The 54,149-nt window shown below is 69.2% G+C and carries 62 protein-coding genes (2 of these 62 running past the window's edge); 16 read left to right on the top strand and 46 right to left on the bottom strand.

Annotated elements, in window-relative coordinates; all coding sequences use genetic code 11:
• The 3 genes from rsmH to IEX05_RS03385 form a co-directional block, all read right to left on the bottom strand.
• Positions 1-263 carry the beginning of a 16S rRNA (cytosine(1402)-N(4))-methyltransferase RsmH gene (gene rsmH, locus IEX05_RS03395; protein WP_188699990.1) on the bottom strand. Its footprint begins 682 nt before the window's first position, so 263 of the gene's 945 nt are visible here — the first part of the coding sequence; it begins with the start codon at positions 261-263; its stop codon lies off the left edge, out of view.
• Positions 264-366: 103 nt separating this feature from the next.
• Positions 367-798: a division/cell wall cluster transcriptional repressor MraZ gene (gene mraZ / locus IEX05_RS03390; protein ID WP_188699989.1), complete on the bottom strand. Its 432-nt coding sequence runs from the start codon at positions 796-798 to the stop codon at positions 367-369.
• A gap of 254 nt (positions 799-1,052) precedes the next feature.
• Complete coding sequence (locus IEX05_RS03385) at positions 1,053-1,430, bottom strand: DUF3040 domain-containing protein (RefSeq protein WP_188699988.1); 378 nt, start codon at positions 1,428-1,430, stop codon at positions 1,053-1,055.
• A gap of 69 nt (positions 1,431-1,499) precedes the next feature.
• Here IEX05_RS03385 and IEX05_RS03380 point away from each other — a divergent pair, with 69 nt between their 5' ends.
• Complete coding sequence (locus IEX05_RS03380; protein ID WP_229661104.1) at positions 1,500-2,594, top strand: polyprenyl synthetase family protein; 1,095 nt, start codon at positions 1,500-1,502, stop codon at positions 2,592-2,594.
• Between the two features lie 28 nt (positions 2,595-2,622).
• On the opposite strand, the gene IEX05_RS03375 is transcribed toward IEX05_RS03380, so the two are convergent.
• Positions 2,623-2,955 (bottom strand): Rv2175c family DNA-binding protein, encoded by a 333-nt coding sequence (locus IEX05_RS03375; RefSeq protein WP_188699987.1) that lies wholly within the window; start codon positions 2,953-2,955, stop codon positions 2,623-2,625.
• A gap of 105 nt (positions 2,956-3,060) precedes the next feature.
• Here IEX05_RS03375 and pknB point away from each other — a divergent pair, with 105 nt between their 5' ends.
• On the top strand, positions 3,061-5,076 hold the full coding sequence (pknB, locus tag IEX05_RS03370; RefSeq protein ID WP_188699986.1) for a Stk1 family PASTA domain-containing Ser/Thr kinase: 2,016 nt from the start codon (positions 3,061-3,063) through the stop codon (positions 5,074-5,076).
• Positions 5,077-5,134: 58 nt separating this feature from the next.
• Here pknB and IEX05_RS03365 read toward each other — a convergent pair whose 3' ends face one another.
• Both IEX05_RS03365 and IEX05_RS03360 read right to left on the bottom strand, forming a co-directional pair.
• The gene (locus tag IEX05_RS03365) at positions 5,135-6,472 is read right to left on the bottom strand and encodes a class II 3-deoxy-7-phosphoheptulonate synthase (RefSeq protein ID WP_188699985.1); all 1,338 of its coding nucleotides are present in this window, start codon (positions 6,470-6,472) and stop codon (positions 5,135-5,137) included.
• Positions 6,473-6,501: 29 nt separating this feature from the next.
• Positions 6,502-7,212: a lysophospholipid acyltransferase family protein gene (locus tag IEX05_RS03360; RefSeq protein ID WP_188699984.1), complete on the bottom strand. Its 711-nt coding sequence runs from the start codon at positions 7,210-7,212 to the stop codon at positions 6,502-6,504.
• Positions 7,213-7,358: 146 nt separating this feature from the next.
• On the opposite strand from IEX05_RS03360, the gene IEX05_RS03355 reads away from it, so the two are divergent.
• A complete protein-coding gene (locus IEX05_RS03355) occupies positions 7,359-9,188 on the top strand; it encodes an AMP-dependent synthetase/ligase (RefSeq protein ID WP_188699983.1) in 1,830 nt (609 codons plus the stop codon).
• 48 nt (positions 9,189-9,236) lie between these two features.
• Here IEX05_RS03355 and def read toward each other — a convergent pair whose 3' ends face one another.
• Both def and IEX05_RS15190 read right to left on the bottom strand, forming a co-directional pair.
• Complete coding sequence (gene def, locus IEX05_RS03350; protein ID WP_188699982.1) at positions 9,237-9,728, bottom strand: peptide deformylase; 492 nt, start codon at positions 9,726-9,728, stop codon at positions 9,237-9,239.
• Entirely contained in the window at positions 9,725-11,911 is a 2,187-nt protein-coding gene (locus IEX05_RS15190; protein WP_229661103.1) for a MinD/ParA family ATP-binding protein, read from the bottom strand. The genes def and IEX05_RS15190 overlap by 4 nt, the downstream gene beginning before the upstream one ends.
• 154 nt (positions 11,912-12,065) lie before the next feature.
• Between IEX05_RS15190 and IEX05_RS03340 the strand changes: the two genes are divergently transcribed.
• Positions 12,066-12,881 carry a ParA family protein gene (locus IEX05_RS03340; RefSeq protein WP_188699981.1) on the top strand — a complete coding sequence of 272 codons (816 nt, stop codon included), beginning with the start codon at positions 12,066-12,068 and terminating at the stop codon, positions 12,879-12,881.
• A 63-nt stretch (positions 12,882-12,944) separates the two neighbouring features.
• Here the strand turns inward: IEX05_RS03340 and IEX05_RS03335 are convergent, their stop codons facing one another.
• From IEX05_RS03335 to IEX05_RS03325, 3 genes are all read right to left on the bottom strand, one after another.
• Positions 12,945-13,487 (bottom strand): MerR family transcriptional regulator, encoded by a 543-nt coding sequence (locus tag IEX05_RS03335; protein WP_188699980.1) that lies wholly within the window; start codon positions 13,485-13,487, stop codon positions 12,945-12,947.
• Between the two features lie 110 nt (positions 13,488-13,597).
• Positions 13,598-14,245 carry a transcriptional regulator FtsR gene (gene ftsR, locus IEX05_RS03330; protein WP_229661102.1) on the bottom strand — a complete coding sequence of 216 codons (648 nt, stop codon included), beginning with the start codon at positions 14,243-14,245 and terminating at the stop codon, positions 13,598-13,600.
• 50 nt (positions 14,246-14,295) lie between these two features.
• Positions 14,296-14,781, bottom strand: a complete 486-nt coding sequence (locus tag IEX05_RS03325) for an FHA domain-containing protein (protein ID WP_188700382.1) — start codon at positions 14,779-14,781, stop codon at positions 14,296-14,298.
• Between the two features lie 122 nt (positions 14,782-14,903).
• Here IEX05_RS03325 and IEX05_RS03320 point away from each other — a divergent pair, with 122 nt between their 5' ends.
• Positions 14,904-15,716 carry a copper resistance protein CopC gene (locus tag IEX05_RS03320; RefSeq protein ID WP_188699978.1) on the top strand — a complete coding sequence of 271 codons (813 nt, stop codon included), beginning with the start codon at positions 14,904-14,906 and terminating at the stop codon, positions 15,714-15,716.
• Between the two features lie 54 nt (positions 15,717-15,770).
• Positions 15,771-17,168, top strand: coding sequence for a dihydrolipoyl dehydrogenase (gene lpdA / locus IEX05_RS03315; protein WP_188699977.1), 1,398 nt, complete (start codon positions 15,771-15,773; stop codon positions 17,166-17,168).
• Positions 17,169-17,294: 126 nt separating this feature from the next.
• Here the strand turns inward: lpdA and IEX05_RS03310 are convergent, their stop codons facing one another.
• The 8 genes from IEX05_RS03310 to IEX05_RS03275 all read right to left on the bottom strand — a co-directional run bounded on the left by IEX05_RS03310 (position 17,295) and on the right by IEX05_RS03275 (position 25,216).
• On the bottom strand, positions 17,295-17,894 hold the full coding sequence (locus IEX05_RS03310) for a CYTH domain-containing protein (RefSeq protein WP_188699976.1): 600 nt from the start codon (positions 17,892-17,894) through the stop codon (positions 17,295-17,297).
• Positions 17,895-17,943: 49 nt separating this feature from the next.
• A complete protein-coding gene (locus tag IEX05_RS03305; RefSeq protein WP_188699975.1) occupies positions 17,944-18,984 on the bottom strand; it encodes a YihY/virulence factor BrkB family protein in 1,041 nt (346 codons plus the stop codon).
• Between the two features lie 10 nt (positions 18,985-18,994).
• Positions 18,995-19,459: a prepilin peptidase gene (locus tag IEX05_RS03300; protein ID WP_188699974.1), complete on the bottom strand. Its 465-nt coding sequence runs from the start codon at positions 19,457-19,459 to the stop codon at positions 18,995-18,997.
• A gap of 71 nt (positions 19,460-19,530) precedes the next feature.
• Positions 19,531-20,007, bottom strand: coding sequence for an SsrA-binding protein SmpB (gene smpB / locus IEX05_RS03295; protein WP_188699973.1), 477 nt, complete (start codon positions 20,005-20,007; stop codon positions 19,531-19,533).
• A gap of 50 nt (positions 20,008-20,057) precedes the next feature.
• Positions 20,058-20,969, bottom strand: coding sequence for a permease-like cell division protein FtsX (gene ftsX / locus IEX05_RS03290; RefSeq protein WP_188699972.1), 912 nt, complete (start codon positions 20,967-20,969; stop codon positions 20,058-20,060).
• Complete coding sequence (gene ftsE, locus IEX05_RS03285; protein WP_188699971.1) at positions 20,966-21,904, bottom strand: cell division ATP-binding protein FtsE; 939 nt, start codon at positions 21,902-21,904, stop codon at positions 20,966-20,968. The genes ftsX and ftsE overlap by 4 nt, the downstream gene beginning before the upstream one ends.
• A 49-nt stretch (positions 21,905-21,953) precedes the next feature.
• Positions 21,954-23,573 (bottom strand): ATP-binding cassette domain-containing protein, encoded by a 1,620-nt coding sequence (locus IEX05_RS03280; RefSeq protein ID WP_188699970.1) that lies wholly within the window; start codon positions 23,571-23,573, stop codon positions 21,954-21,956.
• Positions 23,570-25,216, bottom strand: a complete 1,647-nt coding sequence (locus IEX05_RS03275; RefSeq protein ID WP_188699969.1) for an ATP-binding cassette domain-containing protein — start codon at positions 25,214-25,216, stop codon at positions 23,570-23,572. The genes IEX05_RS03280 and IEX05_RS03275 overlap by 4 nt, the downstream gene beginning before the upstream one ends.
• A gap of 96 nt (positions 25,217-25,312) precedes the next feature.
• Here IEX05_RS03275 and IEX05_RS03270 point away from each other — a divergent pair, with 96 nt between their 5' ends.
• Positions 25,313-25,921 carry a TetR/AcrR family transcriptional regulator gene (locus tag IEX05_RS03270; RefSeq protein ID WP_188699968.1) on the top strand — a complete coding sequence of 203 codons (609 nt, stop codon included), beginning with the start codon at positions 25,313-25,315 and terminating at the stop codon, positions 25,919-25,921.
• 33 nt (positions 25,922-25,954) lie between these two features.
• Here IEX05_RS03270 and pepN read toward each other — a convergent pair whose 3' ends face one another.
• From pepN to IEX05_RS03255, 3 genes are all read right to left on the bottom strand, one after another.
• The gene (pepN, locus tag IEX05_RS03265; RefSeq protein WP_188699967.1) at positions 25,955-28,465 is read right to left on the bottom strand and encodes an aminopeptidase N; all 2,511 of its coding nucleotides are present in this window, start codon (positions 28,463-28,465) and stop codon (positions 25,955-25,957) included.
• A gap of 75 nt (positions 28,466-28,540) precedes the next feature.
• Entirely contained in the window at positions 28,541-29,638 is a 1,098-nt protein-coding gene (locus tag IEX05_RS03260) for a fatty acid desaturase family protein (protein WP_188699966.1), read from the bottom strand.
• Positions 29,639-29,765: 127 nt separating this feature from the next.
• Complete coding sequence (locus IEX05_RS03255; RefSeq protein WP_188699965.1) at positions 29,766-30,278, bottom strand: flavin reductase family protein; 513 nt, start codon at positions 30,276-30,278, stop codon at positions 29,766-29,768.
• A gap of 138 nt (positions 30,279-30,416) precedes the next feature.
• On the opposite strand from IEX05_RS03255, the gene pgi reads away from it, so the two are divergent.
• Positions 30,417-32,075, top strand: a complete 1,659-nt coding sequence (pgi, locus tag IEX05_RS03250; RefSeq protein WP_188699964.1) for a glucose-6-phosphate isomerase — start codon at positions 30,417-30,419, stop codon at positions 32,073-32,075.
• A gap of 42 nt (positions 32,076-32,117) precedes the next feature.
• On the opposite strand, the gene IEX05_RS03245 is transcribed toward pgi, so the two are convergent.
• The gene (locus tag IEX05_RS03245) at positions 32,118-32,729 is read right to left on the bottom strand and encodes a flavin reductase family protein (protein WP_188699963.1); all 612 of its coding nucleotides are present in this window, start codon (positions 32,727-32,729) and stop codon (positions 32,118-32,120) included.
• 168 nt (positions 32,730-32,897) lie between these two features.
• On the opposite strand from IEX05_RS03245, the gene IEX05_RS03240 reads away from it, so the two are divergent.
• The 3 genes from IEX05_RS03240 to IEX05_RS03230 are packed head-to-tail and all read left to right on the top strand — an operon-like array spanning position 32,898 to position 34,831.
• Positions 32,898-33,446, top strand: coding sequence for a type 1 glutamine amidotransferase domain-containing protein (locus IEX05_RS03240; RefSeq protein WP_188699962.1), 549 nt, complete (start codon positions 32,898-32,900; stop codon positions 33,444-33,446).
• A gap of 21 nt (positions 33,447-33,467) precedes the next feature.
• On the top strand, positions 33,468-34,343 hold the full coding sequence (locus IEX05_RS03235) for an SDR family oxidoreductase (RefSeq protein WP_308423396.1): 876 nt from the start codon (positions 33,468-33,470) through the stop codon (positions 34,341-34,343).
• Positions 34,340-34,831 carry a hypothetical protein gene (locus IEX05_RS03230; RefSeq protein ID WP_188699961.1) on the top strand — a complete coding sequence of 164 codons (492 nt, stop codon included), beginning with the start codon at positions 34,340-34,342 and terminating at the stop codon, positions 34,829-34,831. The genes IEX05_RS03235 and IEX05_RS03230 overlap by 4 nt, the downstream gene beginning before the upstream one ends.
• A 99-nt stretch (positions 34,832-34,930) precedes the next feature.
• Here the strand turns inward: IEX05_RS03230 and IEX05_RS03225 are convergent, their stop codons facing one another.
• The 3 genes from IEX05_RS03225 to IEX05_RS03215 form a co-directional block, all read right to left on the bottom strand.
• Entirely contained in the window at positions 34,931-35,239 is a 309-nt protein-coding gene (locus tag IEX05_RS03225; protein ID WP_188699960.1) for a DUF7882 family protein, read from the bottom strand.
• Positions 35,240-35,268: 29 nt separating this feature from the next.
• Positions 35,269-35,610, bottom strand: a complete 342-nt coding sequence (locus tag IEX05_RS03220; RefSeq protein WP_188699959.1) for a DUF7882 family protein — start codon at positions 35,608-35,610, stop codon at positions 35,269-35,271.
• Between the two features lie 135 nt (positions 35,611-35,745).
• On the bottom strand, positions 35,746-36,267 hold the full coding sequence (locus IEX05_RS03215) for an SRPBCC family protein (protein WP_188699958.1): 522 nt from the start codon (positions 36,265-36,267) through the stop codon (positions 35,746-35,748).
• 226 nt (positions 36,268-36,493) lie between these two features.
• Here IEX05_RS03215 and IEX05_RS03210 point away from each other — a divergent pair, with 226 nt between their 5' ends.
• Entirely contained in the window at positions 36,494-36,778 is a 285-nt protein-coding gene (locus tag IEX05_RS03210) for a hypothetical protein (protein WP_188699957.1), read from the top strand.
• A 61-nt stretch (positions 36,779-36,839) separates the two neighbouring features.
• On the opposite strand, the gene IEX05_RS03205 is transcribed toward IEX05_RS03210, so the two are convergent.
• The 5 genes from IEX05_RS03205 to IEX05_RS03185 form a co-directional block, all read right to left on the bottom strand.
• A complete protein-coding gene (locus IEX05_RS03205) occupies positions 36,840-37,037 on the bottom strand; it encodes a hypothetical protein (protein ID WP_188699956.1) in 198 nt (65 codons plus the stop codon).
• 37 nt (positions 37,038-37,074) lie between these two features.
• Positions 37,075-37,332, bottom strand: a complete 258-nt coding sequence (locus tag IEX05_RS03200) for a DUF7218 family protein (RefSeq protein ID WP_188699955.1) — start codon at positions 37,330-37,332, stop codon at positions 37,075-37,077.
• A 156-nt stretch (positions 37,333-37,488) separates the two neighbouring features.
• The gene (locus IEX05_RS03195) at positions 37,489-38,046 is read right to left on the bottom strand and encodes a TetR/AcrR family transcriptional regulator (protein ID WP_188699954.1); all 558 of its coding nucleotides are present in this window, start codon (positions 38,044-38,046) and stop codon (positions 37,489-37,491) included.
• On the bottom strand, positions 38,039-39,514 hold the full coding sequence (locus IEX05_RS03190; RefSeq protein WP_188699953.1) for an MFS transporter: 1,476 nt from the start codon (positions 39,512-39,514) through the stop codon (positions 38,039-38,041). The genes IEX05_RS03195 and IEX05_RS03190 overlap by 8 nt, the downstream gene beginning before the upstream one ends.
• Before the next feature lie 112 nt (positions 39,515-39,626).
• Positions 39,627-40,679, bottom strand: coding sequence for an NAD(P)-dependent alcohol dehydrogenase (locus IEX05_RS03185; protein WP_188699952.1), 1,053 nt, complete (start codon positions 40,677-40,679; stop codon positions 39,627-39,629).
• 315 nt (positions 40,680-40,994) lie between these two features.
• Here IEX05_RS03185 and IEX05_RS03180 point away from each other — a divergent pair, with 315 nt between their 5' ends.
• Positions 40,995-43,499 (top strand): rhamnogalacturonan lyase, encoded by a 2,505-nt coding sequence (locus IEX05_RS03180; RefSeq protein WP_229661100.1) that lies wholly within the window; start codon positions 40,995-40,997, stop codon positions 43,497-43,499.
• A 215-nt stretch (positions 43,500-43,714) separates the two neighbouring features.
• Here the strand turns inward: IEX05_RS03180 and IEX05_RS03175 are convergent, their stop codons facing one another.
• From IEX05_RS03175 to IEX05_RS03160, 4 genes are all read right to left on the bottom strand, one after another.
• On the bottom strand, positions 43,715-45,226 hold the full coding sequence (locus tag IEX05_RS03175) for an HNH endonuclease signature motif containing protein (RefSeq protein WP_188699951.1): 1,512 nt from the start codon (positions 45,224-45,226) through the stop codon (positions 43,715-43,717).
• 138 nt (positions 45,227-45,364) lie between these two features.
• A complete protein-coding gene (locus IEX05_RS03170) occupies positions 45,365-45,703 on the bottom strand; it encodes a BRCT domain-containing protein (RefSeq protein ID WP_188699950.1) in 339 nt (112 codons plus the stop codon).
• Positions 45,704-45,852: 149 nt separating this feature from the next.
• Positions 45,853-46,119 carry a GlsB/YeaQ/YmgE family stress response membrane protein gene (locus tag IEX05_RS03165; protein WP_188699949.1) on the bottom strand — a complete coding sequence of 89 codons (267 nt, stop codon included), beginning with the start codon at positions 46,117-46,119 and terminating at the stop codon, positions 45,853-45,855.
• A 69-nt stretch (positions 46,120-46,188) separates the two neighbouring features.
• Positions 46,189-46,362, bottom strand: a complete 174-nt coding sequence (locus tag IEX05_RS03160; RefSeq protein ID WP_188699948.1) for a CsbD family protein — start codon at positions 46,360-46,362, stop codon at positions 46,189-46,191.
• Positions 46,363-46,514: 152 nt separating this feature from the next.
• Between IEX05_RS03160 and IEX05_RS03155 the strand changes: the two genes are divergently transcribed.
• Complete coding sequence (locus IEX05_RS03155) at positions 46,515-47,474, top strand: methyltransferase family protein (RefSeq protein WP_188699947.1); 960 nt, start codon at positions 46,515-46,517, stop codon at positions 47,472-47,474.
• A complete protein-coding gene (locus tag IEX05_RS03150; protein ID WP_188699946.1) occupies positions 47,471-48,550 on the top strand; it encodes a PLP-dependent cysteine synthase family protein in 1,080 nt (359 codons plus the stop codon). Before IEX05_RS03155 ends, IEX05_RS03150 begins: the two co-directional genes overlap by 4 nt.
• 12 nt (positions 48,551-48,562) lie before the next feature.
• Here the strand turns inward: IEX05_RS03150 and IEX05_RS03145 are convergent, their stop codons facing one another.
• The 8 genes from IEX05_RS03145 to IEX05_RS03110 form a co-directional block, all read right to left on the bottom strand.
• On the bottom strand, positions 48,563-48,871 hold the full coding sequence (locus IEX05_RS03145) for a hypothetical protein (RefSeq protein WP_188699945.1): 309 nt from the start codon (positions 48,869-48,871) through the stop codon (positions 48,563-48,565).
• Complete coding sequence (locus tag IEX05_RS03140) at positions 48,868-49,482, bottom strand: Asp23/Gls24 family envelope stress response protein (protein ID WP_188699944.1); 615 nt, start codon at positions 49,480-49,482, stop codon at positions 48,868-48,870. Before IEX05_RS03140 ends, IEX05_RS03145 begins: the two co-directional genes overlap by 4 nt.
• Complete coding sequence (locus tag IEX05_RS03135) at positions 49,479-50,045, bottom strand: RNA polymerase sigma factor (RefSeq protein WP_188699943.1); 567 nt, start codon at positions 50,043-50,045, stop codon at positions 49,479-49,481. The genes IEX05_RS03140 and IEX05_RS03135 overlap by 4 nt, the downstream gene beginning before the upstream one ends.
• A 144-nt stretch (positions 50,046-50,189) precedes the next feature.
• The gene (locus tag IEX05_RS03130; protein ID WP_188699942.1) at positions 50,190-50,774 is read right to left on the bottom strand and encodes a hypothetical protein; all 585 of its coding nucleotides are present in this window, start codon (positions 50,772-50,774) and stop codon (positions 50,190-50,192) included.
• The gene (locus tag IEX05_RS03125) at positions 50,771-51,307 is read right to left on the bottom strand and encodes a hypothetical protein (RefSeq protein ID WP_188699941.1); all 537 of its coding nucleotides are present in this window, start codon (positions 51,305-51,307) and stop codon (positions 50,771-50,773) included. Before IEX05_RS03125 ends, IEX05_RS03130 begins: the two co-directional genes overlap by 4 nt.
• A complete protein-coding gene (locus IEX05_RS03120; RefSeq protein ID WP_188699940.1) occupies positions 51,304-51,624 on the bottom strand; it encodes a hypothetical protein in 321 nt (106 codons plus the stop codon). The genes IEX05_RS03125 and IEX05_RS03120 overlap by 4 nt, the downstream gene beginning before the upstream one ends.
• A complete protein-coding gene (locus IEX05_RS03115; protein ID WP_188699939.1) occupies positions 51,621-51,812 on the bottom strand; it encodes a hypothetical protein in 192 nt (63 codons plus the stop codon). The genes IEX05_RS03120 and IEX05_RS03115 overlap by 4 nt, the downstream gene beginning before the upstream one ends.
• Positions 51,809-52,225, bottom strand: a complete 417-nt coding sequence (locus tag IEX05_RS03110; RefSeq protein ID WP_188699938.1) for an Asp23/Gls24 family envelope stress response protein — start codon at positions 52,223-52,225, stop codon at positions 51,809-51,811. Before IEX05_RS03110 ends, IEX05_RS03115 begins: the two co-directional genes overlap by 4 nt.
• Before the next feature lie 117 nt (positions 52,226-52,342).
• On the opposite strand from IEX05_RS03110, the gene IEX05_RS03105 reads away from it, so the two are divergent.
• The gene (locus IEX05_RS03105) at positions 52,343-53,413 is read left to right on the top strand and encodes a magnesium and cobalt transport protein CorA (protein ID WP_188699937.1); all 1,071 of its coding nucleotides are present in this window, start codon (positions 52,343-52,345) and stop codon (positions 53,411-53,413) included.
• A gap of 54 nt (positions 53,414-53,467) precedes the next feature.
• Here the strand turns inward: IEX05_RS03105 and IEX05_RS03100 are convergent, their stop codons facing one another.
• From IEX05_RS03100 to IEX05_RS03090, 3 genes are all read right to left on the bottom strand, one after another.
• Positions 53,468-53,734 (bottom strand): GlsB/YeaQ/YmgE family stress response membrane protein, encoded by a 267-nt coding sequence (locus IEX05_RS03100; RefSeq protein ID WP_188699936.1) that lies wholly within the window; start codon positions 53,732-53,734, stop codon positions 53,468-53,470.
• Between the two features lie 26 nt (positions 53,735-53,760).
• A complete protein-coding gene (locus tag IEX05_RS03095; RefSeq protein ID WP_188699935.1) occupies positions 53,761-53,955 on the bottom strand; it encodes a CsbD family protein in 195 nt (64 codons plus the stop codon).
• 102 nt (positions 53,956-54,057) lie between these two features.
• Positions 54,058-54,149, bottom strand: partial view of a DUF7882 family protein gene (locus tag IEX05_RS03090; protein WP_188699934.1) — the end only. Its footprint extends 220 nt past the window's final position; only the last 92 of its 312 coding nucleotides appear in the window; its start codon lies off the right edge, out of view — the gene reads right to left on this strand; it ends in the stop codon at positions 54,058-54,060.

Below are 54,149 nucleotides of genomic sequence, written 5' to 3'. Positions count from 1 at the left end.
AGGATGCCGTCGTAGACGGTGTGTACGAGACGGACCCGGTCTCCGTAGGAGGCCAGCCGCTCCCCCGCGATGCGGAGCGCGTCGGTGTCGCGATCGAGGCCGACGAGTCGCGCCCCCGGGAAGCGCGCGAGGACCGCCTCGGCGTGCCCGCCCATGCCGAGCGTGCCGTCGACGTATGTCGCGCCCTCGCGCTCGAGCGCGGGCGCGAGGAGCTCGAGGCAGCGCTCGAGCATGACGGGGGTGTGGATGTCTCGGGGGTCCATGTCACTTCCGGTTGTTCGATGTCGGAGGCCCTGATCCCCATCCGCGCGACCTGTCTCCGGGGAAGTGGAGACAGGGCCGCGGCTGGGAGTCACGACCGCCGTGCTAGAAGAGTCCCGGGATCACCTCCTCCTGCATCTCGGCGAAGGAATCCTCGTTGCCCGCCAGGTACGCGTCCCAGGCCTCGGCCGACCAGATCTCGGCGTGGGCACCCACACCGGTGACGACGAGCTCCTTGCCGAGGCCGGCGTACTGGCGCAGGTGCGCGGGAATCGTGATGCGGTTTTGTCCGTCGGGAGCCTCGGCGCTCGCCCCCGACAGGAACAGGCGCATGAAGTCACGCGCCTGCTTGTTGCTGAGCGGAGCCTGTCGGATCTTCTCGTGGACCTGTTCGAACTCCGCCGTCGAGAAGACGTAGAGGCATCGTTCCTGTCCGCGGGTGATGACGACGCCGCCAGCGAGCTCCTCACGGAACTTCGCGGGCAGGATGACGCGGCCTTTGTCGTCGAGCTTCGGAGTGTGAGTCCCAAGAAGCATCGGCCCGTCACCCCCTTTGCGATGGCCCTCTGCGAAGTGGCCCCCACATTACTCCACTTTCCCCCACTTTTGAGGTGTCGGCGGCAAGAATACGGTGATTTCGCGTGGCCTGTCCCGCGAGATCGCGCGAAAACTCCGCGGTGGAGCGAAGTGGAGGGCACGGCGCGGGTGTGGAGGCCGTCGCGGCGTGTCGCCCGGCGCACGCAAAAAAGCGCCGCTCCCGAAGGAGCGGCGCTCGGAGGTAGTGGAGGGGATCAGCCCTGCTGGCGGCGATCCCACCTGTCGTTCATCTTGTCCATGAACGAGGAGTCGGATCCGCGGGGCGCGCGCGTCGAGGTCGACGCTTCCGCGGGCGCGGATCCCTTGGCGGGCGTGAAGGCGAGAATGACGCCGAACACCATCGCCGCGAAGCCGACGACACCGACGATGACCGCGACGACCGCGGTCGCGGACCAGAGCGAAATCCCGGCGAGGACCGCACCCAGACCGACGAGCACGAGCAACGCGCCCACCAGAAGATTTCGGTAGCTCAGCGTGCGCGGTGCACCTGCGTGAACGACATCGGCGTCGTTATGCATGAGATGGCGTTCCATCTCATCCAGAAGGCGCTGCTCCTGCTCGGAGAGTGGCATCGTGTAACCCCCTCGGGTATCAAGATCGGCTTACATCTTATCGCCGTCATGCCAGCCTAGGCTAGGTGTGTGTCGACTCTTCAGGACATCATCACAGACATCTCCGAGCGGCTGGATATCTTCGTCCGGGATCGGCGCGAAGAGATCGCTCGCGACGAGGTACTCGGCGCCTCGGATCCTGTCGTCGACGTGCTCCTCGAGCACGCCTCCGCGGCCCTGACGGGCGGCAAGCGCCTCCGGGCCCGCTTCGCATTCTGGGGATGGCGAGCGGCCGGGGCCGCCTCCTCCCCGGAGAGCATTATCGCCCTCGGTGCAGCGCTCGAGGTCTTCCAGGCCGCAGCCCTCGTGCACGACGACATCGTCGACAACTCCGATACCCGCCGCGGGGCCCCCTCGACCTGGCGCGCGCTCGAGTCCGCACACCGCGGACGCGGGTGGTCCGGTTCATCGGAGGAGTTCGGGCGCACAGGCGCGATCCTCCTGGGCGATCTGCTCCTCGGGTGGAGCGACGATCTGTTCGAGGAGGCCCTGGACGATGTCGAGGCCGCGGCCGCGCGGCGCGCCCGCGCGCAGTACGCGCGCATGCGCCGAGACGTCACGCTCGGGCAGTTCCTGGACGTCGCGGGCGAGGCGGCGTGGCCGACGACTCCCGACGCGCTCCATGCCGACCGCGCGCGGCGCATCGCTGTTCTGAAGTCCGCGCGATACAGCGTGCAGCAGCCCCTGCTACTCGGGGCCGACATCGGCGCCGCGACGAGCGAGGTGCGCACGGCGCTGTCCGAGATCGGCCATCCGCTGGGGCTCGCCTTCCAGCTCCGCGACGACGTGCTGGGCGCCTTCGGCGATCCGGGGCTGACGGGCAAACCCGCCGGCGACGACCTGACGGAGGGCAAGCGCACGCTGCTCGTCGCATATGCCCGCGAACGCATGGATCCGGCGTCCCGCGCGGCGTTCGACGCGCGACTCGGCTCGCCGATGTCGGGCGAGGAGATCGCCCAGTTGCAGTCATTGATCCGCGAAACGGGGGCGCTGGACCGGGTCGAGCGCGAGATCGCGGACTACGCCCAGCGCGCGCGTGACGCGATCGCGGCGGCCGACTTCGATGACCTCGCGGCGCGCGAGCTCGACGACCTCGTCACCGCGACGACCGTGCGCGCGGCCTAGACCGGCGCTCGCCGGTGGCGCGTCCTCGTCAGAGGAGCGCCGCGGCGACCCGACGGACCTCGGACTTGCGCCCGGCGAGGAGCGACTGGATCGGCGGGTGACCGAGTTCCGGCTCCTCCGTGTACAGCCAGGCAATGATCTCTTCGTCGTCGAAGCCCGCGTCGCCCAGAAGGATCACGGTGCCGCGCAGCGACGCCAGCGGGCGGTCGCCGTCGATGAAGTCGGCGGGAACGACGCGAATTCCGTCGCGGCGCACCGACACGAGGGCCCGCTCGTCGAGAAGGCGGCTGACGCGGCCCGGGGTCTCCCCCAGGCGCTCGGCCACGTCGGGAAGATTCAGCCACTCGATCGATTCGTTCATCACCCCTCGATCCTCTCACGCGACGCCTGGGGGCTCGCGGGACTCGCATGGGCCGTCCGGAGCGTCCTCACGGTTGGACGGGCGCGATCTCCGTAAACTGATCTGGTGTCCACTCGTCCTGCCGCCGACCCCCTCGTGGGGCGACTGATCGATGGCAGATACCGGGTGCGCTCGCGCATCGCGCGCGGCGGCATGGCGACGGTGTACCTCGCGACCGACCTGCGCCTCGAGCGGCGCGTCGCGATCAAGGTCATGCACCATCACCTGAGCGACGACGACCGCTTCCAGGCGCGGTTCATCCAAGAGGCGCGGGCCGCCGCACGGCTCAGCGACCCGCACGTCGTCAGCGTGTTCGACCAGGGCCAGGACGACGACATCGCGTATCTCGTGATGGAGCACCTCCCCGGCGCGACCCTGCGCGACCTCATCAACGAGACCGGCCGCCTGTCGATCGAGCACACGATCACCGTCATGCACGCGGTGCTGTCGGGCCTCGCGTCCGCCCACAGCGCCGGCTACATCCACCGAGACGTGAAGCCCGAGAACGTCCTGATCGCCGAAGACGGCCGGATCAAGATCGGTGACTTCGGGCTGGCGAGGGCGACGAGCGCGAACACGGCCACGGGACAGCAGCTGCTGGGAACCATCGCCTATCTCGCGCCCGAGCTCATGTCACAGGGCACCGCCGATGCGCGCGCCGACATCTACGCTCTCGGGATCATGCTCTACGAGATGCTGACGGGCGAGCAGCCCTACCGGGGCGATCAGCCGATGCAGATCGCCTACCAGCACGCCACGGAGAGCGTGCCGCGCCCGAGCATGAAGAACCCCGCCGTGCCCGAGCAGCTCGACGAGCTGGTCCTGTGGTCGACCGAACGCTCCCCCGATGAGCGCCCCGCGGACGCCGGCGAGATGCTCGAGCGCCTCCGCGAGATCGAGGCGCAGCTCGGCATTCAGCCCCTCGCCCCGCAGGGGCGCGCGCGGCCGGCGACCGACCTCGGCGATGACTCGGACGAGGGCGAGACGGCGCTCCTGCCGCCCTCGATGGACACGGGCGGGATCACGAGCGTCCTTCCGGGCGCGGTCACCGCGGAAGAGGGCGCACCTCCCGCCACCGACGGCAATGCCGAGCGGCTCCGCGTGAAGACCCGCCGGCGCAGGCTGCGGGGCTGGTGGGCGGCGACCATGGCGGTCGTCCTGGCACTCGCGACCGGCGGCACGGGCTGGTGGTTCGGATCCGGCCCCGGCTCGATGATCCCGGTGCCCGTCATCGCGACCACGACGCCATACGACGACGCCGCGGTGCAGCTGCGCGATCTCGAGCTCGTCCCCGAGCACGAGACGGAGCACAGCCTCACCATCGCGGCGGGACGGATCCTCACGGTCTCCCCCGCACCCGGCACGCGCGTTTATCCCGGCGACACGGTCACCATCACGACCTCGCTCGGCCCGGCCGAGGTGTCGGTCGTCCGCCTGCGCGGCATGACGCACGAACAGGTGGAGCAGTACGCCAAGGACGCCGTGCTCACCCTCGCCGATGACGCGCCGCAGCGATACGACGAACGGGAAGCGGGCACGGTCATCGGCGCGAGCGTGTCGAAGACGGCCGACGACGAGGGCTACGCCTGCCTCGACGGCTGCAACGCCTTCCAGGGCTACACCCTCACGCTCACGACGTCCGCGGGCCCGGTTCCCGAGGTCGCGGGCGTCTCCGCGGAGGACGCGCGCGAGCGCCTCACCGATGCGGGCCTCGAGGTCGCGGCGGAGAACACCCTGGAGTACAGCGACACGGTGGAGGCCGGCGCCGTCATCCGCTACGAGCCCGCCGCCCCCGACGCGGAACTGCACCCGGGAGACACGGTCACGATCGTCGAGTCCCAGGGCCCTCAGCCCGTGCCCGTTCCGGAGATCCCCTCCGGGACGACCCTTCCGGACGCGATCGCGATTCTCGAGAATGCGGGGCTTACCGCCTCGTACGACACGGGCAAGTGGTCGGCCTTCATGAACGCCGGGCTCGGGAGCTTCGTCGTCGTTCAGTCGACATCACCCGCCGCGGGTGAGAACGTCCTGCCGGGTTCGACGGTGACGCTCAACGCGCGCCTGGCCAGCCTCGGCGACTAAGCGATCGCGGACACGCGTATGGGCCCGGAGGATCTCCGGGCCCATACGCGTGGGGCGCTCAGCGCTTCTCGAGCTCCTCGGCGACGAGGAACGCCAGCTCCAGCGATTGCATGTGGTTGAGTCGGGGGTCGCAGAGCGACTCGTAGCGGGTGGCGAGCCCGGCCTCGTCGATCTCCTCGGATCCGCCGAGGCACTCGGTGACGTCGTCGCCCGTGAGCTCGACGTGGATGCCGCCCGGGTGCGTGCCGACGGCGCGGTGGGCCTCGAAGAAGCCGCGCACCTCGTCGACCACGTCGTCGAAACGACGCGTCTTGAAGCCCGTCGGCGTCGAGAAGCCGTTGCCGTGCATCGGGTCGGTCACCCACAGGGGCTGCGCGCCGGAGGCCTTGACCGCTTCGAGAAGCGGCGGCAGGGCCTCACGGATCTTGCCGGCGCCCATGCGCGTGATGAACGTCAGGCGACCCGGCTCGCGCTCGGGGTCGAGCTTGTCGATGAGCGCCAGTGCCGTCTCGGGGCTCGTCGTGGGGCCGAGCTTGACGCCGATCGGGTTGCGGATCTTCGACACGAAGTCGATGTGCGCTCCGTCGAGCTCGCGCGTGCGCTCGCCCACCCAGATGAAGTGCGCCGAGGTGTCATAGGCGTCGCCCGTGCGGGAGTCGATGCGGGTGAGGGGGCGCTCGTAGTCCATGAGCAGCCCCTCGTGGCCCGTGTAGAAGTCGACGCGCTTGAGCTCATCGAAGTCGGCGCCCGCCGCCTCCATGAACTTCACGGCACGGTCGATCTCCATCGCCATCTGCTCGTAGCGCTTGTTGGCCGGGTTCGCTGCGAATCCCTTGTTCCACGCGTGCACCTCGCGCAGGTCGGCGAAACCGCCCTGTGTGAAGGCGCGGATGAGGTTCAGGGTGCTCGCCGAGGTGTGGTAGGCCTTCAGCAGACGGTGCGGGTCTGCGGTGCGCGAGCCCTCCGTGAAGTCGTAGCCGTTGACGATCTCGCCGCGGAACGCGGGCAAGGTCACGTCGCCGCGCGTCTCGGTGTCGCTCGAGCGGGGCTTGGCGAACTGGCCTGCCATGCGCCCCATCTTGACGACCGGCATCGATGCGCCGTAGGTCAGGACGACGGCCATCTGCAGAACGGTCTTGATGCGGTTGCGGATCTGGTCGGCCGTGGCGCCCGCGAAGGTTTCCGCGCAGTCGCCGCCCTGGAGCAGAAACGCCCGTCCCGCCGCCGCCTCGCCGAGGCGATAGCGCATCTCGTCGACCTCACCGGCAAACACGAGCGGCGGCATCGCGGACAGCTCGGCGGACACCAGCTCGACCTCGGCCTGGTCGGGCCATGCGGGCTGCTGCTTGATCGGGAGTTCGCGCCATGCGTCGAGCGCGTCCAGGGTGTGCTGCATTCCTCGATCCTACCGGCTGGAAAAGACGCTCAGGAAAACGCGCTGGTGGGTGCGGCGCCCGATTCCTCCGCCTGTTTCCGGAACTTCGACGCGTAGTCGTCGACGTACGCCTGACCGCCCATCCGCTGCAGCGCGACCATGATCTCGTCCGTGACGCTGCGCAGGACGAAGCGGTCGTCCTCGAAGCCCTCGTAGCGCGAGAAATCGAGCGGTTCGCCGAGCACCATGCCGACGCGCACGAGCCGCGGGCGGCTGGATCCGATGGGCAGCATCGTGTCGGTGTCGACCATGACGACGGGGATCACGGGCACCTTCGCCACGAGGGCCATTCGGGCGATCCCCGTGCGCCCCTTGTAGAGGCGTCCGTCGGGGCTGCGCGTGCCCTCGGGATAGATGCCCAGCAGATCACCCCGCCCGATGACCTGCAGCGCCGTGTTCAGGGCCGCCTCCGAGGCGGATCCGCCGGAGCGGTCGATCGGGATCTGGCCCGTTCCCTTCATGAACCACTTCGTCGCCCACCCCTTCGGGCCCTTGCCCGTGAAGTACTCGGACTTCGCGAGGAACGACATGGGGCGCTCGATCATGAGCGGGAGGAAGATCGAATCCATGACCGAGAGGTGGTTGCTCGCGAGAATCGCCGCGCCGGTCTTCGGCACGTTCTTCGCGCCGACGATCCACGGTCGGAAGATCGCCTTGAGCACCGGGCCCACGACCAGGTACTTGAGGATCCAATAGAACACGCCATGAGTTTAGGCCACGCCCCCGGATTCGCGGGGCGCGCTTTGTCGAACGAGCACAGTGATTGTCGCTTGCCTGGAAGCGCACGCCCTAGACTCGAACGAAGCGCGGGACCGCGCCGACCACGTCCGGTGTCAAAGGAGTTACCGTGATCGAGATCTACGCCGAGCCCCTCGTTCCGAACGACCCCGATCGCAATATCAGCGATCTGCTGGCCGATCGCGTGCGAGCATCTCCGGACCGCCCCCTGTTCGCCGTTCCCGAGGGCGACGGGTGGCGGGACAAGTCGTCGCGCGAGTTCGAGGACGAGGTCATCGCACTCGCGAAGGGATTCGTGGCGAGCGGTCTTCGCCCGGGCGACAAGGTGGGCTTCCTCGCGACGACGACGTACCGATGGACCCTCGTCGATTTCGCCCTGCACTACGCCGGCCTGATCATGGTGCCCGTCTACGAGACGAGCTCCCCGGAGCAGGTCCGCTGGATCCTCTCCGACTCCGGGGCGGTCGCGCTGATGGTCGAGAACGACACGCACGACGCGCGGTTCTCCGAGGTGCGCGACGAACTACCCCTCATCGGCTCGTATTGGCGCATGGACGAGGGCGCGCTCGACGATCTTGTCGAGAGCGGATCCGGCGTCGGCGATGACGAGATCCAGCAGCGCCGCCGGCTCGCCCGGTCGAGCGATATCGCGACGATCATCTACACGTCCGGGTCCACGGGCAGGCCCAAGGGCTGTGTGCTGACGCACGGCAATTTCGTCGACACAGCCGAGAACGCCGCCGTGGCGCTCCGCGAGGTCATCGAGCAGCCGGGCGCGTCGACCGTCCTGTTCATCACGACGGCGCACGTGTTCGCCCGCTTCATGTCGGTTTTGTACATCCACGGCGGGGTAAAGACCGGTCACGAGCCGAACACGAAGAACCTCGTCAAGACGCTGGGCTCGTTCAAGCCCACCCTCCTTCTCGCGGTGCCGCGCGTGTTCGAGAAGGTCTACAACTCGGCCGAGCAGAAGACCGAGTCTGAGGGCAAGGGCGCCATCTTCCGCCGCGCCGCGAAGGTCGCCGTCGAGCACGCTCGGCGCGAGCAGGAGGGCGAGAAGATCGGCCCCCTGCTCGCCCTCCAGTTCACACTCTTCAACAAGCTCGTCTACGGCAAGCTCCGCGACCTCATGGGCGGGCGCGTCACCTACGCGGTGTCCGGATCCGCTCCCCTGGGCCCGCGCCTCGGATACTTCTTCCGTGGCCTCGGCGTCAAGATCCTCGAGGGATACGGCCTCACCGAGACGACGGCGCCCGCCACGGTCAACCGGCCGAACGACGTCCACGTGGGCACCGTCGGTTCGGCGCTCCCCGGCGTCGGCATCCGCATCGCCTCGGACGGCGAGGTCGAGGTCAAGGGCGTCAACGTCTTCCGCGAGTACTGGCGCAACGCCGACGCCACCGAGGAAGCGTTCGATGGCGAATGGTTCCGCACGGGCGACCTCGGTGCGCTCGACGACCAGGGCCGACTCACGATCACGGGCCGTAAGAAGGAGATCATCGTCACCGCGGGCGGCAAGAACGTCTCTCCGACGATGCTCGAGGATCCGATCCGTGCCAACCCGATCATCGGCCAGGTCGTCGTCGTGGGCGATCAGAAGCCCTTCATCTCGGCGCTGATCACGCTCGATCCCGAGATGCTTCCCGCGTGGCTGAAGACGCACGGCGAGCGCGAGGATCTGACCCTCGAGCAGGCCGCCGCCACGAAGGCGGTCCGCGACGAGGTGCAGCGCGCCATCGATCAGGCGAACTCCCTGGTCTCGCGCGCCGAGTCGATCCGCGAGTTCCGGATCCTGCCGACCGAGTGGACCGAGGCGTCCGGCCACCTCACCCCGAAGCTGTCGATCAAGCGCATGGTGATCCTGAAAGACTTCGCCTCGACGATCGACGACATCTATACCGCGCCGGGCGACCGCACCTCGTCGATCGCCATCGGCTGAGAAAGACGCGTCACGCCCCTCTCCGTGGAGGGGCGTGACGCGTACCGCTCAGAACCAGTCGCTCTCGCGGACCTGACGCATCGCGACCGCGCGCTCGGGCTTGTCGAGGCGGTGCAGGTAAACGATGCCGTCGAGGTGATCCGTCTCGTGCTGCAGCATCTGCGCGAACACGCCCTCGCCCTCGAGCGTGACCGGGTTGCCGTCGACATCGATGCCCTCGACGCGCGCGTACGGGTGGCGCGGGGTGTCGTGCCACAGGTTCGGAACCGACAGGCAACCCTCACCCGTGGGCTGCTTCTCGCCGCGCACCTCCACGATCCTCGGGTTGAGGATCGCCCCGATGCGGCCATCGACGTTGTAGCTGAACGCCCGCAGCCCCACGCCGATCTGCGGCGCCGCGACGCCCGCGCGGCCCGGCACCTTCACGGTGTCGATCAGGTCGTCGACGAGCGCGCGCACGCCCTCGTCGATCGTCTCGATTTCGGCGCAGGGCGTGCGGAGCACCGGGTCGCCGTAGAAGCGGATGTCGCGCACCGTCATGCCCGGATCCCTTCGATGACGAGAGCCGCGAGGGCGCGGGCGGCGTCGCGGGTCGGCTGGGCGAGCTCATGGAAGGAGATGGCGCTGCCGGTCGCGATCGCGGGATCAAACGGAATCCGCACGACGTCGCGCACGCGAGTGCGGAAGTGCGATTCCACCTCGTCGATGCGCACGCTCGTCTTGCCGGCCGCCTCCTGGTTGATGACGACGATCGCGTTGCGGGCGAGCTCCGCTCGGCCATTCGTCTCCAACCACGTCAGCGTCTCGGATGCGAGACGCGCCTCGTCGATGCTCACGCCCGACACGACGACGAGCTGGTCGGCGAGATCGAGCGTCGCCGACATGACCGAGTGCACGATGCCCGTGCCCGTGTCGGTAAGCACGAGCGAGTAGTAGTGCTGGGCGATGTCCGCGACCGCCCGATAGTCCTCGTCGCTGAACGCATCGGCGACGTGCGGATCCGCATCGCTCGCGAGCACGTCGAGGCGGGTCTCGTCGCGCGTCACGTGGGCCGACATGTCGCCGTAGCCGCGGATCTCTTCCCGGTCGCGCACGAGGTCGCGCACCGTCTTCCCGGACGGCTTCGCGATGCGCTCCGCGAGCGTGCCGCGGTCGGGGTTTGCGTCGACGGCGACGACCCGGTCGTCGCGCGCATCGGCGAGCGCCATGCCCAGCAGCGCAGTGACGGTGGTCTTGCCGACGCCGCCCTTCCGGCTCACGACGGGCACGAAGCGCGCGTCGCCGGAAATGGGCGCCGCGATGCGGGCCTTCACGGCGTCTCGCTGCTTGGTCGCCTTGCTGTTGCCCAAATTAATGAGTCCGCCGGTGATCGAGTGGAGGATCCGTCGCCACGGGTCGACCGGTGCGGGAGTGCGGATCGCGCCGCTCTCGAGGAGCCGATCGTCGATGAATGCCGAGCGCTCCGTCGAGGCCGCGGCCTCGTCCGAGCCGCGCGCATGCGACTTGATGAACGAGGGACGCTCGGTTCGAGCGGCCTCCTCGCCCCGGGCCGCGGGATCCTTCGGCGCAGCCGCGGGAATCGATCGGGGGTCCTGCGCCATCGGGGGCTCCTTCGTGGTGGCTGCCTCGCGGACGAGGGCGATGCTCGGGTCGCTCGACGCCTCGTCCCACGAGATCGTGTTCGTCGCCGTCGAGACGAGCTCGTCGATGCGGCCGGCGCGGTCGTCGCCCTCGGCTTCGGGGGCGACGTCGTCGTCCGCGTCGTCGGGGGCGAGGGAGTCGGGATCCGTGCGCTCCGCCGAGTCGACCTCCGGGGCCTCGGCGTTCCGGAACTCAGTGCCAGGGACCTCGTCGACGTCGTCCACCGCGCCCGTGGCGGACGAATCGTCAGCATTGTGTGCGGGAGCGGCCTCGGCATCCGTTGCGTCGGCGGTGTCGGTACGCGGGCCTTCCGGGCTCTCGATGTCCTCATCGGAGTCACCATCGGTTTCGTTGATGCCGTCGTCCGCGGAGTCGAGCTCGTCGAGAGCCTCGCCCGAGAACCCCGTGCCATCGGAGGCCCCGTCGTCGATGTTCTCGGGCCCGTCATTCTCAGTTCCGTCGGAGCTCTCGTCGCCCGGGACGTCATCGGTCATGCTGTCGTCGGTGTCGGCGCCGCTCGCGTCCGCTGCGTCGTCCTGGGTCTGGCAGTCCTGGGTCGCGTCGTCCGGGACCGAGTCGCCCTGGGGCGCATCGTCCGAGTCCGAGTAGCCCGGGGTCAGGTCGTCCTGGGTCGCATCGTCCGAGACCGAGTCGTCCAGGGTCGAGTCGCCCTGGGGCGCATCGTCCGAGACCGAGTCGTCCGGGGTCGAGTCGCCCTGGGGCGCATCGTCGTCCGGGTCGCTCGTGCCGTCGTCGTTCGCCGCTTCGGAGGTCTCGACGTCCGCGCGCGTCGGTTCCGCCGATGCGGGCTCGTCGGACGAGGCCTCCTCATCGCCGGGCTCGGAGTTCTCGCGTTCCCTCGCGGCTTCGGCCTCTTCCTGCTCGCGCCGCGCGATCTCGTCGGCCGAGAGCTCATCGGCGATCACGTCGTCGTCGCGATCCTCGTCGCGGTAGCCCACGGGCAGGATGACGTTTACCTGCGCGGTCGCGCCGAGATCGATTGCGGTCGTCGAGGTGCTGACCTCGTCGAGAACGCCGTGGTCGACACCCTCGTCGGACGTCGAGTTGCGGTCTTCTGCCAAGTCGTACTCCTGATCGAAACGCGACCGGACGGCCGCCTCAGGGCGCGTTCGCCCCCCGGAATGGTACTCGGCGTGTCTGATCGCGAGCAAAATTGATGAATTTCTCCCCCTGAGCCTGAGTGGCTCTCAGCGGGAGGGAAGGTAGCGTAGAGGCGTGCACGTACTTAGCGTCAGCTCTCTCAAGGGCGGAGTCGGCAAGACGACCGTCACCCTGGGCCTCGCCTCCGCGGCGTTCGCCCGAGGCATCCGCACGCTCGTCGTCGACCTCGACCCCCAGTCGGATGTGTCCACGGGCCTTGATGTCTCGACCGCGGGACGACTCAACGTTGCCGACGTGCTCGAGAGCCCCAAGGAGAAGACCGTCCGCCAGGCGATCGCATCCAGCGGATGGACGAAGGTACACCCGGGCAAGATCGACATCATGCTCGGTAGCCCGTCGGCCATCAACTACGACGGCCCGCACCCCTCCGTGCGCGACGTCTGGAAGATGGAAGAGGCGCTCGCCATCGTCGAGGACGAGTACGACCTCGTTCTCATCGACTGCGCGCCGTCCCTCAACGCGCTGACCCGCACGGCCTGGGCCGCCAGCGACCGCGTCGCGGTCGTCACCGAGCCCGGCCTGTTCTCGGTCGCCGCCGCCGATCGCGCCCTGCGTGCGATCGAGGAGATCCGTCGTGGCCTCTCCTCGCGACTCCAGCCGCTCGGAATCGTCGTGAACCGCGTGCGCCCTCAGTCGGTCGAACACCAGTTCCGCATCAAGGAGCTGCGCGATATGTTCGGCGATCTCGTGCTCGAGCCGCAGCTGCCCGAACGCACCTCGCTGCAGCAGGCCCAGGGCGCGGCGAAGCCGTTGCACGTGTGGCCGGGCGAATCGGCGCAGGAGCTTGCGACAGATTTCGATCAGCTCCTCGACCACATCGTCGAGGCGGGGAACATCCCCGTTCCGGAGGAGGGCCCGCAGGCCCACTGATCCTCGCAACGAAGAAGCCCCGCCTCGGCGGGGCTTTTCTCGTCTCGGATGAGGATCGGCGGCTCAGGCCGTCTTCCGTGCCCGTCGCATCGCCAGCTCGTCGACGGGATCCTCGTCTGCGGGCTCGAACGCGATGAGCGTGGTCTCCACCTCGCGCAACACCTTGCCCACTGCGATGCCGAACACGCCCTGTCCGCGGCTGACGAGGTCGATGACCTCGTCGTTCGAGGTGCAGAGATACACCGACGCCCCGTCGCTCATGAGCGTCGTGGAGGCGAGGTCGCGGATCCCCTCCGCGCGCAGCTGCTCGACGGCCTTCCGGATCTGCTGCAGCGAGATGCCGGTGTCGAGAAGCCGCTTCACGAGCTTCAGGACGAGGATGTCACGGAAGCCGTAGAGGCGCTGCGTTCCGGATCCGCGGGCGTCCTGGATCGTCGGCACCACGAGTTCGGTGCGGGCCCAGTAGTCGAGCTGACGGTAGGTGATGCCGGCGGCCTTCGCCGCCACGGCGCCGCGGTAGCCCTTCTGCGCGTTCACCTGCGGAAGACCATCGGTGAACAGCAGGTCGACGGCGAAGTCGCTGTCGTGTGTGCTTCCCGCGTTCATTCTGTTCCTCTCCTGCAGGGTGTACTCCCACAGTAGGGTCGTATCGAGCCCCCATCAATGACATTCGCTCGCGCGCTGGCGGCGTGTCGATGAAGCGTTATCAATCGTGATCAGTCCGGCAGGATCTGCGCGAGCGCCTGGCGCACGAAGATCGTCCGGACTTCGTCGAGGCGGTCCGCGAGGTGCGGACCCACCTCGCTGGCCTGGGCCCGCGCCGCGGCATCGGAGCGTCGCAGCAGCGGCGCGATCGCCGCCTCGATGAGCGCGATGTCGCGCTGCGCCCCCTGCTTCAGGGCGCGGACGTGCCGGGGGTCGATGCCGTACTTCTCGAGCGCGGCGAGGGCGCGGAGGAGCGCGACGTGGCTGGATCCGTATCGCTCGCTCGCCTGGATCAGCCCGAGCGCCTGCGCCTCATCGAGCAGGCGCGGCGACGCGCCTGCCTCGGCGATCAGTTCCGCGCGCGAGCAGCTGCGCTCGCGCGGGTGAATGGACTCCGGCGGTTCGGGCAGGGACGACTCCCGGCCGGCCTCGACGTCATCGAGATGCTCGCGGATCACGCCGAGGGGCAGGTAGTGATCGCGCTGCAGCGTCAGCGCCAGGCGGAGCCGCTCCACGTCGGCGGGCGAGAACTTGCGGTAACCGGACGATGTGCGTTGCGGCGTGACGATGCCCTGCACCTCGAGAAAGCGAAGCTTGCTCGATGACAGCCCCGGAAACTCGGGCGACAGCTTCGCCAACACCTGCCCGATCGACAGCATCGATCGCGTCAGTGATGCAGCGGCCCCGCCTGCCGCGGCCGCCGCCGCCATCAGGAGTTCGCCGCCGGAAGGTCTCGCGGGGAGCTGAAGAACGTCAGCCGGAACTTCCCGATCCGCAGCTCGTCGCCGTTGCGCAGCTGCGAACGCTCGACGCGCTCACCGCTCACGTACGTGCCGTTGAGCGAGCGCTGATCGACGAGCTCGAAGACCGAGCCGCTGCGCGTGATCTCGGCGTGACGGCGCGAGACGGTGACGTCATCGAGGAAGATGTCGGCGTTCGGGTGACGACCGACCGTCGTGCGGTCGCTGTCGAGCAGGTAGCGCGCCCCGGCGCCGGCGCCTTCCCGCGCCAGCAGAAGCGCAGACCCGGAGGGAAGCGCCGCAACGGCATCGAGCTCGGCAGCCGACAGATCGCCGTGGAACGGCACGAACGACAGGTCGGAATCGTGTCCGAACGTCTGCGTGCGGTCGCCGTTGCCATCGTGTCCGCCCAAGCGCGGAATGTGACGTGTTGCGTCCGAAACCGAATCGCCCATGTGATCTGACACGCGCACTCCTCCCGTTTGTTTCAGCTTATCGGATCCCATCCCCTCGACGCGCCGAGATCCGGGGCCCGATTCTCACGCGATGCAAACCTGTGCGGCGTACCGTGTCGCTCGTGAACACACGCGCATCTCACCCTCGCTCCACGCGCGCGCTGCGCGCCCTGTCGGTCGCCGCCGTCGGCGTCGTCGCCCTCGTCGCGCCGCTTGCGGCCGCGGCCCCCGCGTCCGCGCATTCCTCGCTCATCGACACCAGTCCTGCGGCGGATGGGCCGGACGGCGCCAGCGTTATCGACGCGCTCCCCGACCGCGTCTCGCTCACGTTCAGCGACGACCTCACCCCGCCGCTTCCCACGGAGCAGCAGCAGGGCGGCGAGTCGACGACGCAGATTCGCGTGTACGACGACACCTGCGCCGACGCGGGACTACTCATCGCGGATCCGGGCCGAGCGGACACCCGCGACTGCACGGACTATGCCGCGGGCGAGGCGGTCGTCGAGGGCCCGACGGTGTCGGTCGACGTCGACAACCAGGGAGCGCCCGCCGGCACCTACACGATCGTCTGGCAGGTCGTCTACGGCGACGGGCACCCCGACAGCCAGATGTTCACCTTCACCGCCGAGAACGCCGTGGCGGGCGAGGGCACGCCCAGCACCTCCCCCAGCGCCGCCCCGAGCGCCTCCCCCAGCGAGACTCCCAGCGCGGCCCCGAGCGAGACGAGCGAAGAATCCACGCCGGATCCCGCGGAGACCACCGAACCCGGCGCCTCCGATCCCGAGGCGAGCGAGGATCCGGATCCGTCTCCGGCCATCATCGAGGGCGAGGGTCCGCTGTCGACACCGGCCGTCGTGGCGATCGTCGGCGGCGCGCTCGTGCTCGTCCTGATCGCCTTCATCATCGTGATGATCGCCCGGTCGCGGCGCTCGTAGCGGCGTCTTTCACCCGTCAAGATCCGTACACCGTACAGGTATTAGGCTGGAACCATGGCTCATCACGACGTCGTCATTCTCGGTGCCGGCCCCGGCGGTTATGTCGCCGCAGTCCGCGCCGCACAGCTCGGACTCAACACCGCAATCATCGAAGAGAAGTACTGGGGCGGTATCTGCCTCAACGTGGGTTGCATTCCCTCGAAGTCGCTCCTCAAGAACGCGGAAGTGGCCCACACCTTCAATCACAAGGCTGACCTCTTCGGAATCTCCGGCAGCGTGACCTTCGACTTCGGCTCGGCGTTCGACCGCAGCCGCAAGGTGTCGGAGACCCACGTCAAGGGCATCCACTTCCTGATGAAGAAGAACAAGGTCACCGAATACGAGGGCCGCGGCTCCTTCGTCGACGCGAAGACCATCGACGTGACGAAGGCCGATGGATCGGTCGAGCGCATCACGGCCGACAACGTCATCATCTCCACCGGATCCGTCGTCCGCTCGCTGCCCGGCGTCACGCTGTCGAAGAACGTCGTCTCGTTCGAAGAGCAGATCATGGACCGCGAGCTGCCGGGCTCGATCGTCATCGTCGGCGCCGGCGCCATCGGCATGGAGTTCGCCTACGTGCTGTCGAACTACGGCGTGAAGGTCACCATCGTCGAGTTCGCCGACCGCGTGCTCCCCAACGAGGATGCCGACGTGTCGAAGGAGATCGCGAAGCAGTACAAGAAGTACGGCATCGACATCCTCACCTCCACGGGCGTCACCTCCGCCGATGACAACGGCACCAGCGTGCACGTGACGTACAAGAAGAAGGACGGCACGGAGGGCACGCTCGACGCCGACAAGGTCCTCATGTCGGTCGGCTTCGCGCCCCGCACCGAGGGCTACGGCCTCGAAAACACCGGCGTTCAGCTGACCGAGCGCGGCGCCGTCGCGATCGACGACTACATGCGCACCAACGTCCCCGGCGTGTACGCGATCGGCGACATCACCGCGAAGCTCCAGCTCGCCCACGTCGCCGAGGCTCAGGCCGTCGTCGCGGCGGAGACGATCGCCGGCGCCGAGACCCAGACCCTCGGCGACTACCGCATGATGCCGCGCGCCACGTTCTGCTCGCCGCAGGTCGCAAGCTTCGGCCTCACGGAGGAGCAGGCCAAGGCCGAGGGCTACGACGTGAAGGTCGCGAAGTTCCCGTTCAGCGCGAACGGCAAGGCCAACGGCCTCGGCGAGCCCGTCGGCTTCGTCAAGCTGATCGCCGATGCCGAGCACCTCGAGCTGCTCGGTGGCCACATGGTCGGCCCCGACGTGTCGGAGCTTCTGCCCGAGCTCACGCTCGCGCAGAAGTGGGACCTCACGGCCGTTGAGGCGGCGCGCAACGTGCACACGCACCCGACGCTGTCGGAGGCGCTGCAGGAGGCCTTCCACGGCCTCGCGGGTCACATGATCAACATGTGATCGATCCCGATCACTGGCGAAGCCCGGGCCCCATCGGCCCGGGCTTCGTCGTTCGCTGACCGTGTCCCAGTTTCGGCGGGAATGGAGGCGCTATACCCGCACCAAGTGGGACACGGTCAGGGAGGGTCAGCGGCCGAGGGCGCGGGCCAGCTTCGAGGCCGAGGACGGCTTGGTAGCGCCGGCCTCGAGGGCGATCCTCTCGACCTCGGCGAAGAACGCCTCGTGGTCCTCGGGAGCCGCGGGGCCCAGCTCGATCTCCCACTCGCACCACTCGCGGTCGACGCCTCGGCGCAGGTCGCTCGCCTTCACGCGGTCGTTCACGAACTCCGCGATGACGCCGCCGTTCTCGTCGAGCAGGTTGTACGCCGTGCGGTCGTTGACGATGCGCGCGAGGGGCGACAACCGATCCTCGGTCCACTGCGCGATCTCGGCCATGAGCTCCGCCGGCACGTCGTCCGTCAGCGGCCAGCCCAGCTCGACGCGGGCACCGTTCACGAGCGGGCCCTTGATGTGCCATCCCGCATCGTGCCCACCCACGCGGCGTCGCACGGCGACACCGAACTTCGCGAGCCGCGCATCCGCCGTGTCCAGGTAGCCCGCGTCGAGGTGGCGTTCTTCACCCTCGCTCACGCGGGCGACGCCCGGCACCCGCGTCCAGTCCGGAATGGGGGTTCCGGCCTCGACGTCGAACTTCTTCTCGATTTCCACGGAGCGCTCAGCGGGCATGCGTCCAGCTTACTCAGCGCGAATCCGAGAACCCGCCGCCGGAGCGGCGTCAGGCGCGCTCGCGGGCCGCGAGCCTATCCCGCTCCTCACGCTCCGCCTCGCGCGCCGCGTTGAGGGCGTCCTGCGCCACGACGACATCGCGTTCCGCGGCGCGAACCGTGCGCTGGGCGAGCGTCTCCGCTCCGTAGACACTGCCAACGCGCTGCTGCTGCTCCTCCACCGTCGTCACGATGTATGCGCACGCGATCAGGACGACCTGTGCCGAAAAGTTGAACCAGAGCAGGAGGGCGATGAGCGAGGTGAACACGCCGAACAGCGGATTGTTGTTCGCGCCGCCGACGAACAGCCCCGACGCCTGCTGCAGCACCACGAGCCCCGCGCCGCCGATCAGCGAGCCAGGGATCATCGCGCGCACCCCCGCGCGAACGCCGGACTGCAGCCAGAACAGCCACGCGATGATCACGGCGTCGAGCACGAAGGTCACGAAGACGCTGCCCGCGCGGGCGACGAATTCCGCTCCGCCACCCGCGTCGAAGTGGATCCACGACAGGACCAGGTCGACGAACGAGGATCCGAGGAAGCTCGCCAGCGCCGATGCCGCGATGAGCACGCCGATCGACAGCGCGAAGAGCAGGTCGACGCCCTTCATGATCAGGGCGTTCGAGGTGTCCTGGCGCGTGCCCGCGATCGTCCGAAGCGACATCCGGACATTGCCGACCGCCCCGAGGAGCGCCGCGATCAGCGCGATGGCACCGATACCGCCCGCGAAGGTGAAACCGATGCGCTGTTCGAGCACCTGGTCGATGTTGATCAGCACGTTCGCGTCGTCTCCGGTGCCGATGAGGCCCGGCACGACCTGATCCACCGTCTCGACGAGCGCGTCCCAGAGATCGCTGCGCGTGGAGAGCCAGAACGACGCGATGGAGAACCCGAGCAGCACCGATGCGAACACCGCGAAGAGCATGCGGTAGGTGATCGCGGCGGCGAGGAGGCCGCCGCGGTGGTCCGAGAACAGGAAGAAGGCCCGCACGAGTCTCAGGCGCAGCACCTGCTTCACCGCGGCGTTGATCGCCCCCAATATCCTCACCATGCCCGTTACGTTACGTGATCGCGAGCCCGAGGACCGCGCCCAGCACCATAAACGGCCCGAATGCCACGGCGGTCGAGGCGGTGCCGAGGCGGGCGAGAAGCAGGGCCGTCGACCAGATGCCGCCGATCACGAACGCGAGCCCGCTGCCCACGAGAAGCGGCGCCCAGCCGTCCCACGCGAGGAGGAAGCCGACGGGGACGGCGAGCTTGACGTCGCCGCCGCCGAGGGCGCCGCGGCTGGCCGCGCGAAGGATCCCGTACACGCCGCCCAGCAGGACGGCGCCCGCGGCGGCCCGACCGAGCGGCGCGATCGATCCTCCCGCGACCGAGGCCGCCGCGCAGAGCGCGAGCAGCAGGCCCGCGAGTGTGACGACGAGGCGGTTCGGGATCCGGTGCTCGTGGATATCGACGTGGGTCACCCACACGCCCATGACGACGAAGCCCGCCTGGGCCGCGATCATCAGCGCATCCGTCATGCGCCCCAGGCTAGGCCTTCCGCCGGGTTAGCGTTTATGCCTGTGGAAAGGGCGAGCGGCCCCTCCGCCGACTACTCCCCCATGCGGTTGCGCAGGCGCATGGCGCGATCGGCTTCGCGCTTGTCCTGACGCTCGCGAAGGGTGTGACGCTTGTCGTACTCGGTCTTGCCCTTCGCGAGCCCGATCTCGACCTTCGCGCGACCGTTCGAGAAGTACAACCGCAGGGGAACGAGGGTGTAGCCGCCGACGGCGACCTTCTGCCCGAGCTTGGCGATCTCCTCCTTGTGCAGAAGGAGCTTGCGCTGCCGCTTGGCGGCGTGATTGGTCCACGTGCCCTGCGAGTACTGCGGGATGTTGACCTGATCGAGCCACGCCTCGCCTCGGTCGATGAAGGCGTAGCCGTCGCTGAGGTTGGCGTGTCCCTCGCGGAGCGACTTCACCTCGGTGCCCATCAGGGCGATGCCCGCCTCGTAGGTCTTCTCGATCGTGTACAGATGCCGTGCGCGGCGGTTCGTTGCCACGACTTTTTCGCCCTGTTCGCGTGCCATCGCGCACCTCCTGTCAGTAATTGGGCAACAGCCGACCAGTCTACTGGTTCTCAGCGCCGCAGCGCGCGGCTCGATGCGACGGATCCGGAGATCGCGGCGAAGACGATGCCGAGCAGGATGATCGCGGGGATCACATACCAGGTGTCGGCGAAGCTGACCCACGGGATGGCCGTGACCTCGCGGGCCAGGTATCCCTCGATACCGAAGTGCATGCCTCCGACGAGCGCGGCGCTCGCGAGGAGACCGCCGATCAGCGCGGCGATCACGCCCTCGAGCACGAACGGCGTGCGGATCGTGCCGTTGGAGGCGCCGACGAAACGCATGATCTCGACCTCGCGCTCGCGCGTGATCGCCGAGATGCGGATCGTCGTGCCGATCATCAGCACCGCCGAGAAGAGCATGATCGCGGCGATGCCGACCGCGATGTACGCGGCGATGGTGAGGCCTCGGAAGATCGGCTCGAGGTAGTCGAGCTGATCGGTGACCTCCTCGACGCCCGCCACATCGGCGAAGGCGTCGGTGATGACGGGGGTCTGCTCCGGATCCTTGAGCTCGACGTGATAAATCGCGCTCGTCTGCTCGACCGTGAGGAGCCCCGCCAGTTCGTCGCCGAAGGTCTCGAGCATCGAATCGTGCGCCTCTTGCGGCGTCTCGTACGTGAAGCCGTCGATGAGGGGCGCGAGCACATCGGACTCGAGCCGTTCCTGCACGGCGGCCGTCTGCTCCTCGGTTGCGATGCCGTCGAGGCAGGTATCGGTGTCGGAGATCTCCGAGCACATGTAGATGTCGACCTTCGCGCGATCCTGGAAGTAGTCGCTCGTGCGCTGCAGCTGCGCGCCGAGCAGGATCGCCGCGCCGACGAAGGTGAGCGAGACGAAAGTGACGAGCACGACCGAGATGACGGTCGCCAGGTTGCGCCGGATGCCCTGGAAGGCCTCGGAGAGAACGAGAGAGAGCTTCATGAGGTCGGGCCCACTTCGTCGTCGGATCCGTCGATGCCGAGACGGTCGGCCATGCCGACCTCGTCGACGTCGACCGTGATCGGTGCGGGCGCCGGCGCGGGTGCCGCGTCACGCTGCGCCGGCAGGTCGACCGAGGTCACCGGCTCGACGCGCCCCTCCTCCACATCGCGGCGCAGCTCGGTCGCGGCCGTGAACGCCTGCTGCGCCGAGGCGCCGCGGACGACCTCGGGGCGCAGCGTCGCGAGGGCGGAGGTGTCGCCATAGGCGCCGCCCAGCTCGTCGCGGACGAGTCGGCCGTCGTTCAGCTCGATGACGCGGCGTCGCATCTTGTCGACGAAGCCGGCCTCGTGCGTGGCCATCACGACGGTGGTTCCGTCGGCGTTGATCTGCTCGAGCAGGCGCATGATCTCCACCGAGGTGGTCGGGTCGAGGTTGCCCGTCGGCTCGTCGGCGAGAACGATCTGGGGTCCGTTGACGATCGCGCGCGCGATCGCGACGCGCTGCCGCTCGCCGCCGGACAGCTCGGATGGCAGGCGCTTGCCTTTGCCGTCGAGCCCGACGCGCTCCAGGACCTCGGGGACGGAGTGCTTGATGAACGCCCTCGACCGCCCGATGACGCGCAACGCGTACGCGATGTTCTGCGAGACGGTCTTCTTCTCGAGCAGTCGGAAGTCCTGGTAGACCGTACCGATGTTGCGACGGAAATAGGGCGTGCGTCGATCGCTCAGCGTGCGAGTATCGCGGCCGAGCACGAGGACGCGGCCCTCGCTCGGCGTGATCTCACGCGTAATGAGGGACAGGCACGACGACTTGCCCGAACCCGACGCGCCGACCAGGAACACGAACTCGCCGCGCTCCACCTCAAAGTCGACGCCGTCGAGCGCGGGCTGCGGGGTGCCGCGATAGCGCTGGGTGACGTTCTCGAACCGAATCATCTCGTCTCGAGGGTACGCGCCGCGCATATGAGAGCCCGCATCGACACGATCAGCCCTCGCCCATTCGGACGATATCGCCGATTCCGTCCAGCGCCGCACGGCGATGCGCGATGACCACCAGCGTCGCCTCCGGGAGGGCGGCGACGCCCTCGCGGACCGCCCGCGCCGTCGCGGGATCCTGGTGGCTCGTCGCCTCGTCGAGGATGACGATCCGCGGCCCGCGGGCGAGGGCGCGGGCGAGGGCGAGGCGTTGCCGCTGACCTCCCGAGAGCGAGAGCGCGTCCTCCGACAGGCGCGTGTGCAGCCCCTCCGGGTGGGCGCGCACGTCCTCGGCGAGCGCCGCGCGTTCGAGCGCCGCCCACGCGCCTTCCTCGGTCAGCTGCGGGTTGCCGAAGCGAAGGTTGTCCAGCACGCTTCCCGAGATGAAGACGGGTCGCTGCTCGACGATCGCGACGGCGCGCCGCAGCTCGGCGAGGCGCACGCGCCGCAGCTCGACGGATCCCTCCGCGCCGACGAGCTCGATCGTGCCCGCCTGCGGATCGCGCTGGCGCACGAGGAGCGATGCGAGCGTCGATTTCCCGGAGCCGGACGCTCCGACGATCCCGAGCGAGCCGCCGGGCGCGGCATCGACGTCGAGCCCGGCGAACACCTGCGCGTCCCCGTAGCCGTAGGCGAGGCCCCGCAGCCGAAGGCCCAGGGGTCCGCGGGGGATGTCCTCGGGGTCGGCGGGGTCGAGGATGCCGGGCGCTCGTCCGACGATGTCGAGGTAGCGCCGCGCGGCCGCGAGCGCGGCCGGAAGGCTGCGGGCGAATGCCTCGACGGCGCCGGCGGCGGGCGCCGCGGCGACCACGGCGACCGCCGCGACCAGGTGCGCCGCGAGGTCGCCCCGGTCGGCGAGAGCGAGGATCCCGATGGCGGCCGCGGTCGGCCACACGATCGTCAGCCCGCGCCGCAGCGCCGTCACCGCTCCGCTGCGCCGAGACGCCGCCGCAAGTTCTTCCCCGAGGTCGTCGAGTGCCGCCATCCGAGCCTCCTCGGCGCGCAGCGTGCGGATCTCCGCGAGACCCGCGACATCGCTTGCGAGATGGTCGGCGATCCGCGCTCGCACGGCCGCCGTCGTCTCGGCCGCGCGCCGCGCGGTGCGGGCGCCGATCAGCGGGATGAGGACCGCACCCACCACGAATGCCGCGGCCGCGAGCGCGGCGGCCCCGCCCCCGGTCGTCGCCCAGATCGCCGCAGTGACGCCCACCGGCACGATGATCGCGGTCAGCGCCGGCACGATCGTGTGGGCGAAGAACACCTCGATGCGGTCGATGTCGCGGGTAGCGACGGTCGTGAGCTCGGCCGACGCGGACGATTCGTCGTCGGCCGAGAGCGGGGCGACGGCATCGAAGAACGCCAGCCGCATCTCGGCGAGCAGATCGAACGCCGCGCGGTGGCCGAGGTAGTGCTCGAGGTATCGAGCGGCGCCGGCGATCAGGGCGAGGGCGACCATCGTCACGGCGAACGCGGCGACGGAGACGCCCCCGCCACCCCAGGCGTGCGCGATCGCCCATGCCGGTACCGCCGCCAGCGCGATCGCGGCGGCGAGGTTGACGGCGCGCGCGAGGAGGGATCCTGCCAGCCACGGCCAGGCGGGTCGCGCGATGCGGAACAGGTGGGCGATCATCGCGCCTCCTCCGTGGTCAGGACCTCGGCCGGCGCGCCCTGGGAGGCGACCCGTCCCTTCTCGAGGCGCACGACGCGATCCGCGAGCGCCGCCTCGTCGAGCCGGTGGGTGATCATCACGACCGTGTGTTCGGCCGTCGCGGCGCGCAGGGCGCTCAGGACGCGGGCCGACGAGGCGGGGTCGAGGTGCGCGGTCGCCTCGTCGGCGACGAGGATGGGGCGCCGCGTCAGCAGCGCGCGGGCGATCGAGATGCGCTGTGCCTGGCCGCCGGACACTCCCGCGGCGTGCTCGCCCACGACCGTCTCCAGCCCGCTCGGCAGCTCCTGGTCCGGCGCGAGGCCCGCGCGCTCGAGCGCGCGCCTCATCTCCTCGTCCGTTGCGTCCCGCCGGGCCAGGGCGAGGTTCTCCCGGACGGTTCCGGGGAAGAGCACCGCGCGCTGCGGCACGTAGGCGACCGCGGCGCGCAGGCGCTCCGCCGCCGCGGGGGCGCCGTCCAGGAGGATGCCGGTCGCGGGGACGAGCCCGGAGAGCGCGAGCGCCAGGCTCGATTTTCCCGCGCCGGAGGTGCCGATGATCGCGTTGAGGCTTCCCGCGGGGATGTCGAGATCGATGCCCCGTACGGGAGTCGCGCCGCCGCGGGCGATCGTCGTCCCCCGCAGCTCCAGCGCCGCGCGGGGCGCCGACGGGGCGGCGTCGGCTCCGCCCCGCACGCGTGCATCGACCGGATCCGCGCCCGCGGGGCCTCCCTCGCGGAGCGCGGCGAGCACCCGCTCCCCCGCCGCGCGGCCCGCGAGCCCGACGTAGAACGAGCGCCCGAGCCGGTCGACGGGCTCGCGCAACAGCGCCGACAACAGCACGAGCGCGACGCCGAGCCCGGGGGTCAGCCATCCGCCGCTCACGCCCCATACGGCGATGACGGCGGCGGCGGCGAGCGCGAGGATGCCGAAGACCGCATCGGTGATGAGGATGACGAGCTGGTTGCGGCGCAGCAGCGCCATCACCTCGTCGCGGAGCGCCCGCGCCTGACGCGCGAGGCTCGCCCGCCGAACGGCCTCGCCGCCCAGCATTCGCATGGTGTGGCGCACGCGCATCGTCTCCAGGAAGGAGGCCGTCAGCCGCCCCGACACCGCGCGGTATCGGCCGCTGGACGAACGCACCCGGGAGAGGAAGGCCGCGACGAGGACCGGCGCCAGGGCGGTACCGACGGCGAGGATGAGGGACGCGCCCCAGGACACACACGCGGCGATGACGATGAGCACGACGAGCGGAACGATCGCGCCCGCCGCGAGCGGTCCGAGGAAGCTCGCGCGGTAGTGCGCGTAACGCTCGACCTCTTCGCTCGATCGCGCGATCCGCTCGCCCGCGGCCTCCTCCGAGTCGATCGAGTCGTCGAGCGAGCGGCGCGCGGTGCGGGAGCGCCAGCGCCGCTCCTCGGCGGGCTGCGCGAGAGCGGGGATCCAGGTTTCCACGCCCGCCGCGAGCCCCGCGGCGGCGAGCAGGATGAGCGCGGTGACCCAGGCTCCGCCCGCCGCGCCTCCGGACGTGACCAGATCGATACCGCGCGCGATCGTCACGGCCGTCGCGGCGAGGAGGCCGGCTCGCAGCGCCGAAAAGACGACGAGGATCCAACCGGAGGCGGGCACGTCCCGCAGCATACGGAGCACCATAGGTGCACCATTATCCCGCCTCGCGCTGGGCGGTTGCCTGTCGCTGAGCGACAGATGAGGCACACTGGGCAGATGAGCATTATCTCGACGACGACGTCAGACGATCCCCGGGCCGTGCGCAGCCGCGAGCGCATGCAGGAAGCGCTCATGCGCATGCTCGCTCGCGAGGAACTGAGCAGCATCGGGGTCGCCGAGCTCTGCCGGGAGGCCGGCATTCACCGCACGACGTTCTACGGTCATTACGAGAGCGTCGGCGAGCTGGCCGCCGATACCTTCGCCGCCATCATCAAGGCCGCTGCGACGGCTCGCCCGCGCCGCGGGGATTCGGTCGAGCAGATCTCCCGCGCCTATCTGGCGGCCGCGGAGAACGTGCTCGCGGCCGTCGCGCGCGATCGCCGCGCGATCCGCTGCCTGCTCGACTCGTCGCTGTCGCTCGACTTCCGTGGGCGTCTGCGCGACCATTTCCTCACTCACGCCGCCAGCGCGATCGATGCGATGCGCGATCACAACCCCGAGCTGCCGGAGAACACCGAGGTGGGGGCCGCCTTCGTCGCGGGCGGGATCGTGAGCGTGATCGAGCTGTGGGCACACAGCGACAGCGACGACGCGGCGGCGTTCGCGGCGCGACTGTACCGCAGCATGCCGAGCTGGTGGCCGATCCCTCAGCAGACGACGGTCTGACGAGGAGGGCGGCCCGCGGGCCGCCCTCTCCGTTCAGCTGTTCTTCGCCCTGACGTCGAGCTCGCGCGCGAGGTGGTCGCGCTGCTCGATGACGATCCGGCGCAGGGAGGCCGGGGCATCCGCATTGGCGGAGAGCCACGCATCGACCGCGTCGAGAGTCGGTGTGGCCGGGAAGAGGCCGCGCACGAGGCGGCGCGCGGTCTCGATCGAGCGGGTCTGCCACGTCGGCAGGATCCGCGCGAAGTAGTCGTCGTCGAATCGCTCCACGAGGTCGCGCCGACCGCCCGCGCGAATGCCGTCGATCGTCGCGCCGAGGTGGTCGTTCGAGAGGGTCTCGTCCTCCCACGCCTGGCGCCATGCCTCCTCGCGAACGCGAGGCTTCGGGCGGGACGCGAGGGCCGCGGTCGCGGCCGTGCGGCCCGACATCGTGTCGTCGCGGGTGAGCTCCTCGCGGATCCGCTCCTTGCGCCAGACGCCGGTCGTCGCGAGCGCCTGTGCCCAGATCCACCGCAGGTCCGCGTCGAGCACGAGCCCGTCGGGCGTCGGCGCGGATCCGTCGAGCATCGCCGCGATGTCGGCCGAGCGAGCATCGTGCACCGAGGCCGCCTGCCCCAGGGCGCGCGCCCACGACAGCTGCGCCCCGCTTCCGGGCTCGGCGCGCTCGAGTCCCTCCCAGACCGTCTCGAGCCAGGCGCCGCGGACGTCGCCGCGCAGCTCCTCGACGTCGCCGCGCAGCTCCTCGACGACGTAGTGCTCGACGGTGAACGCCGCGTTGGCGAGCGCGCCGGCGAGGATCCCGACGTGACGCTCGGCGGGCGCGTGGCGCCGCACGATCTCGAGGTAGCGCAGGGCCGGCAGCTCGCCATCGCGGGTCGCGTTCCACAAGGACGACCAGACGAGGGCCCGGGCGAGCGTGTCGTCGATCGTCGATAGGGCCCGTTCGACGGCCTTGAGCGATCGCTCATCGAGCCGGGCCTTCGCGTAGGTGAGGTCGCCGTCGTTGATGAGCATCAGCTCCGCGTCCGGCAGCTCGACCGGCGTGCGCTCCTCATGGATGTCGAGGTCGACGCTGTCGCGGCGGACGAGCGCGCCGTCCTCGAACGCGAACGCGCCGATGCGGAGGCGATGCGGTCTCGGATCCGTCTGTGCGAGCACCGAACGGTCGTCCTCGAGCGTCAGGGTCGACATCCCGGTCGTCTCGAGCCACGCCGTCGACCAGGCTCGCACGTCGCGGCCCGAGGAGGCCTCGAGCGCCGCTAGCAGGTCGTCGAGCGTCGTGTTGCCATAGGCGTGCTCGCGGAAGTAAGCGCGGGCCCCGGCGAAGAACGACTCCTCACCGACGAACGCGACGAGCTGCTTCAGCACCGATGCGCCCTTGGCGTAGGTGATGCCGTCGAAGTTAAGCTTGGCGGCCTCGAGGTCCGGAATGTCGGCGACGATCGGGTGCGTCGTGGGCAGCTGGTCCTGCTCGTAGGCCCATGCCTTGCGGCGACCGGCGAACGACGCCCACGCGTCGGAGAATCGCGTCGCGGCGGCGGAGGCGTGCGAGCCCATGTAGTCGGCGAACGACTCCTTGAGCCACAGGTCGTCCCACCAGGTCATCGTCACGAGATCCCCGAACCACATGTGGGCCATCTCGTGCAGGATCGTGTTCGCGCGCGCCTCGCGCTGCGCCTCGGTCGCCGCGCCGCGGAAGACGTAGCTCTCGGTGAAGGTGACGAGCCCGGGGTTCTCCATCGCGGCGAGGTTGTACTCGGGCACGAAGATCTGGTCGTACTTGCCCCACGGGTAGGCGAAGCCGAACGCCTCGTCGAAGAAGTCGAGCCCTTGCCGGCTGATCTCGAAGATCTCCTCATGGTCGAAGGAGTTCGCGAGCGACGCGCGGCAGTACCCGCCGAGCTCGACGCGCTGGTCACCCTTCGTCCACGTGTCTGTCACCCGGTGGTACGGGCCGGCCGCGACCGCGGTGATGTAGGACGAGATGCGCTTCGTGGGTGCGAACTCGACGGTCTGCGAGGAGCCGCCGCCCGTCGTCACGACCGCGCTCTGGTTGCTCAGCACGTGCCAGCCCGCCGGCGCCGTAATCACGAAGGTGTACTCGGCCTTCAGGTCCGGCTGCTCGAAGCACGCCATCACGCGGCGCGAATCCGCCGGCTCGTACTGCGTGTACAGGTAGGTGGATCCGTCCGCCGGGTCCGTGAAGCGGTGCAGGCCCTCGCCCGAGCGGCTGTAGGCGCCGACGGCCTCGATGCGCACCTCGTTGCTCTGCTCGAGCCCGTCCACGCGGATCCGCGCGCCGTCCCAGACGACGGGGCGCTCGGCGCCGTTGACGACGACTCGTTCGACGGTCTCGCCGATGAAGTCGACCCAGGTACCGCCCACGCTCGCATCGAATCGAAGCGTCGTGATCGTGCGGAAGCCGCTCTGCTCGGGTCGCACCGCGCCGGTGACGTCGAGCTCGACGCGGACGCTGTGCAGTGAGATCGCGGCGGATCGCGCCGCCGTCTCTTCACGGGGTAGGTTGGCGGCGAGATTGGTGCTCATATGCTCCATCGTACGAAACGCCGGCTCCGGCGCCTTCAGCGACCGGAGCGCGCGGTCATCGCCCGCGGTGTGCGGTCATCGCCCGAACTGCGCGGCAGCGGGGCAGTCGAACGGATCCCTCGCGGAGAGTCCCACGCGATTGAGGTAGCGCACGACGATCAGGTAGGAGCGCCCGAGCGAGGTCTCCGCGTAGGGAACCTCGCGGCTCTCGCAGAAGTCGCGCACGATCAGGCGGGCCCGCGCGAGGTGCGGCCGCGCCATGTTCGGGAACAGGTGGTGTTCGATCTGGTAGTTTAGGCCGCCCATGAGCGCCGTCGCCCACCAGCCTCCGCGGATGTTGCGAGAGGTGCGCACCTGCTTCGTGAAGAAGTCGAGGCGGGCATCGGCGGCCACGATCGGCATGCCCTTGTGGTTCGGGGCGAAGGACGCGCCCATGTAGACGCCGAAGACGGCCATCTGGACGCCGAGGAAGGCGAAGGCCATGCCGACGGGAAGGAGGAGGAACAGCGGCGTGAGGTAGAGCGCGAAGCGCGCGGTGATGAGCGCGAGCTCGGTCCATCGACCCTTCACCTTCCCGGGCGTGAGGAGGTACTGCAGGCTGCGGAAGTGCAGGTTCAGGCCTTCGAGCGTCAGCAGGGGGAAGAACAGCCAGCCCTGATGGCGCGTGATCGCCCGGCGCAGCCCGCGCGCGGAGGACGCGTCCTCCTCGAGGAAGGAGATCGTGTCGATCGCGATGTCCGGATCCTTGGACACGCGGTTCGGGTTTCCGTGATGCCGCGAGTGCTTGTTGTCCCACCAGGAGGCGCTCAGGCCGATCGAGCCGGCGAGGATCCGAGCAAGTCGGTCGCTCGCGGGGCCCGTGGCGAGGATCTGGCGGTGCGCCGCCTCGTGTGCGAGGAAGGCGACCTGCGTGAAGATCACGCCCAGCGCGGCGGCGATCAGGAGCTGGAACCAGCTGTCGCCGAGCAGGATGAACCCGGCGACGGCGCCGCCGAAAGCGAGCACGAGCGCCGCGCCGACCATCGCGTAGAAGCGCGGCGCGCGCTCGTAGAGTCCGGTTTCGCGCGCGACGCGCGACACCTCCGAATAGGCCTTCGCCATCGGAGGGAAGTCCTGGGTACCGGCGTAGGTCCGGCGGACCGGACCGAGGGTGGCGGAAAGTTCGAGGGGCATGGGCGCCGCCGTTCGGTTTCGGTGTGCCGTGGCGCACACCTTCGTGGATACGTCGGGCAGCTGCCCACCGCCCTCTCGAGCCTACGCAGGGACATATGCCCCGCGGCCCATGTACCGGGCCCGCGCGTCAGAGCGCCGCGTGCCCCGCGTCGAACGCGTGGAACGCGCGATCCGAGTAGATCAACGGCTGCGCGGCGGCGCCCGGCTCCACGGCGTCGATCTGCGCGACGACCAGCACGGAGCCGCCGACCGAGAGCGTGTCGCGGATCGTCCCCGTGAGGCGGCCGCGGGATCCGGCGAGCTGCAGCGCGCCGTCGGCGTCGCGCGACCACCCCTGGCCGTCGGTGAAGCGTTCGCCGCCCGTGAAGGAGAACTGCCGGGCCGTTTCGACGTGCTCGGGCGCGAGGAAGTGGATCTGCAGATTGTCCGCGCGCAGGAGCGCCCCCGCCGTTCCGGTCGCGCGCGTCACCGAGAACGAGACCGCCGGCGGGTCGACCGCGACCGAGGAGACGCTCGAAGCCGTGAGCCCCACGGGCCCTTCCGGCGTGGTCGCCGTGATCAGCGTGACCGCGAGCGGGTGATCGCGGAACGCGTGCTTGAATCGTTCGACGAGTTCGGGGGCGGGGTCGGAATGTGCCATGTCCCGACGGTACCCCCGGTGGTCACCGTTCGTCGGCGCGGAGCGTCACGTTGCGTCACGATTCGCGTCATAAACGGTCATCGTCGGCCATGGCTCACCGGCTTCCGGTGCCGCGGCGACCACGGGTAGATTGAAGCCATGACCTCACCCGTGGATCCCACTCAGACCCGTGCCTGGAACGAGCTTCTCGAGCTCGGCGACGGCTTCTCCCCCGACCTTCGTGCGTGGTTCGATGAGGATCCCGCGCGCGCCGAGAGGCTGTCCTTCTCGCTCGCCGATCTCCACGTCGACCTGTCGAAGAACCTCGTCACCGACGAGATCCTCGCCGCGCTCGTGCACCTTGCGGAGGAGACGGGCGTGGCGGAGCGCTTCGCCGCCATGGTCGCCGGCGAGCACATCAACACGACCGAGGATCGGGCCGTGCTGCACACCGCCCTGCGCAACCCCGCGGGCACGGCGCTGACGGTCGACGGCCAGGACATCGACGCCGATGTGCAGGAGGTGCTCGGGCGCATCGACGAGTTCGCGGCGCGCGTGCGCAGCGGCGAGTGGACGGGCGTGACGGGCAAGCGCGTCACGCACGTCGTGAACATCGGCATCGGCGGCTCGGACCTCGGCCCCGTGATGGTGTACGAGGCGCTCAAGAACTACGCCGATGCGGGCATCGAGGCGCGCTTCATCTCCAACATCGATCCGACCGATCTCGCGCAGAAGACGGCCGACCTCGACCCCGAGACGACGCTGTTCATCGTGGCGTCCAAGACCTTCACGACGCTCGAGACCCTCACCAATGCCCGCCTCGCGCGCACCTGGCTGTGGGAGCGCCTCGGCCTCACCGACGAGGACGCCCGAAAGGACGCCGTCTCGAAGCACTTCATCGCCCTGTCGACGGCGCTCGACAAGGTCGCCGACTTCGGCATCGACCCCGCCAACGCCTTCGGCTTCTGGGACTGGGTCGGCGGACGCTACTCCGTCGACTCGGCGATCGGCACCTCGCTCGCCATCGCCCTCGGGCCGGAGGTGTTCCGCGAGCTGCTCGCCGGATTCCACGCGGTCGACGAGCACGTGCGCCGCACGCCGCTCGCTCAGAACGTGCCGGTGCTGATGGGCCTGCTCAACGTCTGGTACACCAACTTCCTCGGCGCGCAGTCGCACGCCGTGCTCCCCTACGCCCAGCAGCTGCACCGCTTCCCCGCCTACCTGCAGCAGCTGACGATGGAGTCGAACGGCAAGTCCGTGCGCTGGGACGGCACGCCGGTTACGACCGACACGGGCGAGGTGTTCTGGGGCGAGCCCGGCACCAACGGTCAGCACGCGTTCTACCAGCTGATCCACCAGGGCACGCGGCTCATCCCCGCCGACTTCATCGCCTTCGTCAACCCCGCCTACCCGCTCGAGGACGGCGGCCGCGACGTCCACGGACTGTTCCTGGCGAACTTCCTCGCGCAGACGAAGGCGCTCGCCTTCGGTAAGACCGCCGAAGAGGTCGAGGCAGAGGGGACGACGGGAGCGCTCGTGGCCGCGCGCACCTTCGAGGGCAACCGCCCGACGACATCGATCTTCGCGCCGTCCCTGACCCCGAGCGTGCTCGGCCAGCTGATCGCGCTCTACGAGCACATCACCTTCACGCAGGGCACGATCTGGGGCATCAACTCGTTCGACCAGTGGGGCGTGGAGCTCGGCAAGCAGCTCGCCCTGCAGATCGCACCCGCCATCGAGGGCGACGAGTCGGCGGTCGCGGCGCAGGATGCGTCGACCCGCGCGCTTCTCGCCTACTACGCGGCGCACCGCGCATAAGCCGTCGCGTCCGGGCCGCCCTTCGGGGCGGCCCTTTTGCGTTTATGCCGTCTGGCTCTTCGGCAGGTGGCCGCGCTCCTCGCCCGTCGTGAAGAAGTGGCGGAACTCGTAGACCAGCGGACTCCAGCGTCGCGGATCCGGCAGTCCCGTCCCCGGCTTCAGGATTCGCGGATCGGCGTGCACCCGCAGCACCTCCGCCTCGACCATGAACCACTCTCCGGTGTGACCGGGAGTCGCGCGCACCGTGCGGGCCTCGAACTGCAGCCGGCACTCGGCCACGCGCGGGACCGGCACGAGCTCGGACGCCTGCGGCTGGAGGCCCGCGAGCGCAAACTTATCGGCCTCGTAGCGGTAGCGCTCTTTCCCCTCCGGCACCGGATACCTGCCCGTCGTGCCGTCAAGCCGGAGCACGGCGTCGACCAGGTCGCCGGAGGGAAAGTTGATGGTCAGCTCGGGGCGCTCGAGCAGGTTCTGCACCGTCTTCCCCGCCACCTCCAGCCCGAGAACGATCGTCGAACCGAGCGCCCAGTAGCTCGACGCGGGCGAGAGGTTCGCGGTGCCGTCGGCGTTCTGCGTCGCGATCAGGTACGCGCTGCCGCCGACGTACAGGCTTTCGGGCTGAGCGACGACGTGACTCGGCAAGGGGCGATCCATGCCTCGATCGTATGCCCGGCGACGCCGCCGTTTTATCACCTCGGCTCCGCTCGTGCCACCCCTCGGCACGATCGGGTGCGGCGGGGCAGGGTGGAAGGTGCCCGGCCGGACCTCTTCGGCGTCGGGCGACCGCATCTCGACCGGCACGGCTCAAGGAAAGGAAGACGTATGACTCATCTCTCCGGAAAGCGGGTCGCGTTCCTCGCGACCGATGGATTCGAAGACAGCGAACTCATGGATCCGTGGGAGGCCGTGATCGGCGCGGGCGCGGAGGCGACGATGGTCGCCCCGCAGCTCGACACCATCACCGGCAAGAACGGGCACGTGCACGACGTCGATGTTCGGGCGGCCGAGGCCGCATCCGAGCGCTTCGACGCGCTCGTCCTCCCCGGGGGCGTCGTCAACGCCGATGCCATCCGCCTCGATCGCGCGTCGATCGGCTTCGCGCGCGGTTTCTTCGACGAGGGCAAGCCCGTCGGAGTGATCTGTCACGGCGCATGGATCCTCATCGAGGCGGGCGTCGTCGACGGGCGCACCCTCACCAGCTACCCGAGCCTCGCGACCGATCTGCGCAACGCCGGCGCGAGCTGGGTGGATGAGGAGGTTCACGTAGACCAGGGGCTCGTGTCGAGCCGCACACCCGATGACCTTCCCGCGTTCACCGCGAAGCTCATCGAAGAAATCGGCGAGGGCCGGCACGCCGGCCAGACGGCCTGACATCACAGAAGGAAGGTAATCATGACGCTCATCGATCCCCGAACGAAGCACCTGCGAGGCCCGCTCCCCCGCGACGACCAGTCGCAGCCGGGCCTCACGACGGAAACCACCCCGCACCCCGACCACGGCGAGGACAGCTACGTCGGCTCGGGCCGGCTCGAGGGTCGCCGCGCCCTCATCACCGGCGGCGACTCGGGCATCGGCCGCGCGGTCGCGATTGCGTTCGCCCGAGAGGGCGCGAGGGTCGCGATCAACTACCTGCCCGAGGAGCAGGAGGACGCCGAATCGACGGCGGCGCTCATCGACGCGCCCGAGCGCGAGAGCGTGTTGCTTCCCGGCGACCTGACCGACGAGGACACGGCACGCCAAGTCGTGCGCGACGCCCACGACCGGCTCGGCGGACTCGACCTCCTCGTGCTCAACTCGGCATACCAGAAGCAGCGCGAGGAGAACGCCCAGATCCCGACCGACGAGTTCGACCGGGTCATGCGCACGAACCTGTACGCGCCGTTCTGGATGGCGCGCGAGGCGCTGCCCCTCATGCCGCCCGGAAGCTCCGTCATCGTCACGACCTCGATTCAGGGGTTCTCGCCCTCGCCCGCACTCCTCGATTACGCCATGACGAAGGCGGCGCTCGTCGCGTTCGTGCAGGCCCTCGCGTCCGAGCAGGGCGAGAAGGGGATCCGCGTGAACGGCGTCGCCCCCGGCCCGATCTGGACGCCGCTGATTCCCGCGACCGGCTGGCCCGACAACGTGCCGAACTTCGGATCCGGCAGCCCGCTCGGCCGGCCCGGTCAGCCCGCGGAGCTCGCGGGAGCCTACGTCTACCTCGCGTCGGAGGATGCGTCGTACACCTCGGGCGCCATTCTCGGTGTGACGGGAGGCGAGCACCTGTGACCGACGAGCAGCAGCAGGGACCCACGACGCACGCGGCGTGGGGCGCCGGAAATCCTCGCCTCATCGTCGCGTCTGAGGATTCGCGCGTGACGATCGACCTCGTCGATGACGAGACAACGCTCGGCGCGGCCTCGGGCAACACGATCGAGCTGCCCGGTGCGGATCCATTGCACGCGACGATCACGCACGATGACCGCGATGAGTACGTGCTGACGCTGCACGGCGAGGGCGAGATGAACGCGGATCCGCTCGCGTCGGGAACGCACGAGGGCGCGCGCACGGAAACCCTCCGCCAGGGCGCGTCCTTCACCGTCGGCCCCTGGCGGATCGTGTTCCAGCGCGACGAGTACGCCGATCACGGCCGACCCTACGGGGGCCGACAGGGCGGCGAGTACTCGGATCAGCCGGCGCAGCCGCGCCGCCCCGACTATGCCGCGGATCCCGACGGGGCCGACCGCCCGCCGGGTACCGAGATCGACGAGCACTGACTCCCGACGCACGGACGGGAGACGCAGCTAGCCGCGGTGCGGGATCGCCGAGAAGGCTCTCCCGCACCGCGGCTAGCTGTCGCGGCGACTACGTCGCGACTACGAAGACGGCACCTCGGCGTCGAGATCGATCGTGAGCCCACCCGTCGAGTGCGTCGAGTGGGACATCTGCTCGAGTAGCTGCGGGCTCAGCGTCGCGGGATCGGGCGACTCGAACACGAAGCGCAGGGGAATGGCCGGGTGCAGCCAGATTGTGCTTCGCCCCGTGGGCTCCGACCGTGAATGCGTCCACGAGAGCGTGAAGCTCTCGTTCCGCCGAAGCTTCGTGATGACCACCAGTTTCAGGTGCGCCAGGAGCGCGTCGTCGATGGCGATCTCGTGGCCGGCGCCGTAATGCAGGACTCCCATGTCAGCTCTTCCGTCTCGTGCCGATACCTCTACAACCGCGGTGTCGCCGTGTTCCCCGTCGACGCACCCGTGGGCGCGGGAGGTTCCGGGACGAGGTGAAGACCGCCGGATGAGTTAGCAGTATAGGCGAGTGCGTCGATCCAGGCGGGGTTGAGCGCCGGACGGCGGCTGCCGTAGAACTTGAAGACCAGCGGCAGCGCCTGGTGGAGCCACACGCTCGTGCGTCCGTCACCGAGGCTGCTGTCGTCGCGCCAGGAGAAGTAGAACGGCTCCCCTCGGCGAAGCTTCGTGCCGATGACGACGTGAAGATGTGCCAACGCGCGATCCTCGATCTCGACCTTCACGGTGTCGGAATAGATGAACTTTCCCATGCACTCCCTCATCTCATTGGTGGTGTCGGCATTCGCCGGGAGGGTTCGTGGAGCAAACCCCCGTTGCCAGTGGTGGATCCACCATGACAGCGTCAGTGGGGTCCCGCGCGCTGCGGGGCCCCACTGAAAGCGTACTCAGAGCCGGATGTCCGGGTCAGCCGTGTCGTCTGCGGCCGTCGTCGCGGTCGTTCCGGGTTGCGCGGGCTCGTCGGTGACCCGGCCGCGCCAGGCACCCGTCGGCGCGGGACGATCGGCGATGAACGCGGCGAACATCGTGAGGTCCCGCTCCGCGGCCAACTCGTCGAGGTTGAGTACGGCGCCCACCTTCTCGACGAATCCCTCCGGCGCCCAGGACATCGTGAGCTCGACCCGGGTGCCGTCGCCCTCCGGTTCGAACTCCACCTCTCCGACGTGCGCCTTTTCGGTCAGGCTCTCCCAGCGGATCCTGCGATCCGGGATCTGCTCGGTAATGGTGGCGTCGAACTGGCGGCGGACCCCGCCGATCTCGACGTCCCACCGCGTATGTGTGTCGTCCAACTGCTCGACCTTCTTCACGGCCGACATGAAGTGCGGGAACTCCTCGAACTGCGTCCACTGGTCGTAGACGCGGCGCACGGGAGCGTCGATCAGTTTCGATGCGGTGACCTGTGTGATCATGACGTGCTCCTTTCTCGGACGGTGTCTGAGCGACGATACGGCAGGGGGCGAATCGTGCACGCGGGGTTTCGTTCGCTCGGCGCTTCCGCTATATTCCGCGCCCCGTCGCCGTGATCCGCCCGCTCGCGGGAGCCGTTGTCAACCCCCTCCTGGCCCGGTGTGAGAGTGCGCGAGCGTGGTGGTGTGCAATCCGCACACGCCACACGCGAGACAGCAGGAGGAGTTCATGAGCGACCGATACGACGACGACCTGACCGACGCCGAGAAGACGGCCCTCGACGAGCAGATCGTCGAGCGCGACAGCGGAGACCCGAACAGCGACCGCGAGTACCTTCAGGACCTCCCGCCCGCCGACGCGGAGGACGAGTCGGACATGGACGCCGATGACGACCTCGTCGACACCGAGCTCATCGAGACGGAAGATGCCGTCGAGGAGGGCGGTGCGCTCCCCGAGGAGGAGGGCGACGTCCTGTTCGGCGAGGACGACTATGGAGACGGCGACGAGGAGTGAGATCACGCACGCGCAACGGCGCCGGGCGGCTGTTCAGCCACCCGGCGCCGTTGTCGTGTGCCTAGTCGACGGCCTCACGCTGCGTCTTGATGAACTCGATGTCCTCGTCGCTCAGCATCGTCTGGGCGGGAACGAACTCGCCCGTGATGTGACGGATCTCGTCGCGGATCTCGAGCGGGAGCACCTCTCCGGGGCGCTCCTCCAGCGCGTTCTTCGATTCGGCCGAAAGCTTCGGCCACCACTCGTGGATCTCAGCCATGATCTTCCCTTTCGTCGGATGGGTCAGTCGGATGGGGTCAGCTGTCGCGGAGGGCCGCGATCAGGTCTGCTTTGCGAAGTTTCGAGTAGCCCTTCAGCCCGATCTCCTTGGCGCGAGAGCGCAGCTCATCGACGGTCCACTCGTCGTAGGGTTCGGCGTTCCCGCCGCGTCGGCCGACGGCGCTGCGTCCGTCGCGGGCCGCCGCGTTGGCGATGCGCGCTGCCTTCTGCTTTGAGGCGCCCTCTTCGAGGACGGCCTCGTACACCTCTTCGTCCTTGATCCGGGGGTTCGGCATATGTGCTCCTCCTCTGACGCGGGCCGTTGGTGCCGCCAGGATACGGCGGCCCGGCGGCTCGCGGAGGGGGCTTTCGCGCGCGGCGCGGATCCGCTAGCGTGGTGCGCTTGTTGGCGGGTTGCGCTTGTTAGCGGGGTGCGCCTGCCAGCGGGGCGCTTATCGGGGAGCCGCGGCGAGGTCCAGCAGGTGTTCTTCGAGCAGCCTCACGTCGTCCGGGCTCAGTACCGTTCCCCACAGCGGGGCCGCGCTGATGCCGTCGGTCGCGGCGAGGACGACGCGCACGACCTCGGGAGCGAGGCCATCGCCGAACAGGTCCTCGCGCCACCGCGCGCCGTCGGCGTCCGCGAGCTGCTGGATCCGCGGCTCGTACATGAGCTGCGCCGCGACCGCGATCATCTCGCGCGCGGCGGCCTCGTCGGCGCCGTCGGCGAAGCTGACGCGCACGTAGGCTCGCGTGAGGCGGCCCGGTTCGGGATCCGCCTCCGCGGCGTCGTAAACGGCGGCGCGGAAGGAGTCGAAGAGCCAGGCCGCGACAGCCTCGAGCAGCTCGTCCTTGCTCGCGAAGTGGTAGAGCAGGCCGCCCTTCGACACGCCCGCGGCATCGGCGATCGCCGAGATCGACACGCTCGAGCCGCGCCGGCTGACCAGGCGCGCGGCGGCGTGAATGATCTGGCGGCGCGTCTCATCGGCGTCGCGGCCCGTCGTTCTACCCATGATGCTCAACGCTAGCGCGCGAGTTGGGGATCAGACGCCAGGCCACGACCGCACCGATCGCCATGACCGCGGCCGCGATGAAGGTCGTCGTCTGCATCGACGCGATGAACGCGTCGTGAGCCGCGACGAGCGCGGGATGCGCCGGGTCGAGTTCGGCGGCGGCGCGCGCCAGCGAGTCGCGAGCGGCGTCCTCTCCCCCGGCCCCCGCCGGGAGGACGAGGTGAGCGCGGTAGAAGACCGACATGAGCGAGCCGAGGATCGCGATGCCCATCGCCGCGCCGAGCTCGTAGGCGGTCTCGGAGATGGACGAGGCGGCGCCCGACTTGGCGGGCGGGACGGCCGAGACGACGGCGTCGACGCTCAGGGTCTCGGAGATGCCGATGCCGAGGCCGAGCGGCACGAGGGCCAGCACCAGCCACAGGAGGTTGTCGGCGGACTCGAGCACCCCGACAAGCACGAGGCCGGCCGCACCGATCATCAGTGCCAGCGCGATCGCACGCCCGCGGCCGAGGCGGCGCAGAAGAATACCGACGAGGATCACGGCGCCCATCGCGGCAAGCGCCGTGGGGAGCTGGGCGAGCCCCGCCTCGAGCGGGCCGAGGTCTCGCGCAAGCTGCAGGTACTGGGAGAAGAAGAACAGCGTGCCGCTCATCGCGAAGACGGAGATGAAGTTCACCGATACGGCGCCGGAGAAGGCGCCGTTGCGGAAGAGCTCGACGTCGACCATCGGGTGGCTCGCTTTGCGCTGGCGGCGCACGAAAAGCCACATCCCGAGCCCCGCCGCGATCGCGAGCGCGAGCGCGAGGAGGTCGAAGGTTCCGCCGGCGATGCGCTTGATCAGCGCCACGAAGGGCACGATCGCGAGCATCGACAGGGCGCTCGAGAGCAGGTCGAAGCGTCCGGAGTCGGGGTTCTTCGACTCCGGCAGCACGATCGCACCGACGATGATGACGGCGAGCATCACGGGGATGTTGATGAGGAACACCGAGCCCCACCAGAAGTGCTCGAGCAGGGCTCCGCCGATGATGGGCCCGAGGGCGATGCCGCTCGCGGCGGCGGCCGACCAGATGGCGATGGCCCGCGTGCGCTCGACCGGATCCGAGAAGATGTTGCGGATCAGCGACAGGGTCGACGGCATGAGGGTCGCGCCCGCGATGCCGAGGAGCAAGCGGGCGTCGATCAGCACCCCGGCCGTCGGGGCGAAGGCGGCGAGGATCGACGCCGCGCCGAACGCGGCCGAACCGATGAGCAGCAGCTTCTTGCGCCCGATGCGGTCGGCGACGTTGCCCATGGTGACGAGGAAGCCGGCGATGGCGAGCGAATAGATGTCGCCGATCCAGAGCACCTGCGTCGCGGTGGGGTCGAGGTCGCGCGTGAGCGACGGCACCGCGAGGTAGAGAACCGTCGAGTCGATAGCGAGGAGCAGCACGGCGCCGGTGAGAACCGACAGGCTGAGCCAACGTCGCATGATGAATCCTTTACTAAACCGTCTGGACGGTACAGTTTTGCAGATCCAGCTGGGCACCTCCTGGGCGGGCGCGGCCCCACCGGCGGTGGTGCGGGCCGCGCCCGGGGCTTATTCAGGCGCCGTGGGGAGCGACGACCGCGCGGCCGCTGAGCTTGCCGTCGTGGAGATCGTGATACGCCTGCAGGGCGTCGTCAATCGAGTAGGTCTTGACGCTCGGCGAGATCTTGCCCTCGCGGTACAGCGCGACGACCTCGTAGAGCTCCTCGATGGTGCCCCAGTAGGTGTTCGTGAGCTCCGCCTCATAGGGGTTCGAGTAGAAGTCCCAGTTCACGGGACCGCCCGCGACGCCGACGACCGTGATGCGGCCCTGGCGCGCCACGACCTGCTGCGCGGTGGAGATCGTCGGGGTGATGCCGACGAAGTCGAACACCGCCGTCACGCCCTCTCCCCCGGTGAGCTCGCGGATGCGCTCGACCTGATCCGGGCCGCCCGGAACGGTGATCGCGCCGTTCCTCTCGGCCTCCGCCATCGCCTCGGGCTTCATGTCGGTCGCGATGACCTTCGCGCCCGTGATCGCGGTGAGGATCTGCACGGCGATCTGGCCGAGGCCGCCCAGACCGATGACGAGCGCGGACTTCCCGCCGCCCGCGAGCTTCGGGAGGGCGAGCTTGATCGCGTGGTACGGCGTGAGGCCGGCGTCGGACAGCGGGGCGGCGAGGACCGGATCCGCGTCGCCCAGGGGAACGAGGTTGCGAGCGGGAACCGTCATGTACTCGGCCATGCCGCCGTCGCGGCCGAGGCCGACCGCGAGGTAGGGCTGGGTGGCGGCGTTCGCGCAGTAGGTGTCCTGCCCGCGCGAGCAGGCGGCGCAGTGGCCGCAGCCGATGGGGCCGTAGGCGAGGTAGGCGTCGCCGACGTTGAGACCCGTGACTCCCTCGCCGATTTCCTCGATCCAGCCGGAGTTCTCGTGACCGAGCGTGTACTCGGGGCCGAGCTGCCCGGCGACCGGCATGCTCTCATCGAAACTGTCGAACACGGCGACATCCGAGTGGCAGGCACCGGCGCCGGCGATCTTCAGCAGAACCTCGCCCGGGCCGGGAACCGGCCGCGGCACATCCTTGATCTCGGGGAACGTCTTCCAGTTGGTGAAACGTACAGCCTTCACGCTGCACTCCTCTCGAGCAGCTGGCCGGGACTGTCGACGTGGATCGGTCGGCACGGGGATCCCGGCACGAGCGCTCTCCCAGCCTATGCGTCGGTTCTGTGCGGCGGCGGGTGCGGCTATCAGGGAGAAGATCCCGCACAAACAGGCGCGGGGCTCGCACGTCACTGGTCGGCGCGCCACCGAGAAAGCGCTTGCCGACAGCGGCGTGATTCTTGTAACGTCACAAACGCACGCGGATCCGCTCGTCGACGGCGGCGCGGATCCGCTCTCGAAGCCACCCGGCGATGCCGCCGGGACCAACCGATCGGAGATTCGATGAAGGACTCGGCATTCTGGCGGCGGCACGGGGCGCGCCTCGGCGCATGCGCCGCTGCGGCGTCGGTCGCGGTCGCCCTCCCGGGCGCCGGTGTCGCGGCGCACGCCGACGCGGGCGACACTGCCGTCACGATCCCGGCCCAGTTCGAGGAGAACCTCGACCGCGGGCTCGTCGCCGCGACAACCGACGAGGGCGTGTTCGTCAGCTGGCGTCTCCTCGGCAGCGAGACGACCGGCAGCACCGAGGACGGTATGACGGGGTCCGACTTCGCCCTTTACCGCGACGGGGAGAAGATCGCCACCGTCACCGACAGCACCAACTACTTCGATGACGCCGGCGCGCCCGATTCGGAGTACGCCGTCGCCGCGATCGTCAACGGCGTGGAGCTCGAGCCGAGTTCGCCCGTGACGCCGTGGGGTGGCCAGTACGCGTCGATTCCGATTCAGAAGCCCGAGGGCGGGCGCATGCCGGCCGGCGTCCTGCACCCCGAGGGCGAGCTGTACACCTATGCGGCGAACGACATGTCCGTCGCCGACGTCGATGGAGACGGGCAGTACGAGTACATCGTCAAGTGGTATCCGTCCAACGCGAAGGACGTGTCGCATCGCGGATACACCGGGTCGACGATCATCGACACCTACGAGGCCGACGGGACGCTGCTGCACCGGATCGACCTGGGCGTCAACGTGCGGTCCGGCGCGCACTACACCCAGTTCATGGTCGAGGACTTCGACGGCGACGGCAAGGCCGAGATCATGGTGAAGACGGCGCCCGGCACCGTCGTGACGGCGGACGGCGCGACGACGCCCATCACTCTCCCGGAACGCGACGTGGCCGCGGGCGTGAGCCACGACGACGACTACCGGCTCTCGGCCGCGGACTACGCCGACCACCTCGCCGGGATCTTCCGCGGCTGGTCCGATCGCGACGAGGTGCGCTCGGGCCGATGGCCCGCGACGGTCGAGGCGGCGCTCGGCATCGAGGACCGCTACGACTACCCGCTCTCCGAGGCCGACGCGACAGCGCTCGCCGATTACTTCATCGACACCTGGGCCCCCGCGCGCAGCGGCAATAACAAGCTGCGCGAATTCGAGGGCTTCATCCTCGACGGCCCCGAGTACCTCACGGTCTTCGACGGTGAGACCGGCGCCGAGCTCGACACCGTCGACTACGTGCCCGGTCGCGGCGACGACGGCCTGCTCTGGGGCGATTACGCGATGGCGCGCATCGAGCCGGGCAACCGCGTCGACCGTTTCCTCGCGGGCGTTGCGAACCTCGACGGACATTCGACATCGGCGATCTTCGCCCGCGGGTACTACACGCGGGCCGTGATCGCGGCCTACGACTGGGACGGCACCGACCTCACGACGCGGTGGGTCGCGGACAGCGGCCATGTCGCCATGGCGAACCCGTTCAACGACGGCCCGCACGGCGGCGTCGGATCCGATCCCGAGCTCGGAACGCTCGCGGGCCAGGGCTTCCACTCCCTGTCGGCGTCGGATGTCGACGGCGACGGGAAGCAGGAGATCGTCTACGGATCCGCCACCGTCGACGACGGATCGCTGCTCTACAGTTCGTGGGACACCCTGCCCGCGCAGAGCGCGGATCCGGGTGCGAACGCCAAGCTCGGCCACGGTGACGCGATGCACGTCACCGACATCCTGCCGGACCGGCCGGGCCTCGAGATCTTCACGGTGCACGAGGGCGGCGCATGGGCGCCCTACGGATGGGCGCTCCGCGACGCCGCGACCGGCGAGGTGCTCGACGGCGCCTACACCGGCCGCGACACCGGACGAGGCATGATCGGCGACATCAACCCCGACCACGCGGGCCTGGAGTACTGGCCGGGCCCCGACTTCGGCGGCTACACGGCGGGCACAAACATGTCGATCCGCTGGAGCGCCGATATGACCACCCAGCTCGTCGCCGGCGGGGAGGGCGATCCCGTCACGATTCAGGACGGCCGCGGCAACGTGCTGCTCGACGTCGAGGGCGCGCAGACGAACAACTCGACGAAGGGCAACCCATCGCTCGTCGCCGATGTCTTCGGGGATTGGCGCGAGGAACTCCTCGTGCGCGACGCCGACAGCACCGAGATCCGCATTTACACGGCGACGGACGTCACCGACCGCAAGCTGACGACCCTGATGCACGACCCGCAGTATCGCGTCGAGGTCGCCCGTCAGAACACCGCGTACAACCAGCCGAGCTACACGAGCTACATGCTCGCGAGCGACATCGACTACGCCGACGTGCCCGTCTACACGACGCCCCTCACCGCAGAAGCACCGGAATTCGTCGAGAAGCCGGGCCTCGGCCAGGACGGATACGTCATCCCCGAGGCCGAGCACGTGACGTACTACGTCGACGGCGAACCCGTCGAGCCGGGCTTCCACCGCGAGAAGCGCAGCGTCGAGATCACCGCCGTCGCCGACCCGTGGTTCCGCACCGACGGCGAGGCGAGCTGGTCGCACACCTTCCAGACCGGCGGCCACCGCGGGTAAGAGGATGATGAGGGGTGGGCGGCGTCGACGGGATCGTCGGCGCCGCCCGCTACACCCATTCGATCATCGCCTCGATCAACCCAGCCGACATGGCGGCGTTCTACCGCGACATACTCGACCCCGGGACACTATCTCGAGTTGATCACGCACCCGTACCTCTGATCCACGCAGCGCGGGACGAGTTGGACTGCGGGCGCGGATCGACCGTGCGCCGTTCAGAGCATCGGCGCCGGTATGGGCGGGCCGACGTCGGTGCTTCGCCGGCGTATCTTCTTGCGGAGCGCCCGCCGGTTCACCACTGGCCGGTAGAGATCCCGCTGATCCATCCAGTGCGGGGCCTTCACATACGGGACTCCGTCGCGCATCTCGATCTCCCATCCCGACGAATCGATGTCGTGATGGTGGGCCCAACACAGCAGCACCCCATTATCGGTGTGCGTCCGCCCACCCTTGGAGTGTTCCTCGACGTGGTGGATTTCGCACCACGCGGCGGGGATGTGGCAGCCGGGGATGATGCATCCACCGTCGCGTGCCGCGATCGCGCGGCGCTGGTGGGGCGTGAACAGCCGCTGCGGCGAACCGAGGGCGATAATCTGTCCGTCAGTGCCGAAGACGACCTTCTGCACCGCACCCGTGCAGGCGATGCGGTGGGCGACCCGGGCGGGGAGCGAAATGGCGATGCCGTCAATGTCGGCGACGCCACCATCGCTCGTGAGCTGTTCGGCATCAACGGTGACCACGAGCGTCGGCGCGGCACCACCGATCGTGGGCGCCTCGGCCGATGCGGCGGCGGCCTGGATCATCGACATAAACGCGTCGTGCCGGATCTGCGGCTTCGTGCGCGGGTCGTGAACCATGTCGGTATCGGCCCACGGCTCACCCGGGTCCGATTGTTCCGGCGATGTCCTAAACGACACGGGAGACCCCGCTGACGTGGTCGACCCGGTGTAGGCGTCGAGCAGCCGCGTCACGGCACCCGCGACCTCGGGCGTGACGCGACCGAAGATGTGCGCAAGACCGTCGGGACGGACGCGACCGACCGAGAACATGCGGCGCTGCGCCGCCTGCCCTGCGGCAGGCTCGAGGCCGTTTCGGGTAAGGAACTCGATCCACGTTCCCTCGACCGCTCGGTAGTCCTCAAACGTTTGCGGAAGGGCATCGTCGGTGCCGACGAGGGGGCCGACGCCGTAGAAGCCTGCGACCGTGGCGTGCACGATCTCGTGTTCGGCGGTCGCGGCCTCGACTGGGTCGATCGCGGCCACTCGCGATGCGCGTTCGAACGCGTCGGTCAGGTGGGTGGCGACATCGACGCCGAGTACACCCGCTTGCAGGGCGGCCGCGACGACCGGGTACGCCGACGGGAGTTCCTCGCCCGTGAGCGCAACACCGGCGCGTGTGAGCCGATCCAGGCGGATCCGCGCCCGCAGTTCTGCGGGGGCAACATGGGTGAGCTGTTCGAGAAGCCCCACGGCCGAGGCGCAGTCGCATCGGCGGGCGAGGGAAGATTCGCGGTCGCGGCCCGAACGCGCGTCGATCTCGCCCGCCGCCCGCACCCGGAGGGAGTCAGCCTGACGCCCCATGCCCTCGAGAGGCGCCAACAAGTCGACAACCTCGGCATCGGAAAGACCTGCGACCTCCGCGGAGACGCCCGCGAGCAGCGCCGCGGCCTGCTCGACGCGCTCGCGAGGCGAGAGCGTGTCGCGTGGGGTGTCTGACGTCGTTGCCATGCAGCCATTTTAGAAAGCATCTTCGATTACAACAAGGGTGGTTATCGAAGATATTTACTATTCATCACTTTCTCGACGAGGCCTCAACCATCTCCGCGAGATCGCATTCTTTCCCCGTGTAACACGCCGCGAACCGCATCAGACGCTCGCCAGAAGAAACTCCTCGAACGACCGCGTGAACTCGACCTCCGTCACGACCGGGATGCCGTGCTTCTCGGCCGTCTTCGCCTTGCCCGACTGACTGGCAGGGTCGGCTGCCACAAGCACGACGCACGTCTTAGTCACGCTTCCCGTGGTCATGCCCGCTGCAGAGATCCTGCTCGCCCACTCCTCACGCGGCAGATTGAGTGTGCCAGTGAGCGCGACGCGACAACCGACGACGAGCTCGAAGGTTCGCCCCGTCGGGCCGATCTCTGTCGGTTCCAGGGGCCGTGAGACCGGGACCGGTGGGTGGGCCACGACGATGCCGACAGGCATCTCGAGATCGAGGATGGTGGCGATCTGCTCAATACGACATGTTCGACGCGCACGATCGCCGCGCCGCGTAGACGCGGAGCGCCACGACAGAGACATCGAAAGGGCCGGAGGAGGCTCCACGTCCCCACCGGCCCCTACTCGCGGAAGCCTCAGCGGCGCGACTTGCGCCCCGTGATCGCGCCCCAGATCAGCAGCACGATGAGCGCCCCGCCGACCGCGAGCAGCCACGTCGACAGGTCAAAGAACCCGTTCAGGCCGACGTTGAAGATCAGGCTGCCGATCCAGCCGCCGAGCACGGCGCCGATGGCGCCGAGGATCAGGGTGACGATCCAGCCGCCGCCCTGCTTTCCCGGGAGGATCAGCTTGGCGATCGCGCCCGCGATGAGGCCCAGCAGCAGAAATGCGAGGAATCCCATAGTGATGTTCCGTTTCTTGAGGGATGGGAGGAGGGGCGGGCCGTCGGGAGGCGACGGCCCGCCGCAGAGTTACTTCTCGAACGAGTCCTTGACGTCCTCGACCGCCTCCTTGGCGTGGCCCTTGACCTGGTCGGCCTTGCCCTCGGCGACGAGCTTGTCGTTGTCCGTGGCCTTGCCCACCGCCTCCTTGGCGTGACCCTTGAGCTTGTCGGCCGCGGCCTCGAACTTGTCTGCAACACCCATGTTGTTCCTCCGTTTCGCGCCATTCCGGTTCGCGGATGACGATGTTGTCGTGTGCTCGCGTATCGCGGGCACATCACTGAGACGGGCAACCCACAGTGGATGTCACGCGCCGAGGAAGAAATATCGGTGCACATGCCGAATAGGGTGAGCTCATGCTCGATGCTGTCGGCGCCCCCGTTCGGGTCCTCGGCGTCCCCCTGACCCGGCAGACCGGGCGCGCATACTTCGCGCTGCAGGCCGTGGCGGGTCTGCTCTGGTGGGTGCTCGTGGCCACCGTCCCGCGGGTGCGCGAACTCACTCTCGGGAACCTTCCGCCCCTTCCCATCGCACTCGCCGACCTCATCCTGTTCGTCGCGGCGTCGATGATCGCCGCCTTCGGCGTGCGGTGGGCGGCATGGGCGGCATGCGTGTGGGCGAACACGGTCGCCCTCTCGATGGTCGTCTACGCGACGGTCACGACGCTGGCGGGCTGGGGCGCGCTCGCGATGATCGCAGCGGGGGTTGGATCCGCGATCGCCGCGATCCTGATCCAGCGCGGTTCCTTCCCGGCGCACTGGATCCTGCTCGGCCCTCTCGGGCTGCGCGAGGCGCGCCCGGCGGCCCGCGCGCGCAATATCCTCCTTACCGCCTGCCAACTGGCCGTCTTCTGGGGGCTGTTCCTCGTCGTGTTCCCGCTGCTCCTCGCCTGGATCGAACGGCGCTGGGCCCTGGGCATCGAGGTGCCAACGGCGGTGCGGGTCATCGGAGTCGTCGCTCTCCTCGCGGCGAGCGCGCTCGGGCTCTGGTCGGGAGCGACGATGGCGTCGCTGGGCGACGGCACTCCCCTGCCGTCCGCCACGGCGCGCCGGCTCGTCGTCGCGGGCCCGTACCGCATCGTCCGGAACCCGATGGCGGTCGCGGGCATCACCCAGGGCGTCGCGGTGGGGCTGATCCTCGGATCCTGGATCGTGGTGGTGTGGGCGATCTGCGGATCCCTCGTGTGGAACGCGATCGTCCGTCCCGTCGAGGAGCGGGATCTCGAAGAGCGCTTCGGCGAGCCGTTCCGGGCCTACCGCGACCGCGTCAGCTGCTGGGTGCCGCGGCGAAGGCCTCGACGTATCGTGGACTCATGACCTCCACCCGATCGCGCGAATGGGAGCGCGACGCGATTCGCGTGCTCGAGGCCGATGCGAATCGCAGCGCCGACACGCACCTGCATGTGTTCCCGCTGCCGCCCGAGTGGGGCATCGACCTGTACCTCAAGGACGAGTCGGTGCATCCGACGGGCTCCCTCAAGCATCGCCTGGCCCGCTCGCTGATCCTCTACGGGCTCGTCAACGGTCGCATCGGTGAGGGCTCGACGCTGATCGAGGCGTCGAGCGGATCCACCGCCGTGTCCGAGGCGTATTTCGCGCAAATGCTCGGCCTCGACTTCGTCACGGTGGTGCCCCGGTCCACGAGCGCCGAGAAGATCCGCTTCATCGAGTTCTACGGCGGGCGATGCCATTACGTCGACGACCCCACCCAGATCTATGCGGAGGCGGAGCGCCTCGCATCGGAGTGCGGCGGGTACTATCTCGACCAGTTCACGCTCGCGGAGCGCGCGACCGATTGGCGCGGCAACAACAACATCGCCGAGAGCGTGTTCGCGCAGCTCGTGGCGGAGCGCTACCCCGTCCCCAGCTGGATCGTCGTCGGTGCCGGCACCGGCGGTACCAGCGCGACGTTCGGCCGATACGTTCGCTACCGCCGGCACGAGACGCGGGTGGGGGTGGTGGATCCGGAGAACTCCGCGTACTACGAGGGCTGGCGATCGGGCCGCGCCGACTACACGACGGGCAAGCCGAGCCGCATCGAGGGCATCGGCCGCCCGCGCGTCGAACCCTCCTTCGTCGGCGACGTCATCGACGAGGTCATCCCCGTAAAGGATGCGGCCTCGCTCGCCGCGATCCGCGTGCTTCGCGAGCGGACGCGGCACTGGGCCGGCGGGTCCACCGGAACGAACCTGATCGGCGCGTTCCAGCTCATCTCGCGGATGCGCGCCGCCGGCGAGCGCGGGAGCGTCGTCACGCTCATCTGCGATGGCGGAGCCCGCTACGAGGCGACGCATTACGACGATGATTGGGTCGCCGCGCAGGGCCTCGATCTCGCGCCGGAGCGCGCACGGATCGAGCGCTTCCTCGCGACGGGAACGTGGGAATCGGCCTAGCGGCGCACGACGCTAGCGCTCGATTCTCACGACCGTGACCCGCACCTCCGCCCCGGGACCGAGGAGGGGCGCGACGGCGGCGCCGACGGCGCGCACCACGGCCGGTGCGGCATGGGATCCATCCACGCCGATCGCGATCTCGACGCCGCCCGAGGCCGGGCGCACGCGAGTCGGCTCGTCCTGCCCGAGAAGCCTCGCGCCGGTGCTCGCGAGGTGCCCCGCCGTGCCGACGGGATAGAGCACCCGCACGCCGGGAACGGCGAGCGCGATGGCCTCGATGTCGGCGACGACGGTATCCGCAGTGATGCCGGAATCGGTCATCGTTCCTCCTCGGGCGAGGGCAAGAGGTGAATGTCGTGCACGGTGATGTCGATGGCCTCGATGGTGAGCTCGGTGTGATCATGCAGCCTGCGCCACACTTCGGCGCGCAGCCGCTCCACCGTGTCGTCGATGGGCACGCCGTAGGGAACGCTCACATCGAGCGCCACGCGCACGGATGCGCCGGGCACCGTGACGTCGCCGTGCAGGCGCGTACGCCCGATGAGGGCGCCGGGGACGGCGGCCTCGGCGGCGCGGATCTCGCCGCGGACGGCACCCTCCGTGATGCCGAGATCCCCGAACTCCGAGGAGATCGGGATCCGCCTGCCCGCCCTCGCGTCGAGCGCGATGAGGCCCATGAGGCCCGCCATCCACCCCTCGTCGACGGCCGGTTCGGCCGCGACGTCGTCGGCGAACAGCCGGGGTGTGAGGCACCTCAGGCGTTCGAGCGCGTCGAGAGCGATCTGACAGCCCGGAGAGTTGTCGATCGCCGGATCGGGCGGGGTGCGCCCCGCATCGAGATACTCACTGAGACGTTCCATCGACTGGCCGTCGAGGTCTTCGGGTTCGAGCCCGATGCCCTCGCGGCGCAGCGCGTCGCGTTCGTCGGTCATCGCCGCTGCTCCATCCGAACGATCAAGGTTTTGCGTGCGCGGGCAAGCATCCCTCGCACGGTGGAGACGGGGAGGTCGAGCTGCTCCGCGATCTCCTCGTAGGTGTATCCGCCGATCTCGCGAAGCGTCCAGCACTGCCGCTGATCCTCGGGGAGTTCCGCGAGGGCCGCCCTGAGCGCTTCCAGGCTTGACCGCGCCTCCGCGACCCGCGCCGGGGTCGCGACCTCGGGAGCGGTCGGATCCACGGCATCGATGTCGTCGCTCTCGCGCCGCGCGCGGATCCGGTCGACGGCCTTGCGGCTCGTGATGCGCATGATCCAGCTCTTTACCCTCGCGGGATCATCGAGGCTCGGCAGTTTCTGCCAGGCGGTGATGAACGCTTCCTGCACCACGTCGTCGACGTCGGCGCCGCCCGGGAGGATCTTTCGCGCATAGGCACGCATCATCGGCGTGTAACGCCGCACGATGATCGCGAAGGCGGCCGTGTCGCCGTCCGCCGCGCGCCCGGCCAGTGTTCTGTCGTCCGCATCGGCGAGCGCGCTCGGTTCGTGCTCACGCGTCATTCCGCATCCTTCCGCATTCCTCCGGGGCCGGCGGTGTTCCCCCGAACGACCGCCGGCCCCATCGTGATCCGCGCGCGCAGCGGCGCGCGGATCCTTGTGCGAAGGGTTCGAAGCGATACCCGTATTCGCGACGTACATGGTGGCTCACGACACTCTCGCTTCGGAGCTCCAGCTATCGCGGAGCCGAGCTTCGGCGAGATGCAGCACGACCGGGTCCTGCTCCCCCGCGAGCGCGTCCCATTCGGCGACGGCGTTCTCGAAGGCGTGGATGATGGTCGCCAGGTCCGCTCCCCGCCGCGGCCGAACCGTCACACGGATCGTGCGACTGCCCTTGACGCGGAAGCTCGAGAGGTGGGCGGCGATCACGTCGGGGCGCTCGCGGAGCGGGCGCGCGAGAACTTCTTCGGCCACGGACCGGTCCACCGATACCTCGCCCAATCGTCGCGGCGAGCGACGTACTGTCGAGATCCGGCCGCCGCCGTGAGCGAAGACGAACCACACGAGCGCGATCACGGCGAGAACCGCGATCGCACAGGCGACGATCGCGCTGAGCGACAGCGACTCGAGGCCCGAGATGCGGATCCCGTCCATGCGACGTCGCGCCTCGCGTGCCGCATCGAGCCCCTGCTCCGCCCAGGCCGGGCGGATCGCGAGCGCCGCGACCCCGGCGAGGAGAAGACCCGCGATAAGGATGAGGGCCCGGTTGAGAACCCTATTGGTGGCGTTCACGCGATCGCCCCTTTCTCGTTGACCCGAACCGCGACATCGAGCGGGATGCGAGCGTTGGCGAGCGCGGCCTCGGCGGCCGTCCGCACCATCGCCTCATCGGTCGGCACGCCACTGGTCGGCGTGACGCGCACGGTCACCCGTCGCCGCTCGACGAGCGCGGAGACCCGCGTCCGCGGAACATCGCAGGCCCGCGCGACCGCGTCGGCGACGCCGTTCGCGACGACACGGTCGTCGATCAGGAGCGCGAGACGGTCACGGCTCAGCGCGCGGCGTCGGATGCGGCCGGGCAGCAGGGCGTGCAGGATCAGCGCGAGGGCGAGGGCGCCCGCGACGATTCCGACGGCGGTCGCGATCCGCGGATCCGAGAGGGCATCGATGCCCGCGACGGCCCCGCGGCGCGCCGCCCGATCGACCGCGAGCCAGGCGCCCGCCGCGGCGAGCGCGATGAGCGCGACGGCCACGATGATCGCCGCGACGGTGCGAGGCCGATGCGTCTCGCGACGCAGAACCCGCCGATACACCTGCTCGTTCACCGCACTCTCCTTCTCTTCTCCGTGCGGGTTCCCGCGAATCGGACGTCGACCGACTCCACCCGTCGCCCGGCGACATCCGCCATGCGCGCGATGAAGACGTTCTGGATCCGCTCTCCCTGTTCCACGAACGTCTCGCCCTGTCCGAGCGACGCGGGCAGCGTGAGCGTGGCGGCGAGCGCGCCGGCTCCATCGGCGAGCGTCACCGTCGCGGCGCGGGCCTCGATGTCCACGGCGTCCGCGGCGAGCGCCAGGGCCACGCGGTTCAGCGCGCGCGCCGTGACGATCGTGCGTCCGTGCCGCGGATCCGCCGCGTTCATGACGACGATCGGCTGCCGCGGAACGCGTCGAGCAGAGCGCGCACGTCGATGCGGCGGCTCGCGAGCATACCGATCAGCGCGCCCACGAGCATGCCCACGGCGACGAGAACGAAGGCCCCGAAGCCGAGTGCGATCCAGGTCAGCACGAGCACGGCGCCGGCGCTCGCGCCGATGACGGGAGCGCTCATTGCACGCGCGCTTCCGGCTCGGGCTCGGCGCGGTCGTCGTCCGAGGGCAGGTGCACGTCATCGATGGTGACGTTGACCTCGGTGACCTCCATGCCGACGAGGTCTTCCATCGCGCGGTACACGGCGGCGCGCACGCCGTCGGCGACGCTCTGCAGCGGCACGGGGTAGTCGGCGACGACGGTCACGTCGACGGCGACCTGGGTGTCCCCGACCTCGACGCCGATCCCCTGTGCGAGGTCGGTGCTGTGGAAGGCGTCGCGAATGGCACCCACCACGCGTGCGGCGCCGCCGCCGAGCGCATAGACGCCCTCGACGTCGCGGGCGGCGAGGCCGGCGATCTTCGCGACCACACCGTCATCGATCGTGGTCTTGCCTTCGAGGCGCTCGAGGGGATTGTCGGTGATGTTCGTCATGGTTTCCTTCTCCTCACTGAGGTCGCGGATTGCGACACTACTGAGACGCGCGTCGGTGTCCGAATGTCACGCGCCAATTTCTCTTCGCGGATACGCTCGTTGTCGAGAGGAGGCGAGATGTCTCTGCCCCGCAACGGATTCCGCCGCTCGCCCCGTGGCTCTGCACCACAGGCGGGCTCCACACGCCTCACCCGATACGTCACGGACGGGCGGGTGTCAATACCGGATCCCGAATCGTCCGTGGCCGACGGCCTCGCCTTCGCGCGCAGCGCGCCGTCGCGCATGGCGCTGTTCCTCTACGCCGCTCCCACGCCCGAGGAGATCGCCGAGCTGGCGTCGGCATGGGATCTGCATCCGGTGCTCGTCGAAGACCTGGTGCACGCCGGGCAGCGCCCGAAGCTCGAGCGCTACGGCGAGGTGATGTTCCTCGTGATCCGCTCCGCCCACTATGTCGACGAGGCGGAGGAAGTCGATTTCGCGGAGTTCCACGTGCTCATGGGGCCGGGCGCTGTCGCCGTGCTCTGCCAGGACGGGCGGTGGATCGACGGCTCGGACGGCGTCGATCTGCTCGAGCCGACGCGCCACGACAAGGCGCTGCTGAGCGACGAGGCCCTGCTCCGGCTCGGCCCGGAGGCCGTCGTCTACCGCTTGATCGACGCGATCGTCGACGGATACCCGCCGGTGCTCCAGGGGGTCGCGATCGACAAGGAGCAGATCGAACGCCAGGTCTTCAGCGGCGAGCGCTCCGTCACGGAGCGCATCTATCGCCTCAACCTCGAGGTGATCGAGATGCAGCAGACCACGACAGCGCTCGCGGAGATCATCGACGCGCTGCGCGCCGGCTTCCGAAAGTACGGTGTCGCAGAACACCTGCAGGCCTACCTTCAGGACGTCTCGGACCACCTCGCGCGGGCCAACGCGCGGGTCGCCGAGTATCGATCGGCGCTCTCGCAGATCCTCGAGGTGAACGCCACGCTCGTCGCGCAACGCCAGAACGAAGATATGAAGAAGATCTCCGGCTGGGCGGCGATCTTCTTCGCGCCCACGCTCATCGCCGCGATCTACGGAATGAACTTCCGCGACATGCCCGAGTTGGACTGGGCCTACGGGTACCCGTTCTCGCTCGCGGTGATGCTCGTGTTCACGATTGCGCTCTACCTAATCTTCAAGTGGCGCAAGTGGATGTAGCGCATGGCAGTGGCCCGCGGAGATTTCTCTCCGCGGGCCACTGAAGGTTCAAGCTCAGTCAGCCTTGCGTCGGCCGACGATCAGGCCCCAGATGAGCAGCACGATCAGCGAACCGCCGATCGCAAGCAGCCAGGTCGAGAGCGAGAAGAATTCGTTCAGTCCGACGTCGAAGATCAGGCTACCCAGCCAACCGCCGAGGAGTGCCCCGACGACTCCGAGGAGCAACGTGACGATCCAGCCGCCGCCTTGCCTGCCCGGAAGGATGAGCTTCGCGATCGCGCCGGCGATCAGGCCCAACAGTAGAAAACCGAAGAATCCCATGATGTTCTCCTCACCTCGGGGTTTCGTTAGTCCTTCAACGAGTCGCGCACTCCGCGCGTCGCGTCCTTGACGTCGCCGGCCGCATCCCTCGCGTGGCCCTTGACCTGGTCGGCCTTGCCTTCCGCCTCGAGCTTCTCGTTATCCGTGAGCTTGCCGGTCGCTTCCTTGACCTTGCCCGTGACCTTGTCGGCCGTTGCCTTGATCTTGTCTTCAGCGCTCATGGCGTTTCCTTCCGTCGTGCGGGTTGGAAGGCCAGACTACGAGCGCCCGCGTTCTCCTCGTTACCCCCTTGACGCGCGGCCGCGCGTCCGTATATGGCGCCGTCAGACCCCCGCCTCGATGTGTTCCTCGACGAGCACGATGCCGCCGGTGGAGTGCGCGGAGTGGGCGAGGTCCTCGATCCACTGCCGGCTGA

This window comes from Microbacterium nanhaiense, from assembly GCF_014646015.1.
GTDB lineage: Bacteria > Actinomycetota > Actinomycetes > Actinomycetales > Microbacteriaceae > Microbacterium > Microbacterium nanhaiense.
This window is presented reverse-complemented; position numbering and strand designations above follow the sequence as displayed.

Bases quoted from the DNA above. Each gene is read 5' to 3' on its own strand.
- mraZ (WP_188699989.1), bottom strand. From the start codon at position 798: ATGCTTCTTGGGACTCACACTCCGAAGCTCGACGACAAAGGCCGCGTC.
- IEX05_RS03385 (WP_188699988.1), bottom strand. From the start codon at position 1,430: ATGCCACTCTCCGAGCAGGAGCAGCGCCTTCTGGATGAGATGGAACGC.
- IEX05_RS03375 (WP_188699987.1), bottom strand. From the start codon at position 2,955: ATGAACGAATCGATCGAGTGGCTGAATCTTCCCGACGTGGCCGAGCGC.
- IEX05_RS03365 (WP_188699985.1), bottom strand. From the start codon at position 6,472: ATGCAGCACACCCTGGACGCGCTCGACGCATGGCGCGAACTCCCGATC.
- def (WP_188699982.1), bottom strand. From the start codon at position 9,728: ATGACGGTGCGCGACATCCGCTTCTACGGCGACCCGGTGCTCCGCACG.
- IEX05_RS03335 (WP_188699980.1), bottom strand. From the start codon at position 13,487: ATGAACGCGGGAAGCACACACGACAGCGACTTCGCCGTCGACCTGCTG.
- ftsR (WP_229661102.1), bottom strand. From the start codon at position 14,245: ATGCTGTCGATCGGGCAGGTGTTGGCGAAGCTGTCGCCCGAGTTTCCG.
- IEX05_RS03325 (WP_188700382.1), bottom strand. From the start codon at position 14,781: ATGGGCGATTCGGTTTCGGACGCAACACGTCACATTCCGCGCTTGGGC.
- lpdA (WP_188699977.1), top strand. From the start codon at position 15,771: ATGGCTCATCACGACGTCGTCATTCTCGGTGCCGGCCCCGGCGGTTAT.
- IEX05_RS03310 (WP_188699976.1), bottom strand. From the start codon at position 17,894: ATGCCCGCTGAGCGCTCCGTGGAAATCGAGAAGAAGTTCGACGTCGAG.
- IEX05_RS03305 (WP_188699975.1), bottom strand. From the start codon at position 18,984: ATGGTGAGGATATTGGGGGCGATCAACGCCGCGGTGAAGCAGGTGCTG.
- IEX05_RS03300 (WP_188699974.1), bottom strand. From the start codon at position 19,459: ATGACGGATGCGCTGATGATCGCGGCCCAGGCGGGCTTCGTCGTCATG.
- smpB (WP_188699973.1), bottom strand. From the start codon at position 20,007: ATGGCACGCGAACAGGGCGAAAAAGTCGTGGCAACGAACCGCCGCGCA.
- ftsX (WP_188699972.1), bottom strand. From the start codon at position 20,969: ATGAAGCTCTCTCTCGTTCTCTCCGAGGCCTTCCAGGGCATCCGGCGC.
- ftsE (WP_188699971.1), bottom strand. From the start codon at position 21,904: ATGATTCGGTTCGAGAACGTCACCCAGCGCTATCGCGGCACCCCGCAG.
- IEX05_RS03280 (WP_188699970.1), bottom strand. From the start codon at position 23,573: ATGATCGCCCACCTGTTCCGCATCGCGCGACCCGCCTGGCCGTGGCTG.
- IEX05_RS03270 (WP_188699968.1), top strand. From the start codon at position 25,313: ATGAGCATTATCTCGACGACGACGTCAGACGATCCCCGGGCCGTGCGC.
- pepN (WP_188699967.1), bottom strand. From the start codon at position 28,465: ATGAGCACCAATCTCGCCGCCAACCTACCCCGTGAAGAGACGGCGGCG.
- IEX05_RS03260 (WP_188699966.1), bottom strand. From the start codon at position 29,638: ATGCCCCTCGAACTTTCCGCCACCCTCGGTCCGGTCCGCCGGACCTAC.
- IEX05_RS03255 (WP_188699965.1), bottom strand. From the start codon at position 30,278: ATGGCACATTCCGACCCCGCCCCCGAACTCGTCGAACGATTCAAGCAC.
- pgi (WP_188699964.1), top strand. From the start codon at position 30,417: ATGACCTCACCCGTGGATCCCACTCAGACCCGTGCCTGGAACGAGCTT.
- IEX05_RS03245 (WP_188699963.1), bottom strand. From the start codon at position 32,729: ATGGATCGCCCCTTGCCGAGTCACGTCGTCGCTCAGCCCGAAAGCCTG.
- IEX05_RS03240 (WP_188699962.1), top strand. From the start codon at position 32,898: ATGACTCATCTCTCCGGAAAGCGGGTCGCGTTCCTCGCGACCGATGGA.
- IEX05_RS03235 (WP_308423396.1), top strand. From the start codon at position 33,468: ATGACGCTCATCGATCCCCGAACGAAGCACCTGCGAGGCCCGCTCCCC.
- IEX05_RS03225 (WP_188699960.1), bottom strand. From the start codon at position 35,239: ATGGGAGTCCTGCATTACGGCGCCGGCCACGAGATCGCCATCGACGAC.
- IEX05_RS03220 (WP_188699959.1), bottom strand. From the start codon at position 35,610: ATGGGAAAGTTCATCTATTCCGACACCGTGAAGGTCGAGATCGAGGAT.
- IEX05_RS03215 (WP_188699958.1), bottom strand. From the start codon at position 36,267: ATGATCACACAGGTCACCGCATCGAAACTGATCGACGCTCCCGTGCGC.
- IEX05_RS03210 (WP_188699957.1), top strand. From the start codon at position 36,494: ATGAGCGACCGATACGACGACGACCTGACCGACGCCGAGAAGACGGCC.
- IEX05_RS03205 (WP_188699956.1), bottom strand. From the start codon at position 37,037: ATGGCTGAGATCCACGAGTGGTGGCCGAAGCTTTCGGCCGAATCGAAG.
- IEX05_RS03200 (WP_188699955.1), bottom strand. From the start codon at position 37,332: ATGCCGAACCCCCGGATCAAGGACGAAGAGGTGTACGAGGCCGTCCTC.
- IEX05_RS03195 (WP_188699954.1), bottom strand. From the start codon at position 38,046: ATGGGTAGAACGACGGGCCGCGACGCCGATGAGACGCGCCGCCAGATC.
- IEX05_RS03190 (WP_188699953.1), bottom strand. From the start codon at position 39,514: ATGCGACGTTGGCTCAGCCTGTCGGTTCTCACCGGCGCCGTGCTGCTC.
- IEX05_RS03180 (WP_229661100.1), top strand. From the start codon at position 40,995: ATGAAGGACTCGGCATTCTGGCGGCGGCACGGGGCGCGCCTCGGCGCA.
- IEX05_RS03175 (WP_188699951.1), bottom strand. From the start codon at position 45,226: ATGGCAACGACGTCAGACACCCCACGCGACACGCTCTCGCCTCGCGAG.
- IEX05_RS03170 (WP_188699950.1), bottom strand. From the start codon at position 45,703: ATGCCTGTCGGCATCGTCGTGGCCCACCCACCGGTCCCGGTCTCACGG.
- IEX05_RS03165 (WP_188699949.1), bottom strand. From the start codon at position 46,119: ATGGGATTCCTCGCATTTCTGCTGCTGGGCCTCATCGCGGGCGCGATC.
- IEX05_RS03160 (WP_188699948.1), bottom strand. From the start codon at position 46,362: ATGGGTGTTGCAGACAAGTTCGAGGCCGCGGCCGACAAGCTCAAGGGT.
- IEX05_RS03155 (WP_188699947.1), top strand. From the start codon at position 46,515: ATGCTCGATGCTGTCGGCGCCCCCGTTCGGGTCCTCGGCGTCCCCCTG.
- IEX05_RS03150 (WP_188699946.1), top strand. From the start codon at position 47,471: ATGACCTCCACCCGATCGCGCGAATGGGAGCGCGACGCGATTCGCGTG.
- IEX05_RS03145 (WP_188699945.1), bottom strand. From the start codon at position 48,871: ATGACCGATTCCGGCATCACTGCGGATACCGTCGTCGCCGACATCGAG.
- IEX05_RS03140 (WP_188699944.1), bottom strand. From the start codon at position 49,482: ATGACCGACGAACGCGACGCGCTGCGCCGCGAGGGCATCGGGCTCGAA.
- IEX05_RS03135 (WP_188699943.1), bottom strand. From the start codon at position 50,045: ATGACGCGTGAGCACGAACCGAGCGCGCTCGCCGATGCGGACGACAGA.
- IEX05_RS03120 (WP_188699940.1), bottom strand. From the start codon at position 51,624: ATGAACGCGGCGGATCCGCGGCACGGACGCACGATCGTCACGGCGCGC.
- IEX05_RS03115 (WP_188699939.1), bottom strand. From the start codon at position 51,812: ATGAGCGCTCCCGTCATCGGCGCGAGCGCCGGCGCCGTGCTCGTGCTG.
- IEX05_RS03110 (WP_188699938.1), bottom strand. From the start codon at position 52,225: ATGACGAACATCACCGACAATCCCCTCGAGCGCCTCGAAGGCAAGACC.
- IEX05_RS03105 (WP_188699937.1), top strand. From the start codon at position 52,343: ATGTCTCTGCCCCGCAACGGATTCCGCCGCTCGCCCCGTGGCTCTGCA.
- IEX05_RS03100 (WP_188699936.1), bottom strand. From the start codon at position 53,734: ATGGGATTCTTCGGTTTTCTACTGTTGGGCCTGATCGCCGGCGCGATC.
- IEX05_RS03095 (WP_188699935.1), bottom strand. From the start codon at position 53,955: ATGAGCGCTGAAGACAAGATCAAGGCAACGGCCGACAAGGTCACGGGC.